Source organism: Vibrio sp. R10-SG3-ISO3, from assembly GCF_059834225.1.
On sequence record NZ_JCBDHE010000017.1, the window covers coordinates 114375 to 172045 of the forward strand.

Annotated in this window: 57 protein-coding genes and 1 riboswitch (2 of these 58 cut by a window edge); of the genes, 33 read left to right on the forward strand and 24 right to left on the reverse strand. The window is 49.0% G+C overall.

Annotated features, from left to right (window positions below; genetic code table 11):
- The 9 genes from AC6R1A_RS04635 to AC6R1A_RS04675 all read left to right on the forward strand — a co-directional run.
- Positions 1-495, forward strand: the 3' end of a protein-coding gene (locus tag AC6R1A_RS04635; RefSeq protein ID WP_500634168.1) for a sensor histidine kinase. Its footprint begins 951 nt before the window's first position; 495 of the gene's 1446 nt are visible here — the last part of the coding sequence; the start codon falls outside the window, past its left edge; its stop codon occupies positions 493-495.
- Positions 492-1541: an ABC transporter substrate-binding protein gene (locus tag AC6R1A_RS04640; protein ID WP_500634167.1), complete on the forward strand. Its 1050-nt coding sequence runs from the start codon at positions 492-494 to the stop codon at positions 1539-1541. Before AC6R1A_RS04635 ends, AC6R1A_RS04640 begins: the two co-directional genes overlap by 4 nt.
- Before the next feature lie 101 nt (positions 1542-1642).
- Positions 1643-2713, forward strand: a complete 1071-nt coding sequence (locus AC6R1A_RS04645; protein WP_500631890.1) for a 4-oxalomesaconate tautomerase — start codon at positions 1643-1645, stop codon at positions 2711-2713.
- A 182-nt stretch (positions 2714-2895) separates the two neighbouring features.
- Complete coding sequence (locus AC6R1A_RS04650) at positions 2896-4014, forward strand: Bug family tripartite tricarboxylate transporter substrate binding protein (RefSeq protein WP_500631891.1); 1119 nt, start codon at positions 2896-2898, stop codon at positions 4012-4014.
- 103 nt (positions 4015-4117) lie between these two features.
- Positions 4118-6100: a tripartite tricarboxylate transporter permease gene (locus AC6R1A_RS04655; protein ID WP_500625791.1), complete on the forward strand. Its 1983-nt coding sequence runs from the start codon at positions 4118-4120 to the stop codon at positions 6098-6100.
- 5 nt (positions 6101-6105) lie between these two features.
- Positions 6106-6957, forward strand: coding sequence for a universal stress protein (locus tag AC6R1A_RS04660; protein WP_500631892.1), 852 nt, complete (start codon positions 6106-6108; stop codon positions 6955-6957).
- Between the two features lie 291 nt (positions 6958-7248).
- A complete protein-coding gene (gene fadI / locus AC6R1A_RS04665) occupies positions 7249-8556 on the forward strand; it encodes an acetyl-CoA C-acyltransferase FadI (RefSeq protein ID WP_334551079.1) in 1308 nt (435 codons plus the stop codon).
- Positions 8556-10682, forward strand: a complete 2127-nt coding sequence (gene fadJ, locus AC6R1A_RS04670; RefSeq protein WP_500634166.1) for a fatty acid oxidation complex subunit alpha FadJ — start codon at positions 8556-8558, stop codon at positions 10680-10682. The genes fadI and fadJ overlap by 1 nt, the downstream gene beginning before the upstream one ends.
- 131 nt (positions 10683-10813) lie before the next feature.
- Positions 10814-11362, forward strand: coding sequence for an NAD(P)H nitroreductase (locus AC6R1A_RS04675; RefSeq protein ID WP_487903248.1), 549 nt, complete (start codon positions 10814-10816; stop codon positions 11360-11362).
- Positions 11363-11416: 54 nt separating this feature from the next.
- Here AC6R1A_RS04675 and AC6R1A_RS04680 read toward each other — a convergent pair whose 3' ends face one another.
- Positions 11417-12292, reverse strand: coding sequence for a LysR family transcriptional regulator (locus AC6R1A_RS04680; RefSeq protein ID WP_500625794.1), 876 nt, complete (start codon positions 12290-12292; stop codon positions 11417-11419).
- A gap of 241 nt (positions 12293-12533) precedes the next feature.
- Between AC6R1A_RS04680 and AC6R1A_RS04685 the strand changes: the two genes are divergently transcribed.
- The 7 genes from AC6R1A_RS04685 (at position 12534) to recR (ending at position 18383) form a co-directional block, all read left to right on the forward strand.
- Complete coding sequence (locus AC6R1A_RS04685; protein WP_500634165.1) at positions 12534-13634, forward strand: response regulator; 1101 nt, start codon at positions 12534-12536, stop codon at positions 13632-13634.
- 241 nt (positions 13635-13875) lie between these two features.
- Positions 13876-14007, forward strand: coding sequence for a hypothetical protein (locus AC6R1A_RS04690; protein ID WP_334551071.1), 132 nt, complete (start codon positions 13876-13878; stop codon positions 14005-14007).
- A 7-nt stretch (positions 14008-14014) separates the two neighbouring features.
- Entirely contained in the window at positions 14015-14419 is a 405-nt protein-coding gene (locus AC6R1A_RS04695; protein WP_500634173.1) for a YbaN family protein, read from the forward strand.
- A gap of 169 nt (positions 14420-14588) precedes the next feature.
- Positions 14589-15134, forward strand: coding sequence for an adenine phosphoribosyltransferase (gene apt / locus AC6R1A_RS04700; RefSeq protein WP_334551070.1), 546 nt, complete (start codon positions 14589-14591; stop codon positions 15132-15134).
- 12 nt (positions 15135-15146) lie between these two features.
- A complete protein-coding gene (dnaX, locus tag AC6R1A_RS04705; RefSeq protein WP_500634164.1) occupies positions 15147-17309 on the forward strand; it encodes a DNA polymerase III subunit gamma/tau in 2163 nt (720 codons plus the stop codon).
- A 71-nt stretch (positions 17310-17380) separates the two neighbouring features.
- The gene (locus tag AC6R1A_RS04710) at positions 17381-17710 is read left to right on the forward strand and encodes a YbaB/EbfC family nucleoid-associated protein (RefSeq protein WP_005380618.1); all 330 of its coding nucleotides are present in this window, start codon (positions 17381-17383) and stop codon (positions 17708-17710) included.
- Between the two features lie 73 nt (positions 17711-17783).
- Positions 17784-18383 (forward strand): recombination mediator RecR, encoded by a 600-nt coding sequence (recR, locus tag AC6R1A_RS04715; RefSeq protein WP_334551065.1) that lies wholly within the window; start codon positions 17784-17786, stop codon positions 18381-18383.
- A 140-nt stretch (positions 18384-18523) separates the two neighbouring features.
- Here recR and AC6R1A_RS04720 read toward each other — a convergent pair whose 3' ends face one another.
- Positions 18524-18772 carry a YkgJ family cysteine cluster protein gene (locus tag AC6R1A_RS04720; protein WP_500625797.1) on the reverse strand — a complete coding sequence of 83 codons (249 nt, stop codon included), beginning with the start codon at positions 18770-18772 and terminating at the stop codon, positions 18524-18526.
- 130 nt (positions 18773-18902) lie between these two features.
- Here AC6R1A_RS04720 and AC6R1A_RS04725 point away from each other — a divergent pair, with 130 nt between their 5' ends.
- A complete protein-coding gene (locus AC6R1A_RS04725) occupies positions 18903-19343 on the forward strand; it encodes a YcgN family cysteine cluster protein (protein WP_334551061.1) in 441 nt (146 codons plus the stop codon).
- Positions 19344-19713: 370 nt separating this feature from the next.
- Here the strand turns inward: AC6R1A_RS04725 and groL are convergent, their stop codons facing one another.
- The 7 genes from groL to gap all read right to left on the reverse strand — a co-directional run bounded on the left by groL (position 19714) and on the right by gap (position 26554).
- Entirely contained in the window at positions 19714-21306 is a 1593-nt protein-coding gene (gene groL / locus AC6R1A_RS04730) for a chaperonin GroEL (protein WP_500634163.1), read from the reverse strand.
- 32 nt (positions 21307-21338) lie between these two features.
- Complete coding sequence (locus AC6R1A_RS04735) at positions 21339-21629, reverse strand: co-chaperone GroES (RefSeq protein WP_334551057.1); 291 nt, start codon at positions 21627-21629, stop codon at positions 21339-21341.
- Between the two features lie 346 nt (positions 21630-21975).
- Entirely contained in the window at positions 21976-22329 is a 354-nt protein-coding gene (locus AC6R1A_RS04740) for a hypothetical protein (protein ID WP_500629099.1), read from the reverse strand.
- A gap of 146 nt (positions 22330-22475) precedes the next feature.
- The gene (locus AC6R1A_RS04745) at positions 22476-23468 is read right to left on the reverse strand and encodes a ChaN family lipoprotein (RefSeq protein WP_500634162.1); all 993 of its coding nucleotides are present in this window, start codon (positions 23466-23468) and stop codon (positions 22476-22478) included.
- 125 nt (positions 23469-23593) lie between these two features.
- Positions 23594-24430, reverse strand: coding sequence for a 23S rRNA (guanine(745)-N(1))-methyltransferase (gene rlmA / locus AC6R1A_RS04750; protein WP_500634161.1), 837 nt, complete (start codon positions 24428-24430; stop codon positions 23594-23596).
- A 107-nt stretch (positions 24431-24537) separates the two neighbouring features.
- Positions 24538-25428, reverse strand: a complete 891-nt coding sequence (locus tag AC6R1A_RS04755; RefSeq protein WP_500634172.1) for a D-hexose-6-phosphate mutarotase — start codon at positions 25426-25428, stop codon at positions 24538-24540.
- 130 nt (positions 25429-25558) lie between these two features.
- Positions 25559-26554, reverse strand: coding sequence for a type I glyceraldehyde-3-phosphate dehydrogenase (gene gap / locus AC6R1A_RS04760; protein WP_334551052.1), 996 nt, complete (start codon positions 26552-26554; stop codon positions 25559-25561).
- 334 nt (positions 26555-26888) lie between these two features.
- Between gap and msrB the strand changes: the two genes are divergently transcribed.
- On the forward strand, positions 26889-27290 hold the full coding sequence (gene msrB / locus AC6R1A_RS04765) for a peptide-methionine (R)-S-oxide reductase MsrB (RefSeq protein WP_334551050.1): 402 nt from the start codon (positions 26889-26891) through the stop codon (positions 27288-27290).
- Between the two features lie 92 nt (positions 27291-27382).
- Here msrB and AC6R1A_RS04770 read toward each other — a convergent pair whose 3' ends face one another.
- Positions 27383-28201 (reverse strand): DUF2989 domain-containing protein, encoded by an 819-nt coding sequence (locus AC6R1A_RS04770; RefSeq protein WP_500634160.1) that lies wholly within the window; start codon positions 28199-28201, stop codon positions 27383-27385.
- A 114-nt stretch (positions 28202-28315) separates the two neighbouring features.
- On the opposite strand from AC6R1A_RS04770, the gene AC6R1A_RS04775 reads away from it, so the two are divergent.
- A complete protein-coding gene (locus AC6R1A_RS04775; RefSeq protein ID WP_334551047.1) occupies positions 28316-28600 on the forward strand; it encodes a YeaC family protein in 285 nt (94 codons plus the stop codon).
- A 16-nt stretch (positions 28601-28616) separates the two neighbouring features.
- On the opposite strand, the gene AC6R1A_RS04780 is transcribed toward AC6R1A_RS04775, so the two are convergent.
- The 4 genes from AC6R1A_RS04780 to AC6R1A_RS04795 all read right to left on the reverse strand — a co-directional run bounded on the left by AC6R1A_RS04780 (position 28617) and on the right by AC6R1A_RS04795 (position 31779).
- Positions 28617-29093 carry a YchJ family metal-binding protein gene (locus AC6R1A_RS04780; protein ID WP_500634159.1) on the reverse strand — a complete coding sequence of 159 codons (477 nt, stop codon included), beginning with the start codon at positions 29091-29093 and terminating at the stop codon, positions 28617-28619.
- Between the two features lie 39 nt (positions 29094-29132).
- On the reverse strand, positions 29133-30341 hold the full coding sequence (locus AC6R1A_RS04785) for an EAL and HDOD domain-containing protein (RefSeq protein WP_500631905.1): 1209 nt from the start codon (positions 30339-30341) through the stop codon (positions 29133-29135).
- Positions 30342-30423: 82 nt separating this feature from the next.
- Entirely contained in the window at positions 30424-31158 is a 735-nt protein-coding gene (lpxH, locus tag AC6R1A_RS04790; protein ID WP_487903239.1) for a UDP-2,3-diacylglucosamine diphosphatase, read from the reverse strand.
- A 126-nt stretch (positions 31159-31284) separates the two neighbouring features.
- On the reverse strand, positions 31285-31779 hold the full coding sequence (locus tag AC6R1A_RS04795) for a peptidylprolyl isomerase (protein WP_334551042.1): 495 nt from the start codon (positions 31777-31779) through the stop codon (positions 31285-31287).
- 212 nt (positions 31780-31991) lie between these two features.
- Here AC6R1A_RS04795 and cysS point away from each other — a divergent pair, with 212 nt between their 5' ends.
- Positions 31992-33374, forward strand: coding sequence for a cysteine--tRNA ligase (gene cysS / locus AC6R1A_RS04800; RefSeq protein WP_500634158.1), 1383 nt, complete (start codon positions 31992-31994; stop codon positions 33372-33374).
- A 96-nt stretch (positions 33375-33470) separates the two neighbouring features.
- Positions 33471-34049 (forward strand): thymidine kinase, encoded by a 579-nt coding sequence (locus AC6R1A_RS04805; RefSeq protein WP_500625810.1) that lies wholly within the window; start codon positions 33471-33473, stop codon positions 34047-34049.
- A gap of 73 nt (positions 34050-34122) precedes the next feature.
- On the opposite strand, the gene infA is transcribed toward AC6R1A_RS04805, so the two are convergent.
- The 3 genes from infA to aat form a co-directional block, all read right to left on the reverse strand.
- On the reverse strand, positions 34123-34341 hold the full coding sequence (gene infA, locus AC6R1A_RS04810) for a translation initiation factor IF-1 (protein ID WP_001040192.1): 219 nt from the start codon (positions 34339-34341) through the stop codon (positions 34123-34125).
- A gap of 82 nt (positions 34342-34423) precedes the next feature.
- A complete protein-coding gene (locus tag AC6R1A_RS04815) occupies positions 34424-35122 on the reverse strand; it encodes an arginyltransferase (protein ID WP_500634157.1) in 699 nt (232 codons plus the stop codon).
- 9 nt (positions 35123-35131) lie between these two features.
- Positions 35132-35839 (reverse strand): leucyl/phenylalanyl-tRNA--protein transferase, encoded by a 708-nt coding sequence (gene aat, locus AC6R1A_RS04820; RefSeq protein WP_500629091.1) that lies wholly within the window; start codon positions 35837-35839, stop codon positions 35132-35134.
- Positions 35840-35857: 18 nt separating this feature from the next.
- Here aat and AC6R1A_RS04825 point away from each other — a divergent pair, with 18 nt between their 5' ends.
- A complete protein-coding gene (locus AC6R1A_RS04825) occupies positions 35858-36313 on the forward strand; it encodes an outer membrane lipoprotein (RefSeq protein WP_487903235.1) in 456 nt (151 codons plus the stop codon).
- A gap of 139 nt (positions 36314-36452) precedes the next feature.
- Positions 36453-37733, forward strand: coding sequence for a 3-phosphoshikimate 1-carboxyvinyltransferase (aroA, locus tag AC6R1A_RS04830; RefSeq protein WP_500634156.1), 1281 nt, complete (start codon positions 36453-36455; stop codon positions 37731-37733).
- Positions 37734-37806: 73 nt separating this feature from the next.
- Here the strand turns inward: aroA and AC6R1A_RS04835 are convergent, their stop codons facing one another.
- Entirely contained in the window at positions 37807-38055 is a 249-nt protein-coding gene (locus AC6R1A_RS04835; RefSeq protein WP_334551034.1) for a YciN family protein, read from the reverse strand.
- Between the two features lie 339 nt (positions 38056-38394).
- On the opposite strand from AC6R1A_RS04835, the gene topA reads away from it, so the two are divergent.
- The 5 genes from topA to AC6R1A_RS04860 all read left to right on the forward strand — a co-directional run bounded on the left by topA (position 38395) and on the right by AC6R1A_RS04860 (position 46987).
- A complete protein-coding gene (gene topA, locus AC6R1A_RS04840) occupies positions 38395-41022 on the forward strand; it encodes a type I DNA topoisomerase (protein WP_500631907.1) in 2628 nt (875 codons plus the stop codon).
- A 218-nt stretch (positions 41023-41240) separates the two neighbouring features.
- Positions 41241-42935: a GGDEF domain-containing protein gene (locus AC6R1A_RS04845; protein WP_500634155.1), complete on the forward strand. Its 1695-nt coding sequence runs from the start codon at positions 41241-41243 to the stop codon at positions 42933-42935.
- Between the two features lie 342 nt (positions 42936-43277).
- Entirely contained in the window at positions 43278-44495 is a 1218-nt protein-coding gene (glgC, locus tag AC6R1A_RS04850) for a glucose-1-phosphate adenylyltransferase (RefSeq protein ID WP_500631909.1), read from the forward strand.
- Positions 44485-45945, forward strand: a complete 1461-nt coding sequence (glgA, locus tag AC6R1A_RS04855) for a glycogen synthase GlgA (RefSeq protein ID WP_500629086.1) — start codon at positions 44485-44487, stop codon at positions 45943-45945. Before glgC ends, glgA begins: the two co-directional genes overlap by 11 nt.
- 241 nt (positions 45946-46186) lie before the next feature.
- A complete protein-coding gene (locus AC6R1A_RS04860) occupies positions 46187-46987 on the forward strand; it encodes an alpha/beta fold hydrolase (RefSeq protein WP_334551028.1) in 801 nt (266 codons plus the stop codon).
- 22 nt (positions 46988-47009) lie between these two features.
- Here AC6R1A_RS04860 and AC6R1A_RS04865 read toward each other — a convergent pair whose 3' ends face one another.
- The 5 genes from AC6R1A_RS04865 to torD all read right to left on the reverse strand — a co-directional run bounded on the left by AC6R1A_RS04865 (position 47010) and on the right by torD (position 51249).
- Positions 47010-47321 (reverse strand): putative signal transducing protein, encoded by a 312-nt coding sequence (locus AC6R1A_RS04865; protein WP_500634154.1) that lies wholly within the window; start codon positions 47319-47321, stop codon positions 47010-47012.
- Positions 47318-48010 (reverse strand): TVP38/TMEM64 family protein, encoded by a 693-nt coding sequence (locus tag AC6R1A_RS04870; protein WP_500625821.1) that lies wholly within the window; start codon positions 48008-48010, stop codon positions 47318-47320. Before AC6R1A_RS04870 ends, AC6R1A_RS04865 begins: the two co-directional genes overlap by 4 nt.
- 206 nt (positions 48011-48216) lie before the next feature.
- Positions 48217-48810 carry a TfoX/Sxy family DNA transformation protein gene (locus tag AC6R1A_RS04875; RefSeq protein ID WP_500634153.1) on the reverse strand — a complete coding sequence of 198 codons (594 nt, stop codon included), beginning with the start codon at positions 48808-48810 and terminating at the stop codon, positions 48217-48219.
- A 204-nt stretch (positions 48811-49014) separates the two neighbouring features.
- Positions 49015-49123, reverse strand: a riboswitch (cyclic di-GMP riboswitch).
- Between the two features lie 175 nt (positions 49124-49298).
- Entirely contained in the window at positions 49299-50303 is a 1005-nt protein-coding gene (gene purR, locus AC6R1A_RS04880; protein WP_500629083.1) for an HTH-type transcriptional repressor PurR, read from the reverse strand.
- 238 nt (positions 50304-50541) lie between these two features.
- Positions 50542-51249, reverse strand: coding sequence for a molecular chaperone TorD (torD, locus tag AC6R1A_RS04885; RefSeq protein ID WP_500634152.1), 708 nt, complete (start codon positions 51247-51249; stop codon positions 50542-50544).
- A gap of 238 nt (positions 51250-51487) precedes the next feature.
- Here torD and torR point away from each other — a divergent pair, with 238 nt between their 5' ends.
- Complete coding sequence (gene torR, locus AC6R1A_RS04890) at positions 51488-52195, forward strand: two-component system response regulator TorR (protein ID WP_500631914.1); 708 nt, start codon at positions 51488-51490, stop codon at positions 52193-52195.
- 114 nt (positions 52196-52309) lie between these two features.
- On the opposite strand, the gene elyC is transcribed toward torR, so the two are convergent.
- Complete coding sequence (gene elyC / locus AC6R1A_RS04895) at positions 52310-53119, reverse strand: envelope biogenesis factor ElyC (RefSeq protein WP_334551018.1); 810 nt, start codon at positions 53117-53119, stop codon at positions 52310-52312.
- Between the two features lie 96 nt (positions 53120-53215).
- Here elyC and cmoM point away from each other — a divergent pair, with 96 nt between their 5' ends.
- The 4 genes in view from cmoM to mukB are tightly spaced (at most 13 nt apart) and all read left to right on the forward strand, a layout consistent with a single transcriptional unit that may run on beyond the window.
- On the forward strand, positions 53216-54013 hold the full coding sequence (cmoM, locus tag AC6R1A_RS04900; RefSeq protein ID WP_500631950.1) for a tRNA uridine 5-oxyacetic acid(34) methyltransferase CmoM: 798 nt from the start codon (positions 53216-53218) through the stop codon (positions 54011-54013).
- Between the two features lie 13 nt (positions 54014-54026).
- Entirely contained in the window at positions 54027-55364 is a 1338-nt protein-coding gene (mukF, locus tag AC6R1A_RS04905) for a chromosome partition protein MukF (RefSeq protein WP_487902687.1), read from the forward strand.
- Positions 55345-56073, forward strand: coding sequence for a chromosome partition protein MukE (gene mukE / locus AC6R1A_RS04910; RefSeq protein ID WP_334551013.1), 729 nt, complete (start codon positions 55345-55347; stop codon positions 56071-56073). Before mukF ends, mukE begins: the two co-directional genes overlap by 20 nt.
- Positions 56070-57671: the 5' end (the start) of a chromosome partition protein MukB gene (gene mukB / locus AC6R1A_RS04915; protein ID WP_500634151.1), read on the forward strand. The gene runs 2856 nt beyond the window's last position; the window shows 1602 of its 4458 coding nt (coding positions 1-1602); it begins with the start codon at positions 56070-56072; its stop codon lies off the right edge, out of view. Before mukE ends, mukB begins: the two co-directional genes overlap by 4 nt.

Genomic DNA, 57671 nt, shown 5'->3' on the forward strand with positions numbered 1-57671 from the left:
ATTAAGCACCGATATCGAAGTGTTGAGCCCCAGTGGGTGAACATGAATCAGTTAACGGCAGCTGTGTGTCGTTCGTTGGCGATGAATGCGTTGGCAAAGGAGATAGAGCTAAGTTATGAAGCGGACACGGCCTTTTCTGTACGCGGGGATGCCTTTGCACTTGAGCAAATGCTGACGAACCTCGTTGAAAATGCCATTAAATACTCGCCAGCATCCAGTCGAGTGGAAGTGGAAGTCAGCCATATGGGTAGCAAAGCCGTCGTGGTGATACGTGATTTCGGCCCCGGTATTAGCGATGCTGATAAGCCTTTGGTGTTTGATCGTTTTTATCGTATCGCGGGGACCGACGAAGCCGGTACCGGTCTGGGGATGAGTATTGCGGCTGACGTAGCGAAGAAGATGCAAGCCGTATTGTTGCTAAAAGACAGTGTCCCAACGGGGCTGACGGTAGAAATACAGTTTCCTTATACAGCGTGGCAAGAGGTAAGCGAATGAAGCGTATCGGGTGGTTAGCGGTTGCGCTCCTATGGTTTGGTTTCAGTGCGGCTGATGAGGCTTCGTTGCCACTGCGGATCTATGGCGCGGCATATCAGTCAGAAATGAAGCCGATGCTGGATGATTTTAAAATGCGTCACCCAGAGGTTAAGATCGATTACCGCTGGATGAGCAGTAATGATCTAGACCGGTATGTTCGCGATAACATTCAGCCACAGCCCGATATCACCATCAGTTCCGTGATGGATTTGCAACTGCGGCTAGTGAATGATGGCTACGCATTGCCTCATCAGGTCGCGATGTCGAGCTACGGTACTTCGCAGAGTGTATTGCCGGAGTGGAGTCAATGGCGTGATGAGTTGTTTGGTTTTAGCTTTGAGCCTGCAGTTTTAGTGTTTAATAAAGCCTTCATTGACGGTAAGGTGCCCCCAATGAACCGCGTTGAATTATTGAGCTTTATCCGTCAATACAGCAGTGAGTTAGTCGGGAAAATCGGCCTGTTTGATATCCGCCGAGTGGGGATCGGTTATTTACTTTGGTCTTTTGAAAGGCAGCAGGCAAGAAATTACGGTCAGTTTCTTGAGCTGTTTAATTCCGCCCAGGCACGCACTTTTGGTAGCACCCGTTCGATGCTTAAAGCGGCCAGTGAGGGTGAGCTTCTTATGGCTTACAACGTGCTCGGATCATACGCTAGAAGCTGGCAAGAGTTGGATGACAACATCGTGATCGTGTCGCTGACAGACTACACACCCGTAATCATTCGCAGCGCCTTTATCAATAAAACCACTCAACAGCCCGATACCGCAAAAGCCTTCATTGATTACATCTTGTCTTTGTCTGGCCAATGGGTCATGGCTGAACAAACCAATATGCCGCCGATTCGCACAGATATTACTAGTGAAAAATCCGCCGCATATTTACGTCAACACTATGCAGATCAACTGAACCCAATTCCTCTGGACGTGCGACTCATGGTGTTCTCAGATCAGAGTAAACGGGAGGTGGTGACGACAGAGTGGGAGAGCGCTCTCAAAAATTACGATTGAGTTGTCCACGCATGCGTGTGTCAGTTCGGTGACAGGTTCGTTTCGTAGCCTTACGCAGCCATTTCAAGCAGGAAGTGGTGTGATTGCTAAGGAGCGAAGGAATGACACACTCTCATCTAATTCCCTGCATGCTTATTCGGGGTGGCACCTCGAAGGGCGCGTATTTTCTTTCACAAGATCTCCCCAGTGACCCAGATGAACGTGATGCGTTGCTGATACGCATCATGGGATCAGGTGATGTCCAGCAAATCAATGGTATTGGTGGGGGCACCACGTTGACCAGTAAGGTGGCGATCGTCTCGTTGTCTGACTCGCTAGGAGTCGATCTTGACTATCTGTTTGCTCAAGTTGGCGTGGAGGAGAAGATCGTGGATACCAAACCCTCCTGCGGCAACATCTTGTCTGGAATCATTGCGTTTGCAACCGAAAAGAATCTTATCTCACTTCAAGACGGTACGACGACGGTCCGAGTCAAGAACGTCAATACCAACACCATCATAGAAGTCACAGCCGAAACGCCGAATCGACGCTTAAAGTTCGACGGGGATGTCACGGTTGATGGCGTCCCTGGCACGGGCTCACCAGTCTTGTTGAACTTCCTTGACGTGGGCGGAGCAAAAACAGGGGCGCTGTTCCCAACGGGTCAACGTCAACAACGCATTCTTGATGTCGATGTAACCTGCATTGATGCCGCTGTTCCTATGGTGCATATACCCGCATCAGCGCTGGGCATTATGGGTACAGAGAGCAAAGCCGAAATTGATGCGAATCATGATCTACTGGCACGCATCGAAGCGATTCGCATTGAGGCGGGTGAGCTGATGGGGCTAGGTGATGTTCGCTCGAGCGTGATCCCTAAAGTGTCCATTGTGTCCGCACCTCAATCCGGTGGAACCATTACCTCTCGCTATTTAGTCCCCCACAATTGCCATGCCAGTCATGCGGTGACCGGCGCTATTTGTGTTGCGTCTGCCTGTTTGATTCCCGGTACGGTCACTCACTCGCTGGCAGCGCCGAGCAAAGATGAGCGTGTAGTGGTTGAGCACCCAAGCGGAAAAATTGATGTGCAAATGAGTATTTTAGAAGGTGAAGGAGAGCCGATCATCGCTCAAGCGGCGTTAGTCAGAACGTCTCGGCCTTTGTTCAAGGGCGAGGTGTTTGTTAGCCACTAATGTGTCTGCTAGCAAACGGCTTCGCACTCTCGTCGTAAAGTCGATCTATGTAACATTTTTGTTAATGAGGTTGTCCTTGTCAGTTTGATGACAGGTTGAGTGATTAGTGTTAACGCATCGCAATATTGGGCGATAGATAACAAGATTAACGAGAAGCAATCAAAGGATTTGAGGAGGCATTCATGCCAATGAGCAAACCCACTTACCCCCAGTTTATTCGCCGTACTACGGCACTGTTTTCCGCAATGGTTGCCCTAGGGGTCGCCTCTCTGAGCCCGTCGGTACTGGCAGAGGATGTCTCCTTTGATGGCGAGCGTGCTCAAATTACCGTCCCATATAAAGAGGGAGGTGGTACGGATACTTGGGCACGATTTTTTGCTCCTTACTTTAGCCAAACGCTGCCTGGTGAGCCTGTTGTCGTGGTCAAAAATGTGCCTGGTGGCGGTTCAACTAAAGGGGCTAACCAATTTGCCCGCAGAGCCAAAGACAACGGTTTGGATGTCCTCGCGAGCTCCGCATCGACTCAGTTTACTTATCTACTCGGTGACCGCCGTGTCAAATACGATTACAACGATTGGGATGTCGTGATGGCGTCGCCTACCGGCGGTGTGATTTACGTATCTCCGAGTACTGGTATCAACAATGCGGATGATTTTGTTGCCAACCTAGGCTCAGTAGAGTTTCAGTATGCCAGTCAAGGTGCGACAACGATTGATTTGGTGCCTTTGTTAGCGCTTGATCTATTGGGTGCTGATGTCAAAGCTGTCTTTGGTATGAAAGGTCGTGGTGCTGGTCGCCTCGCTTTTGAACGTGGCGAAGTCAATTTAGATTCTCAGACCAGTTCTGCCTATTTGAAGAAGGTAACCCCGCTGGTAGAGGAAGGCAAAGCGATCCCAATCTTTAGTTTGGGTGTGTTGGATGACAACGGTCAACTTCAGCGCGATCCTAACTTCCCCGATATTCCACACTTCGCTGAGGTCTATCAGAAAGCCAATGGGGACATGAATGCCCAAGGTTTCAAAGTTTGGCGTTCTTTCTTTGTCGCAGGTTTCGTGGCTCAGAAAATGTTTTTCCTTCCTGATTCAACGCCAGAAGCGGTCAAACAAGCCTGGCGTGATGCAGCAAAAACCTTCGTTGCAGACGAAGAGTTCCAAGCTCGAGCTAAAGACGTACTGGGTAACTATCAACAGCTAACGGGCGAGGAGGCAGACAAAGCGGTAGAAGCGATTCTGTCACTCGATGAGAGCAGCAGAGAGTGGGTCGCTCAATGGCTTGCTGATAAGTACAACACCAAACTGTAACTCTCAATGAGCAGCGCTCTGAGCGCTGCTCTTCTCTCTCATTCCTCAATTTAGTTGTCCCTCTATTCTCCGTCTGACGACGTTGGCGTTCAAAGGTTCTACGATGTTTAGTGAATTGTTTTTGGCCCTAGAGACCATACTTACCGTCCAGCACATTACCTACATGTTAGGGGGCGTGATGCTGGGCTTAGCGATCGGTATATTCCCAGGTTTAGGGGGGATTGCGGGTCTTTCATTGTTGCTGCCGTTTCTGTATGGCATGGATCCGGTTTCAGCACTCGCGATGTTGATTGGTTTGGTTGCCGTTATCCCTACCTCTGATACCTTCACCTCTGTATTGATGGGAATTCCCGGTTCGAGTGGCTCACAAGCGACCGTACTGGATGGTTTTCCTATGGCAAAGAAAGGGCAAGCTGCGCGAGCGTTATCTGCGGCGTTCACCTCATCTTTGTTTGGTGGTTTGTTCGGTGCTGTGGTTCTGACTGGCTTTGTGCTGGTGGCTCGTCCGGTGATTTTAGCATTTGGCTCTGGTGAGCTATTTATGCTGACGTTACTTGGTCTGACCATGGTGGGCTCTCTAGCAGGAAGAAGTTTAGTCAAAGGCTTATCGGCCTGTGGGTTGGGTGTGATGCTGGGTAGTGTCGGCAGTGCGCCAGCCACCGGCGAATATAGAATGGTGTTCGATAATTTCTATTTGATGGACGGCATTCCACTTGTTGTCGTGGGCTTGGGAATTTTCGCTTTGCCAGAGATCATCGATCTCCTTCGCCAAAACAAGCCAATAGCCAGTGCCAGCAAACTTGGTTCCGGATGGCTATCGGGGGTAAAAGATTTCTTCGAAAACAAGTGGCTTGCTCTACGATGCAGTGTCATTGGCTGCATCATCGGTGCTTTGCCAGGTTTGGGGGGAAGTGTGGTCGATTGGATAGCCTACGGACACGCAGTGCAAACCACGAAGGACAAGCCTGATTTTGGCCAGGGGGATGTGCGTGGCATCATTGCACCTGAGTCATCAAACAACGCGAAAGAGGGCGGTGGTTTAGTGCCCACTCTGCTGTTTGGTATTCCTGGATCTGGTGGCATGGCGGTGTTTTTAGGTGGCATGGTATTGGTCGGTTTGGAGCCTGGACCAGCGATGGTCAGCACTGATTTAGACATTACTTACACGATTGTTTGGTCATTAGCACTTGCCAACGTGTTTGGTGCAGGTGCTTGTATGCTGATTTCGCCATGGGTTGCTAAGTTGACCACCATTCGCTATGCCTTACTCGCTCCTTTTATGGTTATGGTGATCTGTTTTGCAGCGTTTCAAGCTACCCGCGATTTAGGGGACTTGGTGACACTGTTAGCAGTCGGTGTATTGGGCGTGCTTATGAAACGATTTGATTGGCCTCGCCCTGCGTTTCTTATCGGCTTTGTTCTTTCTGCCGGAATGGAAACCTATTTATATCAAGCGGTTCAATTTGATGGTGCAGCGTTCTTACTTCGTCCCGGCGTAATGATCATTGGTGCGCTCACATTACTTTCACTCGTTTTTATGATCCGACAAAATATGAAAAAGCGCGAGCAATCGACCAACGAAGCGTCCTCCACTCCTGCTCCACGTACCCCTCAATTAGCATTTGCGGTCGTGGTGAACTTGGCTTTCGCTTACGGTATCTATGATGGATATCAGCAGAGTTTCCTAGGGGGCATTTTCCCGATTGTCGTGGCGAGTGGTATGTGGTTGCTTTCCGCTGTGGTGATTGTGCAGTTACTGACGCACACCTCATCATCACCGATTTACTTTGATAACGAATATGAGCAAGGCTACGCGTTTGATGACAACACGTCATCGATGATGCACTACCTCTACTGGTTGGCGGGTTTGGTGCTCGGGTGCTTTTTAGTCGGCTATGTCATCTCAATTAGTGTGTTCTTCTGTTTATTCTTGATGAATAAAGCCGGTCTGAGCTTATGGCGATCTTTCGCAACGACGACATTGGCATGCGGTTTTCTACTTGGTTTGACCCATCTTATGTTGTTGGATTTGCCCATTGGCCTATTGCAGGACGCCGTGGATCTACCTTGGCCATTCGGAGGATAACCTAGATGTCTATTAAATCGATCATCATGCCTTTTGCCTCGCAAGAGGATGGAGATACCCGCCTCGAGGGAGGCTTACATGTGGCCAAGTTTTTTCTGGCACACTTGGATGTATTGCACGCACAAGTGGGGTCTGAGCAACTGATGCCCCACGAGCAGCGGCTCGTGTCACGCAAATTCTATGACCAGATAGGTAAAATTGTTCGCGACTACGTCAGTAATGATATGTCGCAAGCTAAGTTGCGATTTTCTGAGCTATGTCAATCACTTAACGTGGTGGAGGGCGAGTCGAGTCTCAACCAAACCAGTGCCACTTGGCATGATATTTTTGGCTATCGTGGTGAGGTGGTGGCGGAGCGCGGTAAAGTATCGGACATCATCATTATTCCTAAATCACTAACAGGGCGCACAAGCGTCAGCTTTGAAGCGGCGATAGAGCATGGCGGCAAACCGGTTCTAGTGATGCCGAGGACGCAGACGCATTTTGCACCTAAGACGGTAATGATTGCGTGGAATGGCGATGAAGCAGCAGCAAACGCAGTAAGTTCTGCATTACCGCTGCTCAAACTTGTCGATAATGTCGTGGTTGCGACCAGTGAGCGCTCATTAGCGAAAAAGCCGACGCAAATCGATCTCGCTACCTACCTTGCACGACACGGAGTGGATGCGGAATGTTTGACGTTTACCCGAGCGAGAAGAAACACAGCCTCGCAGTTGCTTGAGGTGGCCAGTGAAATCAAAGCGGATGTCGTCGTTGCCGGCGCGTTTGCACACCAGAAGCTTCATCAGAAGGTGTTTGGGGGCGTAACTAACCAATTGCTCTCAAGTGCCACGATCCCTTTGTGGATGATGAGTTAACTACGCGATTCACCGCATTGTTCAATGACAGCTGCGTGACAGCTTGAACGTGTACTCTAACTAAAAGACTGGTTAACACCTAATCCATCCGCCCAAGAAAAATGCAGGGTTTACTCCTCCTTGTGTTGTGTTAACCAGTCTTTTCCTTTTCCTGACTTTACTCCCATTTACCGCCTCCAAACCCTCTGCTACTTTTCCATCATAAATCACGTTTATTTAAACGGCCGTTTGATTGCTTTAACAATCTCGTTACAATGGCGTGGTCAGACCTCTCATGATTAAGGAGAAACAATGGGCAAGCAGGAATTAAAGACCCGCTCGGGCGAACGCATCGCCATCGTTGCCGGTTTACGCACGCCGTTTGCACGTCAAAGTACGGAATTTAGCCAGGTCCCTGCGGTGGATCTGGGCAAAATGGTGGTCAGCGATATGTTGGCCAAAACGGACATCGATCCTGCGTTGATCGATCAGGTGGTGTTTGGCCAAGTGGTTCAAATGCCAGAGGCCCCCAACATTGCCCGAGAAATTGTACTGGGCACCGGGATGAACATTCATACCGACGCCTACAGTGTGACTCGCGCCTGTGCGACCAGTTTCCAATCCGCCGTGAATGTGGCGGAAAGCATTATGTCCGGCACGATTGATATCGGTATTGCCGGTGGCGCGGATTCATCGTCTGTGCTGCCTATTGGTGTCTCGAAAAAGCTCGCCGCGAACTTGCTGGCGCTAAGCAAAACGAAGACGCTAGGTCAAAAGCTTAACATTCTTAAAACTTTGTCATTGAAAGATCTCATGCCGGTGCCACCTGCGGTCGCTGAATATTCCACCGGTCTTTCTATGGGGCAAACGGCGGAGCAAATGGCGAAATCACACGGCATTTCTCGCCAAGAGCAAGACGCGTTAGCGCACCGTTCGCATACGCTAGCGGCAAAAGCGTGGGAAGAAGGGAAAATTCGCGACGAAGTGATGACCGCTTTCCCAGAGCCCTACAAAAAATGGATCGCCGAAGACAACAATATTCGCCGCGATTCGACCTTAGAAGGCTACGCCAAGCTTCGTCCTGCATTCGATCGTAAGTTTGGTAGCGTGACAGCGGCAAACAGTACGCCACTGACGGACGGCGCCGCCGCCATTATGTTGATGCGAGAAGGGCGCGCTAAGGAGCTTGGGCTTGAGATCATGGGTTACATCCGTTCTTACGCCTTCTCGGCGATTGGCGTTGAAACCGACATGTTGATGGGGCCATCGTACGCCACACCGGTTGCACTCGACCGAGCGGGTATTACGCTGTCTGATTTGACCTTGATCGATATGCACGAAGCGTTCGCCGCTCAGGCGCTATCGAACGTGAAGATGTTTGCGAGCGATAAGTTTGCCCAAGAGAAATTGGGTCGCTCAAAAGCCATCGGTGAGATTGATATGGATAAGTTTAACGTTCTAGGTGGTTCGATTGCCTACGGACACCCATTCGCGGCGACGGGCGCTCGCATGATTACGCAAACGCTGCGTGAGTTGCAACGCCGTGGCGGTGGATTGGCATTGAATACCGCCTGTGCAGCAGGTGGATTGGGCGCAGCAATGGTTCTGGAGGTCGAATAATGAGTGAGCAAAAAGCATTTAACTTAACCATTGATGAGCAAAACATCGCTTGGCTGGCGATTGATGTGCCCGGCGAGAAAATGAACACGCTGCAAGCGGCGTTTGCCGATGAAATGGCCGCTATCTTTGATGAGCTCGGTGACAAGCAGTCTACCCTCAAAGGCATGGTGGTCCACTCACTCAAGCCGGACAACTTTATTGCTGGCGCCGATGTACGTATGTTAGACGCCTGTCAAAGTGCTGCAGAAGCACAAGCGTTAGCGCAACAAGGTCAGAAGATGTTCGCGACATTATCGGATCTGCCTTTTCCTGTTGTCGCGGCGATTCATGGTCCGTGTTTGGGCGGCGGCTTAGAGCTTGCTTTGGCGTGTGATTATCGTGTTTGTAGTGATGATGATGCGACGAGACTGGGTCTACCTGAAGTTCAACTTGGACTTTTGCCAGGCTCGGGCGGCACGCAAAGACTGCCTCGTTTGATTGGTTTGCTGCCATCACTGGATTTGATTTTGACCGGTAAACAGTTGCGAGCGAAAAAAGCGGGCAAATTGGGCGTGGTGGATGCGGTGGTGCCGCAGACTATCTTGCTCGATGTGGCGAAAGGCTTGATTGAAAAATCATCGCCGAAGCGAAAAAGTGGCAAAAAAGCATCGACTAAAGAAAAGCTGATGGCGCACACCGGGTTGGGCCGCAAGGTGATCTTTGAACAAGCTGCCAAGAAAACCCACGCCAAAACGCGCGGCAATTATCCAGCGGCAGAGGCGATTTTAGACGTCATTCGCTACGGACTTGAGCACGGTTTCGATAAAGGGTTACAGAAAGAAGCACAGCGCTTTGGCGAGTTGGTGATGACCTCAGAATCGAAGGCACTGCGCTCGATTTTCTTTGCGACCACTGAAATGAAAAAAGACAACGGCAGTGATGCTACGCCGCGAAAGATTCAGCGCGCCGCCGTGCTAGGTGGTGGCTTGATGGGGGCGGGCATTAGTCACGTTAGTGTGGCGAAAGCGAAAGTTCCTGTCCGGATAAAAGATGTGTCAAACGATGGCGTTCTTAACGCTTTGCAATACAACTACAAGTTGTTCGACAAGCAGCGTCAACGTCGCATTCTTTCCAAAGCGCAACTGCAATCGAAAATGGTGCAGCTGTCGGGTGGCACCGATTTTACCGGCTTTAAAAACACAGACATCGTGATTGAAGCGGTATTTGAAGATTTGACGCTCAAGCAGCAAATGGTGGCGGATGTGGAAGCCAATGGCCATGCAGAAACTATTTTTGCGACCAATACGTCATCATTGCCGATCCACCAAATTGCCGCCGAGGCTAAGTACCCTGAGAAAGTCGTCGGGTTGCACTACTTCAGCCCGGTGGAAAAAATGCCGCTGGTTGAGGTGATCCCACACGAAGGCACGTCGGATGAAACGGTTGCCACCGCGGTCGCTTTTGCTCGCAAACAAGGCAAAACGCCGATTGTGGTCAAAGATTGTGCAGGCTTTTACGTTAACCGTATTTTGGCGCCTTACATGAATGAAGCGGCGCAAGTACTGATGGCGGGAGAACCGATTGAACAGTTAGATAAAGCGCTGCTTAACTTCGGCTTCCCAGTCGGCCCTATTACGTTGTTGGATGAAGTTGGCGTCGATATCGGCGCGAAAATTATGCCTATCTTGGTCAAAGAACTCGGCGCGCGTTTTCAAGGCCCAGATGTGTTTGACATCTTACTCAATGATGGCCGTAAAGGGCGCAAGAGTGGCAAAGGCTTCTACACCTACAAAGGGAAGAAGAAAGAGGTCGATAAGTCCGTGTACAAACTGCTGAAATTGACCCCGGAATCTAACCTTGCTGAGAAAGACATCGCCATGCGTTGTGTACTGCCGATGCTCAACGAAGCGGTCCGCTGTCTGGACGAGGGCATTATTCGCAGTCCTAGAGATGGTGACATCGGGGCGATTTTTGGTATTGGTTTCCCTCCATTCTTAGGTGGCCCTTTCCGCTACATGGACCAAATTGGCGTGAAGAAGCTGGTGGATATCATGAACGACCACGCACAAAAATACGGGGATCGATTCGCGCCATGCGATGGGCTGTTAACACGTGCGGGGTTAGATAAGCCCTTCTACAGCAACTAGTTTTTTCTCAAAATAAAAAGCGAGCCTCGGTAATAGGCTCGCTTTTTTTGTTTGACGCGTTACTATTTATATCGATAAGCAGCCAACCATAGGCTGGCGAGTGTCTCGAATATAATCATTAAGGATATCAAATGGATGCGCTTGATTTACTGCTCAACCGTCGCTCAGTCGGCAAACTGTCTGCCCCGGCTCCTGAGGGAGTCGCATTAGAAAACATCATTCGCGCTGGCCTGCGTGCGCCGGATCATGCGGGGTTGACGCCGTGGCGTTTCGTGATTGCTCAAGGGGAAGGGCTCAATAAGCTGTCTGCGATTTTGCACCGTGCTGCGGTGGCAGACAATAGTGATGACGCTGTGCTTGAAAAAGTGAAAAATGCGCCTTTTCGCGCGCCTATGGTGATCACGGTGATCGCCAAAGTGACGGAGCACGACAAAGTGCCAGCACTTGAGCAGCACCTATCTGCAGGTTGTGCCGTGCAAGCGATGCAGATGGCGGCGGTTGCACAGGGCTTCCAAGGGTTCTGGCGCTCTGGCCCTTGGATGTTCCACCCGAATGTGCATCAAGCTTTTGGCTTGCAGGGAGAAGATCAAATCGTCGGATTCCTCTATCTTGGTACGCCCGATAGTGAGCCAATGAAAGTGCCCCATCGCGAGTTGAGTAAATTCGTCGAGTATTTGTAATCCTTGACGGACAAAGAAAGAAAAGCGCCTGATTGAAAACAATCAGGCGCTTTTTTAATGCAGGTTGAACGCGATCACAAAGTCGATGAATAAACGGACTTTCTCGGGTAAGTGGTCTTTGTGGTTATACAGCATATAAATATCACGAGGGTTAGCGATCCAGTCATCGAGCACTTGGACAAGGCTGCCATCCTCAATGTACTCGCGAATCATCACATCCGGCATGAGCGTAATGCCAAGCCCTTCAGAACACGCGCTGCGAACGACATTGAGCGTATTGGCTTGGAAGCGGCCTTTATCATTATTGACCACCACTTCGCCATTGTGATTTTTGAGTTGCCATTTGAGCAGCGGCGAACCTTTGAGCAGTGCATGCTGGCTCAACTCTTCGGCGTGTTTCGGTGCAGGATGTAGGCGCAAATAAGTTGGGCTGGCAACCAAAATGTCTTTGACCGAGCTAATTTTACGTGCAATCAGGCTTGAATCTCTCTGCGGCCCCACTCGGAAAATGACATCCCACTCGGTGGGGTCAAGGTGGTCGGATTGCGTGCTGGTATCAAGCTCAATATGGATATCAGGGTATTGAAGCATAAACGCATTGAACATCGGCATCATCATGCGTTTGGTTAGATTGGAAGGAGAGGTAATACGAATTTTACCCGCAGCGCCACGACATTCATCAGAGATCTCCTCTGCTGTCATCGTCAGACGGTTGAGCAGGGGAGAGCACTCATTGAAAAAGCGCTCACCCGCCTCAGTCAGTGACAGCTTTCTTGCATGTCGATTGAGCAAGCGAAGGTTAAGTGAGTCTTCCAGCGCTTGAATTCGTCGAGTGATCGTGGCGACCGGAATCATGGTTTTACGGGAAGTTGCGGTATAGCTTCCATTTTCTACCACCAGTCTAAATAGGTTGAGATCATCTAATTTCATTCTGTCGAACACACTTTGGTTACGAATTTAGGTAATTTATCTTTATATATCATGTCAAAGCTTGAGGCACATCAACAACTTCACCGATCTTACCGGATTCATACATATAGTAGCTATCCCTCATTTACGGTGGAATATTTGTATAAATGGGCCGTGGCGACTACTTTTTAAGAAGTGTTTCAAACACGCAGTTAATAATAACAATAATGTTGATAATCCAAATTTGGGTGAGGCAAGGTTTATGCACAAATCAGTTCAGGTGGCCTCGGTGGTGAATCCGCGACTGGCTGCAAGTCAAAAGCTCATTATGGTCGTTGATGACGATCCTATCTTTCGTCGCATTACGACGGGATTTCTAACCGCACAAGGTTATGAAGTCATCGAGGCTTCAGATGGCTTAGAAGGTTTAAAACAGTTGAGGGAACATTCCCCCGACCTCATTTTATGTGATCTGTCGATGCCGGTGCTTGATGGTATCGAGTTTGTCGAGGAGGTGAGCTTAGAGTACCCGTCTATGCCGCTTATTGTTGTATCGGCGACCGATGAGATGTCTGATGTGGCGAAGGCGCTGCGTTACGGCATCAAAGATTTCCTTCCTAAACCGATTTCCAATTATGAACACCTCGCCAACGCCATTGAAGTGACGTTGGAGGATTCTGACAACCACCTCAGTGATCTCAGGGATTTTTCCAGTCAGTGGTTTCGTGTCGATAGTGGGGATATGCCTGAGGAGCAAGAGCTTCATTGGCACTTGGAGTTTCTAGAGGATAACCCAAGTGCGGCCAAAGATTTACTCCATGCGCTGCTGCCAGACAAAGACACCGCACAAGGGGATTGGAAGTGCAGTTACCGCTTACTGCAATCGACGGATGTGATGCCTTTGGTGTTTGATTATGCCTGGCTTATGAACGGTCAATTTGCTTTCTATTTGGTGGATTCGGCCAGTAGCCATCATCATGGCCCAGCGGCGACGCTGCTGGTTCGCGCTTTGTTCCATGATTATCTGCGTAACCTCAAATCCTTCAATGCGGATTTGAAAGATCTGGCGGATATTCTAGAGAAAGGCATGCAGTGCTCCGACTGCGGCGTACCGGTGAAAGCCTTGTTTGGGGTGGCAGATCTTTGCTCAGGAAAGCTGTCTCTGCTGCCTGCCGGGCTGGATGCACAGTGGTCGAATGGGTACCAATCTCAACATATCCCTTCTGGCGTCAAGTTGGGAGAAAACTGCGCCAAAAACTTCATCACCACCGATCTCTTGATACAGTCGGCGTGTCAGTTATCCCTAAGCCGCCTAGGTTCTAGCAGCTTTACTTTAGACATCTTCCGTGGTGGCAGCGCTTAAACGCATCCATGTATTCCCCAAATAGTGATCAACCCCAAAGGCCTTATTCGCCTTTGGGGTTGATGGGTCATCCCCTCTCATTTTATCAATAACCTTACACCTGTTCGGTGTTTATGCTTTAACCATTAAGGTATAGTCTCGCCAAACAAAAATAACCCTAAAACGCAGGGCAGCACTTGCGTTAATGGGACTTTCATTATTGAAAGAAACGTATCGCCACCTACCAAAAGAGAAGCAGCCCATGGCAGACAAAGATTTTAAAGAACCGTATAATATTTTTTACTTTTTAGGCTTTATTGCAGCCCTGTTGATCCCAACGCTTCCCGCGACCTTGACTTGGATTCGCGTGTTCAACGGATACGCAGGCTTCTAACGCAGTTCTGGAGCATACCATTCCTCTACGCAGATTCTTTTTCTATGTTGTTGGTGTGCTCAGTTTATGCCTAGGCATACTGGGCATCTTCCTTCCCGTTCTCCCTACCACACCGTTTATTTTGCTCTCCAGCGCTTGTTTCATGCGCAGCAGTCCACGTTTTCACCGCTGGCTTCATCAACACCCGACGTTCGGGCCTATCATTATCAATTGGCATCAGAACCGGGCGGTAACGCGCGGCGTAAAACAGCGCGGCGCTCTCGCGATGGTACTCAGTTTTAGCTTCTCAATTTGGGTCGTCCCTCACCTATGGCTGAAAGTGATGTTGGTGGTGATGCTGGTGATTTTACTCAGTTGGTTCTTGCGTCTTCCTGTGATGGAGCTGCTTGCCGATAGAGAAGAAAATCACTAAGATTACCCAGAAGTGTGCCCACTCTATTGGTGGGCGTTTGTTTTTTATACGAACCGTATTTTAGTCAGTGATTTGGTCAGATACCGGATCCGAGTGGCACAAAACCCATTATTAAGTGGCCGATGATAACAATGATAGGCGCCCACTTAGCCAAAGTAAGTAATGAACTATGACAACTGAAACGATCGCATTCATCAAATCTAGCATCAAAAGCATTCCAGACTATCCAAAGCCAGGCATTCTATTCCGTGATGTCACGAGCTTGATGGAGAACGCCAAAGCCTACCAAGCCACGATCCAACTTTTAGTGGATAAATATAAAGATCAAGGCTTTACCAAAGTCGTTGGTACAGAAGCACGTGGCTTCTTGTTTGGTGCACCGTTGGCGTTGGAGCTTGGTGTGGGTTTTGTCCCTGTGCGTAAACCGGGCAAACTACCACGTAACACCATCGCTCAATCTTATGAGTTGGAGTATGGCGTTGATACGCTAGAGATTCATACCGATGCCATCTCAGAAGGTGACAAGGTGCTGGTGGTGGACGATTTGCTCGCAACCGGCGGTACCATCGAAGCGACCACCAAACTGATCAGACAGTTAGGTGGCGTGGTCGAACATGCGGCGTTTGTTATCAATCTACCTGAAATCGGTGGTGATAAACGTCTGCAAGGTCTCGGCCTTACGGTTTACAGCATCTGTGAATTTGACGGTCATTAATCGGAATTATTCATGAGTTATCTTGCTTTAGCGCGAAAGTGGCGTCCAACCAAATTCAGTGAAGTGGTGGGTCAAGCGCACGTTTTGACGGCGCTTGAAAATGCACTCGCTCAAAATCGTCTCCACCATGCGTACTTGTTCAGTGGTACGCGAGGTGTCGGTAAAACCTCGATTGGGCGACTGTTTGCCAAAGGTCTAAATTGTGAAACGGGTATTACTGCCAACCCTTGTGGTCAGTGTGATACGTGTCAAGAGATAGACCAAGGGCGCTTTGTGGATCTATTAGAGATCGACGCGGCGTCGCGCACCAAAGTGGAAGATACTCGAGAGTTATTGGACAACGTCCAGTACAAGCCAGCGCGTGGACGCTTTAAAGTGTACCTGATTGACGAGGTGCACATGCTCTCTCGTCATAGCTTTAACGCGCTGCTGAAAACATTGGAAGAGCCGCCAGAGTACGTGAAGTTTATTCTGGCGACCACCGATCCGCAAAAACTGCCTGTGACGATTTTGTCGCGCTGTCTGCAGTTTCATCTTAAGCCGATTACGGTCGATGCCATTCATCAACAGCTGGATCATATCCTTGCACAGGAACAAGTGAGTGCAGAGGCACGCGCATTGGGTATGATTGCCCATGCGGCGGATGGCAGTATGCGTGATGCACTCAGTTTGACTGACCAAGCGATTGCTCTTGGCAATGGCAGTATCAGCCAAGAAAGCGTGGCGCACATGTTGGGTACACTCGACACCGATCAAGCCTTGCATCTGCTGCAAGCGATCAGCTCGAAATCGGTGGATGTGGTGATGTCGAGTGTGGAGCAAATGGCGCAAAACGGTGTGGATTGGGATGGATTGTTGCAACAACTCGCCAGTCAATTGCATCGATTAGCCATGGTGCAGGCTTTGCCATCCTCGCTTGATAAAGGCCAGCCTGACGCTGACAAGGTCGTGCAGCTGAGCAAAGCGTTAACGCCGCAAGATATTCAACTGTTCTACCAAATTGCGTTGAAAGGGCGTGAAGACATCGCGTTGGCGCCGTCAGAGCGCATTGGTTTAGAGATGGTGCTGTTGCGCATGGTGGCATTTAGGCCACAAGAGGTGTCGCAAGCCAATATAATCTCAACGTCCAGCGCACCTGTCGCAGAGGCGCCGGTGCCATCTGCAGCGCCACCAGTCAGCCATGCTGCGCCTCAAGCGCCGATGTCCTCTCCAGCGGTATCACCTCAGCCTGAAGCGACACCACCTCAGCCTAAAGCGCTATCGCAGCCAATGCCAAGCGCACCGTCGTATGAGCCACCGATGGCCGATTACGACATGCCATCGCATGACGATATGCATGACGCGTCTGGATATGACAGAGATGAGTATGCACAGATGACGCCCGCTTCGGCCCCACAAGCCCCAGCAGCGCCAACACCGCCTCCAACGCAGAAGCCTGCGTCAAGCGGGGTGAGCGGCGGCATTAGTGGTTTGCGTCATCAATTGCGTTCACAGCGTCAAGGGCGCAGCTCGCCAGGCGCGTCAACAAAAAAGGCTAAAGCGGCATCTGCCAAACCTGAATCGGTGCTCGAACGTGTTGCGCAAAAACACGCCGGAGCGCCGCAGATGTCGCCTGCTGCACACATGGCTAGAAACGAGTCGGCAAACAACGCATCGCTTGAGAAGCCTGAGCCCTATCAATGGACGCCAAGCCAACCAGTCGTGGATGAGCAAAAGCCGGAACTGAAACCCACGCAGCTGAAAAAAGCGCTCGAGCACGAGAAGACGCCAGAGATGGTCGATAAACTCGTCAATGAAAGCTTAGAGCGAAGCGAGTGGGCGCAGCTCATCAGTCAGCTCAATACAGCTAAGTTGACTGAGCAACTCGCGCTCAATTCGGATTTCGTCAAAGATGGTCGCTCTATCCAACTGACGTTGCGTCCACAGCAGGCTCACCTCAACACGGATAAAGCGCAAAGTGAACTGCTCTCAGAGCTCAATCGAGTGTTGGGCGAAGAGTGCCAGTTAAGTGTCGAGATTGGTGACAAAGGAGAAACACCGCTAGAGTTAAGAGATAAGCTGTATCAAGGCAAGCTTGAGCAAGCTTTTAGCAGTCTAGCGGCTGATCAGTACGTGCAGTTTATCGAGCAGCGTTTTGGTGCTGAACTCGATAGCGATAGTGTACGACCGATATAATTTCCGGTGGTTGAATTCATTTGATTCAGCCCCCATTTAATTCGATATAGTGATAAACTAGAGAGATAAACATGTTTGGTAAAGGCGGTATGGGCAACCTAATGAAGCAGGCCCAGCAAATGCAAGATCGCATGCAAAAGCTTCAAGAAGAAATTGCGAATATGGAAGTGACTGGTGAATCGGGCGCTGGACTTGTGAAAGTGACCATTACTGGTAGCCACAGTGTTCGCCGCGTTGATATCGACGAGAGCTTGATGGAAGACGATAAAGAGATGCTAGAAGATCTCATTGCTGCTGCGTTCAATGATGCCGCTCGTCGTGTTGAAGAGACGCAAAAAGAGAAAATGGCGTCAGTGACAGGCGGTATGCAATTACCACCTGGTATGAAAATGCCGTTCTAATCTCGCTCTCTGCGCGTAACAGGTTTACGTGCAATCGACGAGAATGACGACAATTCATAGAGAAAGAGAGTCAATGCGTACCAGTCACATGCTGGAACAATTAATGGAGGCCTTGCGCTGTCTACCTGGGGTTGGCCCCAAGTCGGCACAGCGGATGGCCTTTCATTTATTGCAGCGAGATAGAAAAGGCGGCGTGCAACTCGCCGACGCGTTAAGTCAGGCAATGACGGAAATCGGCCATTGCTCCGAATGCCGGACCTTTACCGAAGAAGAGGTTTGCCATATCTGCACCAATCCAAAACGCCAAGAGAATGGACAAATTTGCGTAGTCGAAAGCCCTGCGGATATCGCAGCGGTGGAAGCGACCGGCCAATACTCTGGGCGTTACTTTGTGTTGATGGGGCACTTGTCGCCCCTTGATGGCATTGGGCCGAGTGATATCGGTTTGGATGTGCTGGACTTTCGCCTGCGCCGCGGTGATATTAGCGAGGTGATTCTTGCGACCAACCCAACGGTGGAAGGGGAGGCGACCGCGCATTACATTGCCGAGTTGTGTCATGAGCACCAAGTCACGGCTAGTCGCATTGCCCATGGTGTGCCGGTCGGTGGTGAATTAGAGCTGGTGGATGGCACAACGCTGTCTCATTCACTGCTCGGGCGACATAAGATTTAATGCCCTGCATTTTAAACCCAGAAATAATATCAACATGGCCGCATCTGCGGCCATGTTTTTATCTGTCACCCATGACAGAGCGTGGTGCTTGGTTTGCTTTTGTTACCTCAGACGCCAAGGGTTACGTTAGACGCCAAGTGTTATGTCAGACGCTCAAGCTCGGTGATATTGGTCATCGCTTGCTGGTTGGTCGCCCCGCACACCACAGGACACGGCTTAAAATCTGCGCACACTTTGGGACGCTCTGGTAAGCCAAACAGCTTGCAGAGATTGTCTTCATTGAGTTGAATGCAACGAACACCGGCAGGTTTGCCATTTGGCATCCCCGGAATCGGTGATGAGATACTGGGCGCAATACAGCAAGCCCCGCAACCGAGTCGACAATCCATCCTGATACCCCTGAGTAAAATTGAGGCGCGATAGTAGCAAAAATCATCAAGACGATCAGTACAAGATCTTGAAGTTTTTGCCGCTAGACGGTATAAATCGCCCCTTCTTTAACTAATCCAAGATGAGTCTATGAGCGCACCCTTTTGGCAAACAAAAACGTTAGAGCAGATGACGGAGCAAGAGTGGGAATCTCTGTGCGATGGCTGCGGCAAGTGCTGCCTGCACAAACTCATGGATGAAGATACGGATGAAATCTACTACACCAATGTGGCGTGTAGCTTACTCAACACAAAAACCTGTTCGTGCAGCGATTATGAACATCGTTTTGAGTCTCATGAAGAGTGCACCAAGCTGACTCGTGATGACATCGATGATTTCACCTGGTTACCGCACACCTGTGCCTACCGTTTAATGGCAGAAGGCCAGCCACTGCCCGAATGGCACCCGCTGCGCACTGGCTCTAAGTCGGCTATGCACGCCGCCGGCGAAAGCGTCAGAAATAAAGTGGTCTACGAAATCGATGTGATCAATTGGGAAGACCACATACTCAATCATCCTACGCGTGATTAAGCCAATGATTTGTCGTTGAATTGACAACAAGTCCTCGTCTTTAACCTCTTATCCGCCCTCTTTTGTCTCAATGGACCACGGGTTGCTCGGTGCGTGTTGGCGGAGCTAAATCAAAGCGGATGATGAGCCACTGCACGGGTTTTGGCAGTTGATTCATAATAGAGAAAAGTGGACCGGCCGTTTGACTGGGAAAGGTCGTGGTGACGGGCCAAGCCGAAGCGGGGGCTGGGCGGGTGCTACACTCCGCAACGGAGAAATGTATTGATGGCAATGATTTCATCTCTCTTACCTCACAATCCAAAGTGGAAGACAAGCGGGCAACGTCGCCCGCTTGTGTGCACTGACGCTCTAGAGCACCAGTGAGAGAAGGTTAGGCTTCCTCACTCTCAACGTGGTCTGTGATCATGGCTTCGGTGGTGATCATCAAACCTGCAACTGACGCGGCAAATTGCAAGGCGGAACGGGTCACCTTAGCAGGATCCAAGATACCCATCTCAATCATATTGCCATATTCACCGGTTGCGGCGTTGTAGCCGTAGTCCGCATCGCCCGATTTCACCGCATTGGCGACAACGGACGCCTCATCTCCGGCGTTAATGGCGATTTGACGAAGTGGCTCTTCCATCGCACGTAGAGCGACACGAATACCGACGTTTTGATCGTCGTTATCACCTTTGAGATCGGCGAGCTCTTTGGCAATCTTGGTCAGCGCGACGCCACCACCTGCCACAATACCTTCCTCAACGGCCGCTCGTGTTGCATGCAGCGCATCATCCACACGATCTTTCTTCTCTTTCATCTCCACTTCAGTGGCAGCGCCAATCTTGATCACTGCCACACCGCCAGAGAGCTTCGCAATGCGTTGCTGGAGTTTCTCTTTATCGTATTGAGACGTTGCCGAAGCCATTTGCGCTTCAATACTTGCCACGCGGTCTTGAATTGCATGGTGCTGTTCATCGCTGCCTACAATGGTCGTCGCGTCTTTGGTGATGGTCACTTTCTTAGCCTGACCAAGCTGCTCCAAGGTGGTCTTTTCAAGCTCTAAGCCAATCTCTTCAGAGATAACCGTACCAGAGGTAAGCACCGCAATGTCTTCCATCATCGCTTTGCGGTTGTCGCCAAAGCCTGGCGCCTTGACAGCGGTTGCGCGAACGATACCACGCATGTTGTTGACGACGAGTGTCGCCAATGCTTCACCTTCGATGTCTTCGGCGATAATCAGCAATGAACGAGAGGCCTTAGCGACTGACTCTAGAATCGGCAGCAGTTCACGAATACTGCTCACTTTCTTATCGACCAGCAAGATGTACGGATTGTCGAGCTCGACGGTACCTGTGTCTTGATTGGTGATGAAGTACGGCGAGAGATACCCACGGTCAAATTGCATGCCTTCGACAACTGAGAGTTCGTTGATCAGGCCCTGACCTTCTTCAACGGTGATGACGCCGTTGCGGCCGACTTTTTCCATCGCCTGGGCAATGATCTCACCGATAGCGCGATCGCTATTGGCCGAGATACTACCAACTTGCGTAATCGATTCTTGATCGCTGCAAGGTTTCGCCATATCGCGTAATTTAGCCACAGCGGCTTCCGTCGCTTTGTCGATACCGCGTTTAAGATCCATAGGGTTCATGCCCGAGGCCACCGCTTTTAGCCCTTCATTGATGAACGATTGCGCCAGTACCGTTGCGGTAGTGGTTCCGTCGCCCGCTTCATCGTTCGCTTTGGATGCTACCTGTTTGACCATTTGAGCACCCATGTTTTCGAATTTATCTTTTAGCTCAATGGCTTTGGCGACAGACACCCCATCTTTGGTGATGGTAGGGGCACCGTAAGACTGATCTAAAACAACATTGCGTCCTTTAGGGCCAAGCGTCACTCTGACCGCATTGGCTAAGACATTGACACCAGTGAGCATTTTTTGACGTGATTCGTTTGCAAATAGTACGTCTTTTGCAGCCATGATTTTCTCCTCAAAAAGATGACAGAACGAGATTATTCGACGATAGCCAACACATCTGACTCACTGAGAATCAGATACTCTTTGCCATCAATCTTTTCTGTTTTCACGCCGTATCCATCATTGAAAATGACGTGATCACCGACTTTGACGTCCATTGACGCGCGGTCACCATTATCAAGACGTTTGCCTAAACCCACTGCGATGACTTTCCCGCGCGTGGATTTTTTCACCGATTGAGAAGTTAGTACGATTCCCCCTTCAGATTTGTTTTCCACTTCTTGTCTTTCAACAATCAGCTTGTCATTTAAAGGACGAATATTCATTGGATTTGCCTCCTACTTAGGACAAAAAATAAAAGACACAATATGAGCGATTCCTTCGCGCTCGATGAAAAAATAGGGTCTCTCATGGCAACTTCAAGGGGGAAGTTCGATAAAAGATTTTTATGAAAGTAGCGAGGACAATAAAAAAGCTCACCGAAGTGAGCTTTAAAACTAGGAAGGAGTGGCGCAATGGCTAAGAAACCGGGATGCCCAATCGGGGATGCCTAATCTCTGCAATGCGAAATGATTATGAAGCCACAGCAAGGTCGACAACAAATTGAGATTTTTGTCGTCTCGAATCAAAGGCTTGATCCCTTACCAATTGAGAACCGTTGAGCGCTCAATGTTAGATTAGGGCCAGCAAAATGCCGCCAACGGTTGCCGCCGCGGAAAGATATTGCCCCGCAGAGTAAGAGCCGTCTTCCTCTTCTTTGATCTTATCTGGATGATCCATGCCTAGCGCACCGTGGGCGAAAGACTCTACTTTGTCACCGACGGTTTTTTCCGCTTTGTTGGCTTGGCTCTCTTTCTCAATTTCTTGCAATGCGGCAAGCAGTGCTTTCCCTTCCTCTGAAAGGGTTACCGTGTTTTGCTCAACTTTTAAAGGTGCAGCGCCTTTATCTGCAACCGAGGTGTTGGCTTGAGGCTTAACCTGCTGGGTTGGTGCCAGCTTCGCTGACTCCATTCCTACTGGGGTCATAGTGTTCTCCTTACTTCATCCTCAAATAACGTATCGGCAGTGTGGTGTAAAACTTGTGCAAAATATGCGTTATTTGTATGAAAAGCCATCAAGCACAAATCATGCCTATTTATCGGTCGCGAGTGCAGGCGTTCAGCTAAGGTCGATTAGGGGGCTTCAGTCGGCTGACACTTGTTGCTCCCATGACGGGTCGACATTTTATGAAACGCCGCCATTTGATTTTCCATTTTGACGAAGCGCACAGGTGGGGCTAAGACGTGCAATGGGTAATCCGTGTTGAGAGGCTGAGGCTCGCTGGCGGCATCGATGATAGATGCGATATCAGACATAGGTGTAATAACCACGACAGAGAGGTTGGGGTTGCGCGCCAAAATAGACGCTTTGGTTCCTAGCCCTTGTTCGGTATGAAACTTCCCTGCGACATGAATGACTTGGTGGCCTGGGTGGTCATTGAGGTATTGGACGATGCTTTCCGCCATGGTTTCATCCCACGTCATTTGAGCAGCGTACTGTTTTTCGGTTTGGGCGGGCTCGCCATGATGCATTGAGGCCATAAATTTGCGTTTGTATGCGGAGTCCTCGGTGTTGATCTTAGCGGCCACGAGGCGGCGCTCATCGTCGGATAGGCGATCAAGGTAGCGTAAACCGACACGACCCACACAACGTACCGTTGATTTAGGTGCGTTGGCGGCAATGACAGGCCAGTTAAACGTTTTTGCTAGCTCGACTAATGGTCGATAGTCACTTTCATAGTTAGGCCAAGCGTTACCCGATGTGATCAGTGTTTGCTCTCCAATCTCACCGTTAAGGTAGGCGTTGAGATGGGGTTGGGCGTCTCTTGAAAACTGCTCCATCGACAAGGCGGTGTCTCGGCCTTGGCTCGCTATTGCCTTAATAAAATCGGCTTGAAAGCGATGGATAGCGGAATGAGTATGCCATTCACCAATCAAAATAACTTCTGCCTGAGTGAAGGTTTCAGGTAGTGCATTGAGTGACAGGGCTTTTCCCGATGGGTCGTATAGTTGATAGTCATAAAAACTAACGATAGGGGTAGCAGCGCTTGGATCAGAGGTCACTGAGTTTGAACGAGTGGATGGAGAGAGTGACGCTGCGCTGTATGAACAGGCGGTCAGAGTCATACAAGCACTAAAACAAACAAAACGGGTCAATATAAAACGGATCAGCATAAACCGTGGCCTCCTAATGGTCTGCTCGCATACTAAAGGAGGCTCGGGACATTTACAATGCAAATGAGAATTGTTATCTAGTTTGTGCCGGGTAACGCCTGCTTACGATAGATGCGAATCATAAAATCTGCCTCACATTCAAACATAGTGGAGTTTTTCAGTTCGTCACGCAAAGAATCGCTGGCTTTCCAAGCAAATGGGGTCATTTGCAATAGGTCGAACGCATCACCATCGGCGAGGGGGAGGAGGTAGCTGAGCTTTTCTTCCCGCTCAAGGTCGAAGCCTTCAATCGATTCGGCTTCTTCGCTGTGCAGTCGTACATCGTCATAAATTCGCTCTCGCAACTGGTAAAGATGACGTCCTGCTGGCGTGACTGTGATGACCACGCCATTGTCTCGCACGCAGCGTTGCAACTCTTGCGCTTTGCACGGCGCGTAGATGCGTAACACGCCATCGAGTGAGTGGTCGGCAAAGGGTAGGCGGTGGATTGAAGCAACACTGAAAAGGCAGTTTTGGTAACGTTTCGCGGCATAGCGGATGGCGATTTTGGAAATGTCCAAACCGTATGTGTTTGCTGCTGCGTGTTGTTCGATTAACCGATGTGCTACTTGGGTCGTGTAGTAGCCTTCGCCGCAGCCGATATCAAGCAACTGGTGATCACTACCGACTAAGGCTTCGGCGCATAAGTCGGCAATGCGTTGTCGCAGGGGTTGGTAGTAGGTTTTTTCCAAAAATCGGCGCCGAGCTTGCATCATCTCTTTATTGTCGCCAGGATCTTTTGAACGTTTGTGATGCACAGGCATCAGGTTGACGTAGCCCTCTTTTGCTACGTCGAATGAGTGACGGTTTTCACACGAGTAGCGCTGTTTTTCTTGCGATAAAGGCAGATGACATAAAGGACAGGAGTAAGACATATCGAGCTCTGGGCGATTTCGGGGGCTGTATCTTATCAGCTTAGACGAGCGAATCCCAGAAATAGGGTAGAGCGCCGCTCTACCCTCAACGATGTCACGTAAAGGCGCTATTTATTCGCGCTGGAGAGTACGGTGACCAGTTGGTGAGTCTCACCTGGCTCAAGACGTTTACCGGTGTCTAGAGAGGTCGCATGCAGGGTCGACTCGACACACAAAAAGTGCTGATAGCCGCTGTCTTGCATGTCGGCCATCGCCGCCGCGCCTTGCTGCCAAGGGTTCCAAAGGACAGCGGAATTGTGGCCTTGGTTCTCAACGGTAAGTGTGCGATGAAAGACTGGGTCTTCCACATTGATTTGGGGCTCAGGCTTGGTATAGACGCGATCGATGGTGTCGGTCAACTGTAACACGTCACCGCCTTGGCATACTTTCCCGTCTTGAAGGCTATCGATGTACGCTGCGCCCATACCTGTTGTCTGGACTTGGGTAATATCACCTACGTTGAGGTAGGTATGCAGCGCACCGGAGAAGGTCCATGCTTGATCATCAATATTGATAACCTTGAGGGTGACGCTCAGTGTTTCGCCAATCTCAATCAAAAGTCGGGCCTCAAACATATATGGCCAGATGTCGTGGGTCTCTTCACTTGAGAAAAGGGCCAGCTCAACGATGACACCGTTTTCATTTTCTCGATGCTCGACCAATTCCCATTCGCTCGTACGAGCAAAGCCGTGTGCTGGGGCCGCAATGCGTCCAAACCATGGCCAGCAGACCGGGATGCCACCGCGCAGAGCGGCCTTACCATCAAAGACCGCTTGCTCACTCATCCAAATGAGATCTTCTTGGCCTTGAGGTTTGAATGAAATGACATGACCACCATGCAGGGCAATACCGGCGCTGGCTTTGTCATGGATGATACGAATCACCTTTACTTGGTCGACTTCGACAATCGTGACACTGTCAGACAAGACAGTCAGGGCAGGGAGCGTTAATAAGTCCATGTAAGTTTCCTGTGCCATAGAGAGCAGGCGTGTCGCCATTAATGAGCTCTCAAATTTCAGATACAAAAAAGGCGACTCAAGAGCCGCCTTTTATAAAATTCTGCGCTAAACGCTTATCTCAAAGTGATGATTACTTAGAGATGTGAGCGATTAGGTCTAGAACTTTGTTTGAGTAACCGATTTCGTTGTCGTACCAAGATACAACTTTAACGAATTTGTCAGTTAGCGCGATACCTGCTTTAGCATCGAATACTGAAGTGCAAACTTCGCCGATGAAGTCTTGAGAAACTACTTGGTCTTCAGTGTAGCCTAGAACGCCTTTTAGTTCGCCTTCAGACGCTTCTTTCATCGCTTTACAGATGTCTTCGTAAGAAGCACCGTTTACTAGGTTAACAGTTAGGTCAACAACAGAAACGTTAGCTGTTGGTACGCGGAAAGCCATACCAGTTAGTTTGCCGTTTACTTCTGGAAGTACAACGCCTACAGCTTTAGCAGCACCAGTTGATGATGGGATGATGTTTTGAGAAGCACCACGGCCACCGCGCCAGTCTTTAGCAGAAGGACCGTCAACAGTTTTTTGAGTTGCAGTTGTTGCGTGAACTGTAGTCATAAGACCAGATTCGATACCGAACTTGTCGTTAAGAACTTTAGCGATAGGTGCTAGACAGTTAGTCGTACAAGAAGCGTTAGAAACGATGTCTTGACCAGCGTAAGTGTCGAAGTTTACGCCGTTAACGAACATTGGAGTTGCGTCTTTAGAAGGACCAGTTAGTACAACTTTCTTCGCGCCAGCAGTGATGTGCTTACGTGCAGTCTCGTCAGTTAGGAAAAGACCTGTTGCTTCAGCAACAACGTCAACACCGATTTCGTCCCATTTTAGGTCTTCTGGGTTGCGCTCTGCAGTTACACGTACAGTTTTGCCGTTAACGATTAGGTTACCGCCTTCAACTTCAACAGTACCGTTGAAACGGCCGTGAGTTGAGTCGTACTTCAGCATGTATGCCATGTAATCTACATCGATAAGGTCGTTAATACCTACAACTTCGATGTCGTTGCGCTCTTGCGCTGCACGGAATACGAAACGACCGATACGGCCAAAACCGTTAATACCTACTTTGATAGTCATTATAGTTGCTCCACAACTTAATTTCTGATTAAAGATAACTGGTAGTAAAATTACAAAACCCAGTCAAAATCTGCAACCGATAATCGGACTTAACTTGTTTAATGTCAAAAAAAAGTGTCGCTTTTTTTCACAATTAAACGCGAGTGGTTGTTTTTTGAACGGATAGTGGAGTTTATACCTAACCAGTTGATGTAAAATGCGTTGAAGACTTGAACTGCTGCTTAAAGTTTAGCCATTCTGTTATGGTTTCAAAGTATGTGCTACAAAGGTTAAACTGCGCAAGTTTTTCAACAAAAAAGTCACAAATAAAAATGAGAATGTGGAGAATAAGTCAGTGAAACAACATAGCGAAAAAGTCACCAAGCCTGATGAATACTGGCGTGAGAAGCTATCGGATGAAGAGTATCGAGTATGCAGACAGCAGGGCACTGAGGCACCATTCTCCGGTAAATTGCTGCACAATAAAGAGACGGGAATCTACGCGTGTACCTGTTGTGACGCTCCGCTGTTTCGTTCAGATAACAAATACGATTCCGGTTGTGGCTGGCCAAGTTTCGATGCGCCGATCAATGACGATGCGATTCGTTACTTAGAGGATCTGAGCCACGGAATGGTGCGGACAGAGATTCGCTGTGCACGTTGTGATAGCCATTTAGGTCATGTATTTGAAGATGGACCACAAACCACCGGTGAGCGTTTCTGTGTTAACTCGGTGTCGTTAGTTTTCAACAATTGATGGCAAGGCAGCGTTAAACGCTGTGTGTGTTGTTACTCACTTTCAAATTGAACCCATTCAATTCAAAGTGAGTAACCACTAAAAACCTAAGGCTAATCAAGCCCTTCGAGTTGTTGGCGCTGAAATTTCCCGGCCCGAATCGCATCTTCAATATCGTCTGCAAACGCATCCAACTGACGATATTTGTCCTTATCAAAACCGTACAGCAATTGCAGCTCCTTCTCGGAAGCGATCGGCACATCAAAGGCTTTCGCTACCATCGCCCAAACGTACGCTTGTTCGCGTTGATGGGTTTGATAGTGAATACTGGCAAGTGATTTCAATATTTCAACGTTGACAGGCGAGCGCTTGGTCAGCTCCAACGCGTGCTTAAGCAATGCGATGGTTTTTTCTTGGTCACGACCCGTATAAAACGTGGCTAATGCATATTGCATTTCTGCGCTTTCAAGCTGAGGTGACCCTTCCATTTGAAGAAAGGCGCGGCGGGCAGAATCACTCCCAGTGCGACTCCAGAGAAAGTAGAGGGCTTGTGGGCTGGTGGATTCAGAGAGCTTTTTCACTAGCGCTTCGAGATCCTTACCTGAGTTGACCAGTGCTTCAAAACGCCGCTGTTTCAGGTTGGATTGATCAATGGGTTGGATCTGAGAGGCTAGCTCTAGACACTTTTTATACTCTGACAGCAAATTGTATTCTTTGATGAGATTTTGGTCTGTTGGGTCCTTAAAGACTTCAAAGCGGTGCCAAATGAGATCGGTACGAGGAACGCGACATTGGCCATCATCCATATTCAGGCGTTCGCAACGAAGTTCCGGTGTGTCTTTACACAGTTGGTCGGTATTTTTTCGAACTTCAAAGCAGCCCGTGAGTGTGGCCGCTAGCCCTATCAATACCAGTGTGATAAGTCGATTCATACGAAGTTTGCTTGTGATCCGTTACACTTATTCTTAGCCGTTATCTTGACGCCTTCATTGAGGCGGTTAATGTCAGGGCCTTAACAAAAAACAACAGAAACCAAAGGATACGTCATGGACGCAGAGCAGTTGATTAATTCAATTACACCAGAAGCTTACGAGCGTCTCCTCTATGCAGTTGAGACGGGTAAGTGGCCTGAGGGTACACCACTTTCGCAGCAGCAGCGAGATTCTTGCATGCAAGCTGTGATGTTGTATCAGTCTAAGCATAATGTAGAAGCGCAACATATGACAGTTGCGCAGGGTGGTGAGATCAGTTTTAAGTCAAAATCTGAGCTAAAAAAACAGTTTCAAGCAGAACAAGACGACATTTTGCGAGTGAACCCGAATAAATCTTAGTCTCTGATTTTATTCGTTATCCGCAGCATTTTTTAAATTTCTTCCCGCTTTGACATGGGCAAGGATCGTTGCGACCAACCTTGGCCTGATTCGCTTGTGGGAATTCTCCATCGATGTAGTACCACAAGCTATTTTCACGGACAAATCGAGATCGCTCTTCAAGGCATAAGGTCTGTGTTGAGCGACCTTGCTCGGCAGAGAAATACGCCTTGAAGGTGACGAAACCCTCATCATGATGCTCGCCAGGCGCGGTGGATACCACTTCAAGGCCGCACCAGTCGCTCGCGATTGAATCTGCGATGGCATCGCGTTCTTTCTCCGCTTCGCACGAAGGGTGATAGGTGGCGACAACAAAATCAACCAGACCTTTGACATGGGCGCTGTAGCGAGCGCGCATGAGTTGCTCTGGTGTATGGGCATTCTGATGATGTTGATGAATCGGCAGGCAGCAAGACTCATAAGTCTGCTGACTTTCACAAGGACATAAAGACATCCAATCTCCGCTTTTTACTTATATCAGGGACAATCAGGGTTAATTAGACAGTAAATCTGCCGTCCATTGTACCGATTCATCGTAGCATTCACTAACGACTTCTTTCTCAAGGCCGAGCTGTTGACAGAGTTCAGCGGCTTCGTCCCATTGTGCGTGTTCATAGGCGATGACAAGCTTGAGCAACACCCCAAGCGTCCCTTCACCATCAGTGAGTGCATGCTTGACGGCTTCATCAATGGGGATTTCCGCCACGATTTGTTCTAACGGTCTGTCGAGTAAACTGTCGAGCAGCGAAAACATACCCGTAAGAAACGCTTGGCCAGAGGCGAGCTTCTCCTCGAGCTTCGCCGCGACTAATTCGCAGTAGCGTGCGCGCTGAATGGACAACCCGTAAAGGTACTCGGGTTTGGAGTCTTGGGAGGAGGCGAGCGCCACCAAGGAGACAAATTTACGCAATCTATCTTCACCCAGGTAAATCAGCGCTTGTTTAAATGACTGAATCTTGGTGCTGACAATCGAAGACGAGTTGACGTGCGTGAGCAATTTATACGAGAGCGAGACGTCTTTACTCACCAAGGTTTCAATCCGCTGATAATCGATGTCGGATTTTGCAATCTCACTGAGCAGTTGCACTATGGTCATGAAGGAAGGTTCGATCGATTTGCGCTGCAAGATCTCGGGTTTACTAAAAAAGTAACCTTGGAAATAGTCAAAACCGGCTTCAAGCGCGTGACTAAACTCCTCATACGTCTCGACTTTCTCGGCTAAAAACTGGATTTTGCTGCCTTGTAACTTGCGAATGAACAGTCGCGCTTTTTCAATCGGGACGACACGGATATCAAATTTGATGATCGAGACATACGGCAAAAAGGCTTTCCATTCAGGGGAAGGCACAAAATCATCCAGCGCAATTTTATAGCCGAGTTTATATATCTCTTTGACCGCCTCGAGTAGCTCGGGCGTCGGCAGGCAGTCTTCCAAAATTTCAACCACTAGGCTCGCCGACGGAAATAGAGTCGGCACGCGATTGATCAAGCTTTGATAAGGGAAATTCACAAAGCCAACTTTGTCACCCAATGTCGAGTAGTGGGTGGACATAAAATGATCAGACAGCAAACGACTCGTTGCCAGCTCAGGGTCGATTTCTGGAAACGTGTTTTTAGGGCCATCACGAAACAGCAGCTCATAGCCAATAGTATGTTTGTGCCGATCTAAGATAGGTTGGCGTGCAATGTATGAGGTTTTCAAAGTAGCAGTCTAATTTCAACGTGTTACCGAACATTGAAATTAAGTATAGGCACAATTTATTGAAAAATCTGGTACTTATTTGTCAATTTGTTGATAGGAATGCACGATTTTGTAGGTCGTATCCTGTTTTATCAACCACTAAGACCGATCCTTGTGTGTACCAATCCCCTAATACGACGCGATGCAGGGTTTTTCCGTTACTGATAAAACGGTGAATATTCGGGCGATGAGTGTGGCCATGAATCATGAGCTCAACATGGTGTTTATTCATCACGCTCTCCACTTCTTGCTGATTGACATCCATGATCTCAAGGGATTTGGTCTGCTTATCTGCACTGATGTCTGTTTGTACCTTGGCGACGATCTTCTGCTTGATGAACATCGGGATACGATTGAACACCCATTGTAGCCAAGGCTGATGAACTTTTTTTCGGTACTCAAGATAGCTGACATCGTCAGTGCACAGCGTATCACCGTGCAGAATCACGGTGGGCTGACCATACAAATCAATGACGGTCTCATCCCCGAGTAAGGTGACTCCGGTTTGCTTTGCAAAGCGCTTACCGACCAAAAAATCACGATTCCCCTGAGTAAAATAGCAAGGCACACCAGAGCGTGTTAAGCGGCGAAACTCGTCACGAATAGTTTGCGCGAATTCAGACTTATCGTCATCTCCCACCCAAAATTCGAACAAATCACCCAAGACATATAAAGCTTCGGCTTGGCTGGCTTCTTCGCGCATAAAGCGAATAAAACACGCGGTGATCTCGTGCGTTGAAGGGGAGAGATGCAGATCGGAAATAAACAGAGTGGTCATAAAGCAATCAGAGTTCAGGCGAGCCCAGTGGGCTGAAAGGGTAGGGCAAAACAATTACAGGTTTAGGGTAAAGGCGCCCAATATAGGAAAAAAAGAGCTGCAATAGGCAGCTCCTCTCTGGATAGATTACTCTTCGATCGTTGTGCCAGTGATCACAACATCTTCAAGCGGTACATCTTGGTGCATGCCGTAAGAGCCCGTGCTGACACCTTTGATCTGGTTAACAACGTCCATGCCTTCAACGACTTCAGCGAAGACACAGTAACCCCAACCGTCCAGACTTTCACTGCGGAAGTCTAGGAAGGTGTTGTTGTTTACGTTGATGAAGAACTGAGAGCTTGCAGAGTGCGGCTCCATGGTACGTGCCATTGCTAGTGTACCCACTTTGTTGCTTAGGCCGTTGTTTGCTTCATTTTTGATAGGTGCACGAGTAGCCTTTTCGCGAAGACCAGACTCCATGCCACCGCCTTGAATCATGAAACCGTCGATAACGCGGTGAAATAGCGTGTTATCGTAGAAACCGTCGCGGCAGTATTGAAGGAAGTTTGCGCTGGTTTCCGGTGCTTTCTCTTCGTTTAGCTGAATTTTGATGTCACCAAAATTAGTGTGAAGGGTGATCATGATTATGTCCTTTCGGTCGATTTTCTATGTGAAGGCAAGATTCTAACGTAAGTTTTACGACTTTCCTACGTCCAAAGTCAGTCGTGTTGTTCACGTACTGGCCCTTTGTCACAAGGATAGTCGGTTTTTCGCCGAGTTAGGGATGACTTCGCCAAGCAGGACTTGATATACTGCTCCACTATTTTGTTTCACTCATTTATTAGATAGAGATCATGTTAAAGATATATAACACACTCACAAGACAGAAAGAGGAATTCAAACCCATCACCGCTGGCAAAGTCGGCATGTATGTCTGTGGCGTCACCATCTACGATCTCTGTCATATTGGTCATGGCCGTACGTTTGTGTCTTTTGATGTGGTCTCACGTTACCTACGCTACCTAGGCTACGATCTCACGTTCGTGCGCAACATTACTGACATTGATGACAAAATCATCAAACGTGCAAATGAAAACGGTGAGAGCTGTGATGCGCTGACAGAACGTCTTATCGGTGAGATGTACGCTGACTTTGATGCTTTGAATATGAAGCGCCCAGATGTTGAACCTCGCGCGACTCAATTTATCCCTGAAATCATCGCCTTGGTTGAAAAACTGATCGAGCGTGGTTTTGCCTATGTGGCCGATAATGGCGACGTGATGTTTGAAGTGGGCAAATTTGACGAATACGGTAAGTTGTCAAAACAGGATTTGGATCAGCTGCAAGCTGGTGCGCGCGTTGATGTGGAAAGCGCAAAACGCAGCCCGCTTGATTTCGTGTTGTGGAAAATGTCGAAGCCGGGTGAGCCAACGTGGGAGTCACCATGGGGCCCGGGCCGTCCTGGCTGGCACATTGAGTGTTCGGCAATGAACTCGTCGATCTTGGGCAATCACTTTGACATTCACGGTGGTGGTTCCGATCTGCAGTTCCCACACCATGAAAATGAAATCGCACAATCTTGCTGCGCACACGGGACACAATACGTGAACACCTGGATGCACAGTGGCATGGTCATGGTCGACAAAGAAAAAATGTCCAAGTCGCTGGGTAACTTCTTTACTATCCGTGATGTGTTGGGTCATTACGATGCAGAAACCGTGCGTTACTTCTTAATGTCGGGTCACTACCGCAGTCAGTTGAACTATAGCGAAGAGAACCTTAACCAAGCGCGTGCGTCGCTTGAGCGTTTGTACACAGCGCTACGTGGCTTGGATCTGTCGGCCTCCGCATCGGGCGGGCAGCAGTACATCACTCGCTTTACCGAAGCGATGAACGACGATTTCAATACGCCGGAAGCCTATTCAGTGCTCTTTGATATGGCGCGTGACATCAATCGCTTGAAGAACGAAGACATCAATGCCGCGAACGGTTTAGGTGTCCTGATGCGCGAATTGGCAGACATCATCGGCATTCTTGGTCAAGATCCCGAAGCTTTCCTAAAAGGCGACGCGGGCAATGACGACGAAGTGGCCGAGATTGAAGCGCTTATCAAACTGCGTAACGACAGTCGCGCCGCTAAAGATTGGGCAAACGCGGACATGGCGCGAGACAAACTGACCGATATGGGTATCGTTTTGGAAGATGGCCCAGAAGGGACCACCTGGCGTCGTAAATAATTTTAACTTAAGGGCTGACTTTTCAGCCCTTTTTGTCATTTTAATCGGCCGCATTGAGTATGCTCATGTTGCCACTTTTGCTACAGGTAACCTTTCGTGGCTCAGATGTACTTCTACTACTCTGCGATGAATGCAGGGAAATCCACCACACTACTTCAATCGTCTTTTAACTATCAAGAGCGTGGTATGACGCCGGTGATTTTTACCGCAGCGTTAGATGACCGTTACGGCATCGGTAAAGTTAGCTCTCGTATCGGCTTGCAATCTGACGCGCAGCTGTTTCGCGCTGAGACGGATCTCTTTGCAGAGATCAAAGCGCTGAACGAACAACAAAAGCGTCACTGTATCTTGGTCGATGAATGTCAGTTTCTCACTAAAGAGCAAGTTTACCAGTTGACCGAAGTGGTGGATAAACTGCATATTCCTGTGCTCTGTTATGGTCTAAGAACCGATTTTCTTGGTGAGCTATTTGAAGGAAGTAAGTATTTACTCTCTTGGGCAGATAAGCTGATTGAACTGAAAACGATTTGTCACTGTGGAAGAAAAGCCAACATGGTGATTCGCACCGATGAAGAGGGCAACGCCATCGCTCACGGTGATCAGGTGGCCATCGGGGGCAACGACAAATACGTGTCGGTGTGTCGTGAGCACTACAAAGAAGCGCTGGGTAAATAAAGTTTTTCAGTGATTCACGAACAAAAAAGCGGAGCCTAGCTCCGCTTTTTTGTTGCTGTCTGATAATCAAAGATTAACGAGCACGGAAGACGATGCGACCTTTTGATAGATCGTATGGAGTCATCTCTACAGTTACTTTGTCACCAGTAAGAATACGGATGTAGTTCTTACGCATTTTACCAGAGATGTGAGCAGTCACGACGTGGCCGTTTTCTAGTTCAACACGGAACATTGTGTTTGGTAGAGTATCAAGGACCGTGCCTTGCATCTCAATTACGTCTTCTTTAGCCATTTAATCCTCTTTTAAAAAAATGGGCGATTTTCAGCGGCGAGAAAGGCCGATAAAAATGAATTAAGTAAAGTTGGGGCGTATTCTACCCTTGCCAACGCTGATTTACTAGCCTTTGATGACGCGCAAATCGGACTTTATAGTTCATAGCCGGGCATTCATCGATTTGATAGCCAAGATAGAGCCACTGTTTTCCAGCGTTCTGACAATAGGTGATTTGCAGCAAGACCGCTAAGGTGCCTAAGGATAAATCGATGTCTGGGTCGAAGAAGGTATAAAACGCACTGGCACTATTGGAGAGAATATCGGTGACCGCGACCGCAATTAAACGCTCGCCATCATAGAGGTGTAAATATTGGGTGTTGAGCCAGTTGCAACGTGAAAATTGAGCAAACTCGTTTTTCTTCGGCGGATACATACTGCCTTGGTGGTGACGAGCGATGATGTAGCGTGAGTAGAGATCAAACCAATCCTCATCTAAGGACTCTTTGAGTTGCCAAGTCAGATGGCGTGATTTGGCCAAGAGACGCTTTTGACTCTTGCTTGGTACGAAGTCGGGCAGCGATACTCGCAGCGCCTGACAAGATTGGCAATGGTCACAGTGCGGTTTGTAGATGGTGTCGCCGCTACGGCGAAACCCATTGGCCAGCAGCACCTCGTAACTAGAAGCGCTGTGCATTTTAGGGTCGAGTGCAACGGCCACGCGCTCTTGCCTCTCCTTGAGGTAACTGCATGGGTGACTGTCGGTTAATCCAATTCGAATCTGCTGTAAATCAGAGCTCATTCACGTTCTCTATTCATCGGCTAAGGTTTGCTGAGCAAAACAGCCTAGTTTGACGCTTTGTGCTTTTAATAATAGCAGTTGTTGCATAAAGTCCTCTCTTTCTATCTCCTCTGCGCCCAATGAGTCAAGGTGCGGATTCATCACCTGGCAGTCAATGAGCTGACCATCATGACGGGCAAAGTGGCGACAAAAATACCAAAGCGCCACTTTGGAGGCGTTGGGTTTGAGGCTAAACATCGACTCACCACAAAACAGTTGGCCAACGCTGACGCCATAGAGACCGCCAATCAAGGTCTCGTCTTGCCACACTTCGACCGAATGGACGCGCCCTTTCTTGGCCAACCTCTTATACGTGTCACGCATCTCTTCGTTCAACCATGTCTCATCGGCAGGGCGAACACTGGCGCAATAGTCGATCACTTGTGCGGTCGCCTTGTTTATACTCACAGAGTAACGCTGTTTTTTTTGAAACTTCTTGAGACTTTTTGCCGGGGCAAAGGTCTTAGGATAAAAGACCGCCCTCGGTGCTGGGCTCCACCACAAGATGGGTTCACCTGGCCCAAACCAGGGGAAGATGCCGTGCTGATAAGCCAGTTCAACGCGCTCTGGTGAGAGATCGCCGCCAAAGGCGAGTAGGCCGTTGGGCTCTTCTAACGCCTCAAATGGAGATGGAAAGCTCAGCGTTTGTGGGTCTAACTCAGTCAAATATATCGTCATAATCGAAGAGGACGTGAGATGAAAAAGTGGACTTGGATCTTATTGATTTTTCCTCTGTTTGCCAATGCTGCTTATCAGAGAAATGTTGCCAGACCTGTGAACGAAGTGGTGTTTGGCGCAGTGGATACCGTGCGCTACATCAGTCAAGAAGAAACCGTTCAGTCGCACGCGAATGGCTGGGAAACCTTGTTAGGTGCCGTCATTGGTGGTGTGGTTGGCAATCAGTTTGGTGATGGTACCGGGAGAGAGGTGGCAACGGCGGTAGGCGCCGTCGCGGGAGCCAGTGTGGCAAGGCATCGTGCCAATCAAATCTATAAAGTGGAGTACAAATTGGTTGAGCTGTTGATTGAAACCGACAGCGGCCACTTGGTGGATGTGATTCAAGATGTGGACCCCAACATGCTATTTAGTCGCGGAGATAAAGTCAGGATTTTGTATTTTGACAACGGCGTTCGGGTGGATAAGACCTATTGATGGAGTCGCACAGGCACTCAATCGTATTTGTACGTGACTTAGCTCTGGTTTTAACCGGGGATTTTAGTTAGTCTGCCAGTACGAAGAATTTTTCATTGCCCTCAATAGGAATGAGGGTGATAAAGGAACAACTCACTGAATGGAAAGCCTTACGTTACAACCGATCAATAAAGTCAATGGTGAGGTCAACTTACCTGGTTCAAAAAGTGTCTCAAATCGTGCGCTGCTGCTTGCTGCGCTAGCAAAAGGGACAACACGCCTGACAAACTTACTCCATAGCGACGATATTCGCCATATGCTCAATGCACTGACGCAACTTGGCGTCAGCTACACCTTATCGGACGATAAAACCGTCTGTGAGGTGGAAGGTCTCGGTCACGCATTTCATAGCGAGGGCGCACTTGAGCTCTTTTTGGGCAATGCCGGCACGGCGATGCGCCCATTGGCTGCGGCGCTCTGTCTTGGCACTGGCGATTATGTGCTGACTGGCGAGCCGCGCATGAAAGAGCGCCCGATTGGTCACCTAGTGGATGCGCTACGTCAAGCTGGTGCGGAGATCACCTATCTGGAAAACCCTAACTATCCACCGCTGAAAATTCAAGGCACGGGGCTTTCTGGTGGTACCGTTGAAATTGACGGCTCCATCTCGAGTCAGTTTTTGACCGCATTCCTTATGGCAGCACCGCTGGCGAAAGGGGATGTGGCGATCAAAATCATTGGTGAGTTAGTCTCAAAGCCTTACATCGATATCACTCTGCACATCATGAAGCAGTTTGGTGTTGAAGTAGAGAACCGCGACTACCAAGAATTTGTGATCCAGAGTGGCCAATCTTATCTCGCCCCGGGTGATTTTCTGGTTGAAGGTGATGCCTCTTCCGCGTCTTACTTCTTGGCTGCCGCCGCGATTAAAGGCGGAGAGATCAAAGTCACCGGCATTGGCAAAAACAGTATCCAGGGCGATATTCAATTTGCTGATGCTCTTGAAAAAATGGGCGCTCAGATTGAGTGGGGGGATGACTACGTCATATCACGCGTGGGCGAGCTTAAAGCGGTAGATATGGATTTCAACCATATTCCCGATGCGGCGATGACCATCGCCACCACCGCGCTGTTTGCAAAAGGGACAACCGCGATACGCAATGTTTATAACTGGCGCGTGAAAGAGACAGATCGCCTATCGGCGATGGCAACGGAGCTGCGTAAAGTCGGTGCAGAGGTGGAAGAGGGTGAGGATTACCTTATCGTGACGCCGCCAGCAACGCTGACACACGCTGCGATCGATACCTACGATGATCACCGTATGGCCATGTGCTTTTCGTTGGTTGCACTGAGCGATACGCCAGTGACGATTAATGATCCCAAGTGCACCTCTAAAACCTTCCCAGACTACTTCGAAAAATTGGCGGCGCTGAGCTGCTAACGAGGGTGAATGGATTAAAGCCAAGGCAAAAGTCCTTGGCTTTTTTTGGGGCGAGAGAGGGGCTATCGCTCGGTTATTTTGCGAGTGTAAACTCTTTAGACAGGTGATGAGCGAGGTATTTAAACATGTTGAATACGGCGGTCGTCTCTTGGGTAGGTAGGCCATTGTCATCAAGAAAGTAGTCACCTTTGAATACCAATACGTCCTCTTTTTCTTCTACGCTAGTCGCTCGCATCCCTTCGATATAGTCATCATGTTCTTGGATGATGTGATTGGCGATCATCAATAATTCCGCTTCTGAGATGGTCTTTTTATCGCTCATGGGGTTACCTCTTTGATATTGATAGCCGAATTCTAAGCATCTTTTCCATAATTTCAATGCGTGTTTACGTTGGATAAAGAGGACAGTGCGGCTACGCTTTTGTGAGCAAATGCAAAAATCGTTTCGATTTCTAAAGCGCATCGCTGAGTCTATCTATAGTATGTGCGCCCTTCTTTATTACCCATAGTGGGAGAGTCGTCGAATTGTCGAGCAGTCAATTGACTTTTTTAAAAAAGGTATTGATCTTCTTGCAATCTCGCTCAATAGTAAAAAAAGAAGCAAAATTTTAAGTATATCGTGCGCTAAAAGCGCTGCCGAAATAGGACACTTGAGTTGATTATGGGTAAGTCACTGGTTATTGTGGAGTCGCCAGCCAAAGCGAAGACCATCAATAAGTATTTAGGTAAAGACTTCATTGTGAAGTCGAGTGTTGGTCACGTCCGTGACCTACCAACTGCGGGTCAAAGCACAGGCCAGAAGGCGGCGGCGATCTCGACAAAAGGTTTGAGCGCTGAAGAAAAAGCCAAAATCAAGAAAGAGAAAGACAGGAAAGCACTGATCAAAAAGATGGGCATCGACCCATACCACGGTTGGGAAGCAAACTACCAAATCCTACCCGGCAAAGAGAAAGTGGTTGCAGAGCTGCAAAAGCTTGCTAAAGACGCGGACGCCGTCTATCTCGCCACCGATTTGGACCGCGAAGGAGAAGCCATCGCTTGGCACCTTCGTGAGATCATCGGCGGCGATGAAGAGCGATACAAACGCGTTGTATTTAACGAAATTACCAAGAACGCGATTCAACAAGCATTCCAAAAACCGGGTGAGTTGAGCATGGACGGCGTCAATGCACAGCAAGCGCGCCGTTTTATGGATCGCGTTGTGGGCTTTATGGTGTCACCACTGCTGTGGAAAAAGGTGGCTCGAGGCTTATCTGCTGGTCGCGTGCAGTCGGTAGCGGTGAAACTGCTGGTTGAGCGTGAGCGTGAAATCAAAGCATTTGTTCCTGAAGAGTTCTGGGACATTCATGCCAACACCAAAACGGCGGACAAGACGGATTTTCGTCTTCAAGTCGCGCAAGAAAATGGCACGGCATTTAAGCCCGTCAATGAAGCGCAAACTCAAGTGGCGCTGGATGTGCTCAAAAACGCCACGTTTGAAGTGTGCAAGCGCGAAGATCGCCCGACATCCAGTAAGCCTTCCGCACCTTTCATTACTTCAACGTTGCAGCAAGCGGCGAGTACACGTCTTGGCTATGGCGTAAAGAAAACCATGATGCTGGCTCAAAGGTTGTATGAAGCCGGTTACATCACCTATATGCGTACCGACTCGACCAATTTGAGTGCAGAAGCGGTCGACAGTGTGCGTGGCTTTATTGGCAGTGAATACGGTGATGCCTATTTACCCGCCAAACCGAATGTTTACGGCAGCAAAGAAGGGGCGCAAGAGGCGCACGAAGCGATTCGTCCTTCTGATGTCGCGGTGAAAGCCGAGGATTTACAAGGCATGGAAGCGGATGCGCACAAACTCTATGCTTTGATTTGGAATCAGTTTGTCGCATGTCAGATGACCCCTGCTAAGTACGATTCCACCACCGTTAGCGTTAAAGCGGCACAATACACGCTGAAAGCGAAAGGTCGTATTCTTAAATTTGACGGTTGGACACGCGTTCAGCGCCCGATGGGTAAGAACGAAGACCAAATTCTACCGCCAGTGCAAGTGGGCGATCACGTTGACCTAGTGAGCTTAGATCCTAAGCAGCACTTCACCAAGCCGCCTGCTCGTTTCACCGAAGCGGCACTGGTTAAAGAGCTTGAAAAGCGCGGCATTGGCCGTCCGTCGACGTACGCATCTATCATCTCTACCATTCAAGACCGTGGCTATGTGAAAGTGGATCAGCGCCGTTTCTATGCCGAGAAGATGGGTGAGATCGTCACCGATCGTCTTGATGGTAGCTTTGATGAGCTGATGAACTACGAGTTCACGTCTAAGATGGAAGAGAAGCTCGACCAAATCGCTGAGGGTTCCGCCAACTGGAAATCGGTCCTCGATAGCTTCTTCAAAGATTTCACTCAAGATCTTGAACAAGCTGAGCAAGATGAAGAAGAAGGCGGTATGAAGCCTAATCATATCGTTTACACCGACATCGAATGCCCGACCTGTTCACGTCCAATGGGAATTCGCACCGCATCGACAGGGGTTTTCTTAGGGTGTTCGGGCTATGCGCTGCCACCGAAAGAGCGTTGTAAAACCACCATTAACCTCGGTGACGAAGAGGGCATCATCAATGTCCTTGAAGAAGACGTTGAAACCGCGGCATTGCGAGCGAAGAAACGTTGTCCTATCTGTGAAACCGCGATGGACGCGTATTTGATTGACGACAAGCGCAAACTGCACGTGTGTGGTAACAACCCGAACTGTGAAGGTTATGTGGTTGAAAAGGGCGAGTTTAAAGTCAAAGGGTACGATGGCCCTGTCGTTGAGTGTGACAAATGTGGCAGTGACATGGTGCTGAAAAACGGTCGATTTGGTAAATACATGGACTGCACCAGTGAGACCTGTAAGAACACGCGTAAGATTCTGAAAAATGGTGAGGTAGCGCCGCCTAAAGAAGATCCTGTACATCTTCCTGAGCTACCTTGTGAGAACTCAGAGGCTTACTTTGTGCTCAGAGACGGTGCGTCTGGTCTCTTCCTCGCAGCGAGTACGTTCCCGAAATCTCGTGAAACTCGCGCACCTCTAGTTGAAGAGTTGGTGAGGTTTAAAGACCGCTTGTCACCTAAGTTCCTCTACCTGACCGAAGCGCCGCAAAAGGATCCGGACGGATTGCCTATGGTGGTTCGTTTTAGCCGTAAGACTAAAGAGAACTACGTGCGTTCAGAAGTTGAAGGTAAGCCAACGGGTTACACCGCTTTGTATATCGACGGAAAATGGGAAGTGTCGGACAAGCGTAAAAAATCCGCCAAGTAACACGACGATGTCTTTACGATAAGCACGTCTTCAGCAGACCCCAAAGGCAGCCAATCTAGGCTGCCTTTTTAGTTTTAGAACTAACAATAATAAGTATGGTGAATGGGATGGCGATCCCCATTTGTCAAATAAATAATCAACTTTGTGATGATTCGCTGGTTCTGTTTTGACATTTTCAATCTGAACTTCTATTGATCTATCTCTGGTGAGATAAAAAGATGACTCTAAAGTTAAGACTATTTTTCGCAATCTTCGTACTCTGTATGGCGTTCGGGTTGGCAGCCTATGCGGTCTCTAAGCATATTATCGATGATATTATCGAGGAATTGATGTGGAAGTATGGTCAAATCATCGCGCAATATGATGTAGAGAAAACTCTTGCGCCGTTGACCACGGAAATCGCCTTGGCGCAGGAGCTGGCAAGACACCCCAACATCACCTCCTGGGCGCAGAATGCTCAAGATGGTGTTTATCGCTCCGTGGCCCAAGAAACGCTCGAACACTACCGATGGCGCTTTGATTCCAAAAACTTTTTTATTGCACTCGATCAAGACCTTTCCTATCACTTCAACGATGTCAACAGTATTAGAACGGGTGACTTTCAACGATACACCTTAGAGCCTAACGCGGATGACGACCAATGGTACTTTGAGCAAAAATCGAGCTTAACGCCTCTGGCGGTCAACATTGATAAAGACTCTCACTTGGGGGTAACCAAAGCGTGGATCAACCAAAGCGTTATTGTCGATGGCCAGTTTTTGGGCATTGTCGGTACGGGTTTGGATATTGATATGTTGGTCAGTCAGCTTAATCACCACAAGAACTCACCACTCTCGACCCTGTTTATTGATCGCCAATTGCGCGTGCAATTGATCCGAGATTCCGATCGCTTTGTGTTTCCATTGGGTGAGCAAGGTCAAAGCCGCCCGACACTGCAAGAGGTGATAGACAACGATAGTGATTACCAAATCATCCAGTCGGCGTTGTATCAACAACTGAATGGCCGTGAGTCACAGTTTCTGATGCTCAAGCAAGATGCAGGTAATGTGGTGGCCATGATGCATTACATCGACGCATTGGGCTGGTTTGAGTTGACGCTGCTGAATGTAGACGCGGTGCTGCCACTCTTTATGCTGGATTATTTGTTGTTTATTTACCTAGGCCTCGCGTTGGTACTGAGTGTACTCTTCTACCTGTATGCAGCCAAAGAGTGGTTGATGCCGCTAGAGAGGTGGTTCACGCGCCTACACACGATGGCTCGTGGTCGGCGTCACTCCCATTTGGATGCTGTGACCGTTGATGCGGACTTAGCGGTTGTTGAAAGAGAGCTCTTAGAGGCGCGTCAAAGCGTCGAGAAGTTGGTTGTCGCGCGGACCGCCGCGCTCGATAAACTGGCGACCTATGATGTGATGACGCACTTACTTAATCGACGTGGCATAGAAAGAGAAGTGACGAATGAGCTTGCTCGAGGTAAGCGCGAACAGAGCCAATTCGGCTTGATATGGGTGGATGCTGGGCTTTGTGACGCGCTGAGTGCGGAGCACATAGGGCAAGACAAAACGCCTTGTTTGAAGTCGATTGCCGTAGCCATTTCAGATACGATTCGTGAGTATGACCTTGCTGCGCGTTGGGGAGAAAGTGAGTTTTTGTTGTTGATCAAAACCGATCAGAGGGAAGTGCTAAGCACGTTAGCACAGCGATTGATTGACACGATTCAACAGCAAAGAGCCCAAGACCAATTGCCCGCCTTATGTTTGTCCGTTGGTGGCTCTCTGATTAGTTCTGAGATGACCTTGCATCAAGCTTTATCGGTGGCGGATCGCGCCCTCTATCAGGCCAAAATTAATCAAGAAAAAATATATATTCACCACTGCCCACATGACACCCTGAATCAACTAATGGAACTGTCATAAAACATAAATAAAACACAGGTTTATTACTGAGCAAGAACGTCACTCTCTTGTGGTGATCTTGTTAATCTTATGTGAGCAATCGCTTATGTAATGTGAGCTGAATCAGCCATCCGCAAAGTAACTCATCTTACCATCTAAGTACGGTATATTTTAAATTGTAATCTTGGGCAAATAAGATAACGTAGAGTAAATCGCCGTGTTAAACGTTTACGTAGCAAAATGCGCGTAAGATCTATGCAGTTTGCATGCGCCATTCGCTAACGCTGTCAGATTTTAGAGCGTCGATGAGCCCCCCAAATATTACACTTTCTCATCGACAATATTATAAAAATGGAGATTAAAATGGCTGGTGTTTTAGGTATGATCCTCGCAGGTGGCGAGGGTTCGCGTCTACGTCCTCTTACTGAATCAAGAAGTAAACCCTCGGTGCCTTTCGGCGGGAGTTACCGTCTGATTGACTTTGCTTTGAACAATTTCGTCAATGCGGATTTGATGCGCATTTACGTGCTGACGCAGTTCAAGTCTCAGTCTCTGTTTCATCATTTGAAAAAAGGGTGGAACATCAGCGGGATTACGGATCGCTTTATTGACCCGATCCCAGCGCAAATGCGCACGGGCAAACGTTGGTATGAAGGCACGGCAGATGCGATTTACCAAAACCTGCGTTTCATGCAGTTGTCGGAGCCAGAGCAAGTGTGTATTTTTGGCTCTGATCACATCTATAAAATGGATATCAAGCAAATGCTTGATTTCCATAAAGAAAAAGAGGCCTCTCTGACTGTTTCTGCGTTGCGTATGCCACTGTCAGAGGCGTCACAGTTTGGTGTGATAGAGGTGGATGAAGAAGGTCGCATGATCGGATTTGCTGAGAAGCCAGCCAATCCGAAAGCGATCCCAGGTGACCCTGAGCACGCTCTGGTCTCTATGGGTAACTATATCTTTGAAGCAGAGACGTTATTTGCTGAGTTGATTGAAGACGCCGACAATGAAGCGTCATCGCATGACTTTGGTAAAGACATCATTCCTAAGATGTTCCCAAGTGGCGACGTGTTCGTTTACGACTTCAGTACCAACCGTATCACTGGCGAGAAAGAAGAAGTGTATTGGCGCGATGTGGGTACGATTGATGCCTACTGGCAAGCGCACATGGACTTACTTGCCAAAGACGCGCCATTCTCGCTCTATAACCGTAAATGGCCACTTCACACCTACTACCCACCATTGCCGCCTGCAACGTTTAGTGATTCGGACAATGGTCGAGTGCAAATTATTGATAGTTTAGTGTGTAACGGTAGTTTTGTACGCGGTTCGCGTATTGAAAAATGTGTGCTTGGCTTTAGAAGTAATATTGCATCTGCGTGCGATATTAGCGAAAGTATCCTTTTAGGTGACGTGAAGATCGGCGAAGGCTGTGTCTTGCGTCGCGTCATCATCGACAAGGATGTGGATATTGCGCCAGGGACGCAAATCGGTGTGAACCTGACGGAAGATAAAAAGCATTTCCACGTGTCGGATGACGGTGTTGTCGTTATTCCAAAAGGAGCACGTGTTGGCTACTAAGAATCTCTCTATTCTCTTTGTAGCATCGGAAGTAGAAGGACTGATCAAAAGCGGTGGCTTGGCAGATGTTGCCAAGGCACTGCCTGAAGCCCTTTTTGAGCTCGAGCAAGATGTGAGACTCACACTTCCCGCTTATCGCAAGGTTGCAGGCATTGAGTCTGCGACTGTGGTTTTAGAGACGGCATTAGAGCACTGGCCTCATACGCCTTATTGCGTCAAGCAGCTAGCGCTATCGGGAATCACTGTGTATGCCATCGATTGTCCGCAGTATTTTGACCGTCCTGACATGTACGCCGAGTACAATCAAGCCTACTCAGACAATGGTGAACGCTTCGCCTTTTTTAGTGCGGCGAGTTTGGACATGCTGCCGAAACTGGGCTTTCAGCCGGACATTGTCCACGCCAATGACTGGCACACGGGTCTGGTTCCATACCTTCTCAAGCATCGTTACGCCAGTGACGATTTTTTTGCTCATACCAAAAGCATTCTTTCCGTGCACAACGCGGTCTTCAAAGGTGTCTTTAGCTATGATGAGCTCGGCGATCTGCCTGAGTTCCAGACGCATTACGCGCCGGATGCCGCAGTGAGTGCAACGCACATCACCATGCTTCGCGCTGGGGTGAAAACCGCTGATAAGGTGAACGCGGTTAGCCCGACGTACGCGCAAGAGCTCAAGACCGAACTGGGCAGTCATGGTATGGCGCAAGATTTTCAAAGCCGAAGCCATGATCTGGTGGGGATTCTTAATGGTTGCGACTACAGTACATGGAACCCAGAAACAGACACCCACTTACCGTTAAATTACCGAGCGACGAAGCAGAGTATGGTACGCGGTAAGAAAGCGTGTAAGGCGGCGCTGCAAGCAAAAGCGAAACTGAGCGAAAAAAACGTCGCGATGTTTGGCATGGTTTGCCGTTTGACGCAGCAAAAAGGGTTACATTACCTGATCCCTATTCTGTCTGAGTTTCTCAAACACGATGTTCAGTTGGTGATTGTTGGGACCGGCGACCCGATGTTGGCAAGCCATCTTAAAGCGCTCTCAGCCACACACAGCGACAAATTTGCGTTTATCGAGGCTTATGATGAAGAGCTTGCTCATTTGGTGGAAGCGGGCAGTGATTTCTTCTTGATGCCGTCAGAGTTTGAGCCTTGTGGTCTCAATCAGATCTACAGTATGGCTTACGGTACGCTGCCAATCGTTCGTGGTGTGGGTGGACTGAAAGATACGGTTCACCATTACGACGATGATCCGTCAATCGCTACTGGGTTTGTGTTTGATGAGCCAACGCCGACTGCGTTGTTGTTGACTATGCTTCGTGCTTTGCTGCTCTACGCGCAAAATCTCAATGAGATAAAACGGGTTCAATTGCACGCGATGACAGAAAACTTCTGTTGGGAAAAAGCGGCGGGTGAGTACATCGAACTCTACCACAGTGCTTTAAGCGCCTAACACTAGGTCATTGAATTGCGGACGCTATTTTTTAGTCTGTTCGCGTAAAGACGACAATAGGTCCGCATAAAGAAAGCGCCTGAGGGGTTTTGTGCTTGCACAGTCTCACGGCGCTTTCATTTTTTCTAACATTTCCGATTGCACTAAAGTGGCGGTTTTCGTTTATGCTAAACAAAAACACGGGCGCTTTTGTGTTACCCTGCGCCCTGAATTGTGTGACGATAACGGTTATTTTTCGACTATGACTCAAAGCTTGCTATTCCATAAGACTTTTAAACACCCCACTAGCGATGAGTGGGTGGTCTTTGTGCATGGCGCAGGCGGCAGCTCATCGATTTGGTTTAAACAGATCAAAGCCTACAAGCAGCATTTTAATTTGCTGCTGATTGATTTGCGCGGCCATGGAAAATCGAACCAGCTGATTAAGGAGATCATTGCCAATCGCTACACCTTTAAAGAGGTCACATTAGACATCTTAAAAGTGCTCGATCACCTAAAGATTCAGTCGGCACATTTTGTCGGCATGTCGCTTGGAACCATCATCGTCCGTAACTTAGCGGAGCTAGCGACTGGGCGCGTAAAAACCATGGTGTTAGGTGGCGCCGTCACACGACTCAACACACGCTCTCAAGTACTGGTGAAGTTGGGCAATCTGTGTAAACACATTGTGCCCTACATGTGGCTCTATCGACTGTTTGCCTACATTGTGATGCCGCAGCGAGCACAAAAAGAGTCGCGGCATATGTTTATCCGCGAAGCGAAGAAGTTGTGCCAAAAGGAGTTCAAGCGTTGGTTTATTTTGACCGCAGAGGTGAACCCTCTGATGCGCTACTTCAAAGACCGCGAGTTACCCATTCCTACGCTCTATCTGATGGGTGAAAAAGACTACATGTTCATCACCCCTGTGAAAGAGATGGTCTCAGCACATACGCTCAGTGAGCTGCATGAAATTCCTGACTGTGGCCATGTGTGTAATGTTGAGCGCCCAGATGAGTTTAACGATCACTCCATCGCCTTCATTCAGCAACACCTCACTGCTTAATCTCGGTTGACTCCAAGCACACTCAAGTTGGTTTGGTGTGCTCGCACTGCCAACATAACTGAAAATGGTCGTCATTTTCTTCTTGGCAAGTCGGGCAAACCCAAACCATGTTGTCGGGGGTGTCCTGTTGGAAATCATCAATCAGCGCGAGTGCCGCCTGCTTCTGTTCTGGGCGAGTTAACCAAACGTACGGGCTGGCCTCTTCGCCAAACGGAATCTCTCCTTGCAAGCCGAACAAACCTTCACCTCTCACCTCACAGGCTATTCCTTCGCTGCGTAACATTTCACACACGATGTGTGCTTGTGGTGGGGTTGTAGCAATAAAGATTTTCAAGACGCTTGTCCATTGGATTGCGGTGACGCTTTGAGTTTGGCCATCACCCATTTAGCAATGATTGGGAATACCCCGAGCAACGCAAAAGAGGCGAGTACTGTTGGGGAGACGATGCCTGACAAACTGTCGATTTGCGCTAGCTGGGTCCCGGCGTTGAGGTAGACGGCCGTACCCGGCAACATACCCAGTTGACTGACCAGATAGAAGCGCGCGATGGTGATGGGCGTAAGACCCATCAAGAGGTTGATCAAAAAGAATGGGAATACCGGGATAAGGCGCAGTGAGAAGAGATAAAACGCACCATCTTTTTCGACCCCTTGATTAATTGTCGCGAGCTTATCGCCAAACTTGCTTTGTACCCACTCTTTGAGTAGAAAGCGGCTGCTTAAAAACGCCAATGTGGCACCTATAGTACTGGCAAAAGAAACGAGCAATAAACTGGTCCAAAAGCCAAACAGCGCAGCGCCAAGCAAGGTGACAACGGCCGCTCCAGGGATCGAGAAGGCGGTGATAGCGACATAGGCGAAGAAGTAACTCAGCGCGGCGAGGGCAAAGTGGGCGTCAATGATTTCAGCCAGCGCTTGCTGCTGGGCTTTGGCGTTATCAAGTGTCAGGTATTGACCAAAGTTTGCGCCTAAAAACACAATCAGAGCGAGCAAACCAATACCTAAAAGCAGTTTCTTGTTCATATGGATCCCTTTGAAAACATCATCATTGATCATTGTTAGATATGAACCAAAAAGCCAGTAAAAAATTTCGCCCTAAAGGGAAAAATACGTTGGATTCTATGACGAAGGAATGGAAACGCTAGAAAAGCATCGGCTAAAAACGTCTCAAGCCAGCGGTGTTGGGCTGGCTTGAGACGGGGATTGGAATTACTGAACGCTATCGCTGACTAGCTTTGCAGCTGATTCAGGAGCTCGTCGCGTCTTGCTTGAGGGACCACAGACCAGTGCGTGCCTTTAATTGCCCCCTCAAGTGCCCACAGCAGGTCGATGCTGACGTCGGCAGAGTGTGTGGAACGAATCGCTTTATACGCTTCCACTGCGCCCGTCTGCTCCAAACGGGAGACACTGTCGATACCCGCTTTCTTGAGCATTCGCTCGGTCGCTAGACGCAAGTTCGGCAGATCTTTCAGGCGCGTTGGTCTGGCGTTGGTTTGACGCTGCTTGTCTTTGTTGGCCGCCTCTAGTGCAGTGTTTGCCATCGCAATAGTCTGAGCGACATCCTGATCCCAGTCATGGCCAAGGGCGTAGTATTTGGTGACCACAGGGAAACCACGCTTTTTATACACGTATGGCTCGAGTCCCTGAGCATTAAACTGTTGGGCCAACGAGTCGTCGGCGCGTATGTGAAGTTTGTCATTTACCACGAGGGCAAACATGGTGTCATCAGCGAAGATTCCGAATCCACCAAACATTGAGCGAGACTTGATCTTGCCCAATGGTTCAAACAATCCCATTGAGTCTTTTAAAATTGGTTTATCCATGCTGTTATTCTCGGTGTATTACAATACGCCACCAAATTCAGGTCCGAGAGATTAGCAAAAATATGCAGGTTTTGTGTCAGTAGGGTGTCATTCTGGCTCATAAAAGAATAATCCTACTCACGGTGTGAGCGCATAATGCGCGCGCAACGTTTAACTCATTGTATTCTTTGCTTTTGATAAAGAATTACGAAGTGCACATTTGCCATCGGCAACCCCGCTACCAAGCAGTCATCAACGTTGAAATAGTTGAGTGGCTGCAACAGGCCGGAAGCTTTGCGTCCCATCCTTTCGAAATGGTTTGCCCTGTTCGTGGCATTCGTCGAACATAATAAGCATAAATAATTTATGGGCTAAACATCACGTTTTGATGGGTTAAATGTGATCTTAGTTCATAAAATAGAGGGGTGTTACCGAGAGAATAAAGCCCAGCGGATGAGAAGTATTCTCGCTGGGCTAGTCGATGTGATGTGCTGAACTTGTTCGTTGGTCTATTTCACCGTCGCCACGGTATCGCGCTCGACGATTTCTGGGTGCATTTCAAAAATACGTTTTTCATGCTCTTTGTCTTTAATACGTTCGAGCAAAATCTCAAATGCGTTTTTACCCACACGGCGCTTCGGCTGGTGAACCGTCGTTAGCGGTGGTGAAAAGTACTCGGCTAGCTCAATGTTGTCATAACCAATGACCGACATGTCTTCTGGAATACGAATGCCTTTTTGCTGTAAACGGCTCATCAAACCGAGCGCCATCGTATCGTTGAAACAGAATACTGCGGTTGGCTTTTCGTCCATGGCGACGATTTTGTCCGCGGCAAGCACGGCGGTATCGCACTCAAAGTTACCTTCTAAGATCCAATCTTCGTTGACGCTCAAACCCGACTCGTTCATTGCGCGCTTAAAGCCTTGGATGCGTTCTTGGCAGGCCGCTTTTTCAAAATGCCCACTCAAGCAAGCAATGCGCTTGTGGCCGTGATCAATCAGGTATTTTGTTGCGAGGTAGCCGCCTTCTTCCGAGTTGTCGATGATTTTATCGGCTTGTGAGCTTTCCGGGCCCCAATCCATCACCACCTTAGGGATGTCTTTATGACGGTCAAGCATTTCGCTCAACTCTTCGGTCAAATCTGAACACATCACTAAGATGCCATCAACGCGCTTTTCCGCCAGCATGCGAATGTAGTCACGTTGTTTCTCGTAGATGCCGCCAGTGTTACACAAGATCAAGGTGTAGCCTTGACGGTAGCAGTAGCTCTCAACCCCGTCGATCACTTCCGAGAAGAAAAGGTTGGTCGATTGAGTAACCAGCATGCCTATTGTGCGTGTCGAGTTACATTTCAGGCTGCGTGCAACGGCACTTGGGGCATAGTTCAACTCTTGAACCGCTTCCATCACTTTTTCTTGCGTGGCTTCAGCGACAAAGCGTGTTTTGTTGATCACATGGGATACAGTGGTGGTCGAGACACCCGCTAAGCGAGCGACGTCTTTAATCGTGGCCATATGGTTTTGTCCTGTCGATGACTGCCTACTATTCTATGAAAAGTTAAGTCTATAAAAGTAAAGTCTATACAAAGTTTAGAGTATGTAGACAGAAAGTATCAGAAACACAAAAACCGCCCTCAAAAAGCGGTTTGTATTTATTAGTTTTATCGTTTGCGGACCGGATTGTAGTCCGCAACGTCGATTTGGGCAAATAAAAAACCCGCCTTTGGGATCTCGCCACACCTTTTGTATGGGCTTAATCGCTATCGCCTTGCAGGTAGGCTTTATCCAATTGAATGAACGCGCACAATAGCGACGACAGCGCCGCATAGAAGCCGAATGTGTCGAGGCGCTGGCAGCGCTCGGCAAACCTCTCAATCCAAGGGAGTAGATGCTGCTCAATAAAATCGGCTTGCTCTTGGTAGGCGAGATGCGTGTCGCCTGCCGTCTGCTCTGCTGCATGAGCGCCGCGCACAATCAGGTTACCTAAAAAATCCAACTCTATCGCGAGATGATCAGAAGGTTCATTGAGCCCTGAATGCACGGCCACGCCATGTTGTTGGAGCAGAGTGTCCATCTGTTTGGCGGGCTCCCCATTGAGCAGTCCGGATTCATCTAAGTAGACAGAGGCGTAAGGCAACGCGCTGTCTCGGTCGGATTTTAAAAACAGGTCGCAATAGTCGGCTGATAGTTCCAACTGAGCATCTGGCCTGTCTTGCAATCGGTTCAATGCATCGATGAGCCTGTCTGCGGCTACGTTAAGCTCAGGGGTTTGTGCAAGTCCCGTCAGAAAGGTACGTGTGTCCACCGAATGATATTGGGCCAGCTCTTGCTCTGAGAGCTCTTTGGCAAACACGCTCGAAAACCACCAGTAGAGCTCGGCGCGTTGCTCATCAAAGGCGCGCTGCTCTTTTTCGGCGGGAGATAAAGGGTCGGAAATCTGGGCGTTAGGTGTCTCTGGCATGATGGGCTCTCAACTGAATCAGATGCCGTTAAGTCTAACGGATAAAAATGAACAGCGGTCAACCTGATTATGAGAAGAAATGGTCAAATATGGCAATTTGTGAACAGGGCAGCAAAGCTTGCTTTGCATCAATGAATCGCCAACTTTTCACCTCCCAAAGAGGACAAAGATGGAGTTGTGACTAATTATGAATAGAATAAAGCCATTGAATCAGTGTGTGAATAAGTGAGTAGAGCCGATGAGCTACCACATTTTGGTTGTTGAAGATGATGAAGTGACTCGCCGTAAATTGGCGGGCTACTTTCAAACCGAAGGGTATCAGGTGAGCCAAGCTGAGAATGGCGCGCAGATGCGCGACGTACTCAGTAGCAGTCGGGTCGATTTGGTGATGCTGGATATCAATCTGCCCAGCGAAGATGGCTTGATGCTGACACGTGAGCTGCGCAGTCAATCGGACATCGGTATTATCTTGGTTACCGGGCGTACCGACAGCATTGATAAGATTGTTGGTTTAGAAATGGGCGCGGACGATTATGTCACCAAGCCATTTGAGCTTAGGGAACTGCTCGTCAGAGTCAAGAACCTCTTGTGGCGCATCGCACTGGCTGCGGGAGCGCAAAACGCGGGCAGCGATCAGCAAGACGGCGTGGTCCGCTTTGCTGAATGGACGTTCGATATTCAGCGCCGCGCTTTGAGCCGAGGGGATGAACCGGTCAAACTGACTAAAGCAGAGTATGAGCTTTTGGTGGCGCTCTCCTCTCACCCTAACCAAGTGCTCAGCCGAGAGCGTATTCTTAATATGATCAGTCATCGTGTGGACGCACCCAATGATCGCACTATCGATGTCCTGATTCGACGCATGAGAGCGAAGATGGAGGTGGATCCAAAAAATCCGCAGATATTCGTCACCGTGCATGGCGAAGGCTACATGTTCGCCGGAGATTAACGTAGTTCGGCAATTAACGAGCGAAAATTGACGCAAAAGAAACGAAAAATCCAGGCATGCAGCCTGGATTTTTGTTTTAGGTCGAAGACGTTATCCGTCTACGCTGGCGGCCGGTTAAACGTCGCTCTGCGCAGCCTCCACCTCTAAGGCTTGCTCTTCATAATCGGACGCCCAGTCGCGGAGGTGTTGCCAAATGGTGCCCAGCGTTTCATGCCAGTAGCGCTCAGTTTGTTCGAGATATTTGCCCTTCGGCGCGTACTTCTCCCACGCTTGATCGATGTTTCTCTGCGCTAGGTAGTTGGTCGGCGCGGCGTAAGGTTTCAATCCTGCGGAGTGGAATTCATTCAGGGCACGGTTCATGTGACTGGCCGATGTGACCACCACCAACTTCTTGTTCTTAACGAACGCTGCCGCTTGGCGCGCTTCTTCCCAAGTATCTTTGGCGGTTTCGAGCAGAATGATGTCAGATTTAGAAACGCCAAGCGCCAGCGCTACTTTAGCCATCATGCGCGCATTGCTCACTTCAGAACCGGCGGCATAGCCTGAGAGAATCAGTTTAGAGCCCGGATAAATTCGCATCACACGAATCCCTTCGGTCAAACGCATTAGGCCGGCGCGACTCAGTTCTGAGGTGGGCGGAATGTCGTCGTCCACAACATGGCCGCTGCCAAGCACCATCACATAATCAATCGATTCATCGACAGGAAAAAAGGCCGAGTATTGGCGCTCGATAGGCATGAGAAGACGTGATGAAACGGGCTGGAAGGCAACGAGAAAAATGCCAACAAACGAGAAGAGAACAACGAAACATCCTGTTTTTTGTTTTCGTGTGAACATGACGAGCATGAGTCCCACAAGGCCAATGATCAGCAGGGCTGGCAAAGGCATAAGTAAAGCCGAGACGACTTTTTTCAGCTCAAACATACTTAAATAGTCCGAAAAAACACCAGTTGATTATAATTTAAGAGAAAGCCTCTTTATTCCTGCCTTTCTTGTGACAGAATAGCAGCACGATTCAACATCATAACTCAAGCTGCTGTGACTGAAGACCGCAATTTCGACGATATTGCCCACAAATTTGCAAAAAATATATACGGCTCTGACAAAGGCGAGATTCGACAAGTCATTGTTTGGGAAGACCTTCAAACCATCCTCGCCTCGTTACCCGCCAGTGATTCACCACTCGACGTGCTCGATGCCGGGGGTGGGTTGGCACAAATGTCGCAAAAGCTGGCGAAACTAGGCCATCGCATTACGTTATGTGATCTATCTTCTGAAATGCTGCAATTAGCTGAGCAGGATATTGCAAAAAATGGCTTGCTTGAGCAGTATCGCTTGATTCATTCGCCCGTTCAATCCATCGCTCAACACCAGCAGCAACCGGCGGATTTGGTGATGTTTCATGCCGTCATGGAGTGGTTGGCTGAGCCAAAGCCAGCGCTGCAAACGCTGTTAGAGCAGGTCAAACCGGGCGGTATCGCGTCGGTCATGTTCTACAACCATCATGGCCTCGTGTACAAAAATGTCGTGTGTGGCAACCTTCCGCATGTGTTAGAGGGAATGCCGCACCGAAAGAGATTTAAGCTTCAGCCCCAAAAAGGGCTTAAGCCTGAAGATGTCTACCGTTGGATAGAGGAGTCGGGGTTTCACATTGAAGGGAAATCCGGCATTCGTTGTTTCAGTGACTACATTGGCGATCGCCAGTATATGGGCGACTACACCAGTGAGGATGTCTTGGCCCTAGAGAGGCAACTTTGCCGCCAAGAACCGTATGTGTCGCTCGGACGCTATATCCACGTTTGGGCAAGAAAGAATTAAAACAGGATAAACCATGAGTGAAATGACTCTGAATGCCGCTGAGCAACCGATTGATGAGTTGGTGGGTTGGGTCAAGCAGCATGATTTTTCATTGAACCTGACCAACGAACGCTTGGCCTTTTTGATCGCCATTGCCGTGTTGAGTAATGAAAGGTTTGATGAAGAGTTAGGTGAAGGGGAGTTGCATGATGCGTTCGCCATTGTCACTCGATTGTTTGCCGATTCGGGCGAAGCGTCGGCGTTTCGCGCCAACAACGCCATCAATGACATGGTCAAACAGCGCCTTATCAGCCGCTTTACCAGCGAAATTACCGACGGTGCGAGTATCTATCGTCTCTCGCCGTTGGCCATCGGCATTACGGACTACTATGTTCGTCATCGCGAATTTTCCAAACTGAAACTCTCTATCCAACTGTCTATGGTGGCGGACGAAATGGCGAAAGCCATTGAAGCGGCACAAAAAGGCGGAACGGCGGGTCATTGGAAGAAAAACGTTTACGGCGTGCTGAAATACTCAGTCGGTGAAATTTTCGATCAGATTGATTTAAACCAGCGCGTGATGGATGAGCAGCAGCAGTCGGTCAAAACACAGATAGCTGAGCTACTTAACAAAGATTGGCGCGATGCGATCAATAACTGTGAATCCTTGCTGTCAGAAACCTCCAGCACACTGAAAGAGCTACAAGACACCTTGCAAGCGGCGGGTGATGAGCTGCAAAGCCAAATCCTCGATATTCAAGAGTTGGTACATGGCGATGATGAGCTCGAGTTTATTGCCGAAACCCTGTTTGTGTTGCAGATGAAGCTCGACCGCATCACCAGTTGGGGTCAGCAAGCAATTGATCTCTGGATTGGTTACGATCGCCACGTGCACAAGTTCATACGAACTGCCATCGACATGGACAAAAACCGCGCGTTTAGCTCGCGCCTACGTCAGTCGGTCAAAGACTACTTTGAGAACCCTTGGTACCTCACTTACGCCGATGCGGAGCGTTTGAGCGATTTACGTGATGAAGCCTTGGTGTTGCGTGATGATGAAGTGACCGGCCAGGTGCCACTCGATGTGGTCTACGAAGAATTTCAGCAAGTGAATGATGCGCTGTCTGAGCGCATTGGGGAGATGCTCCAAGTGCACAAAGCGCAGGGTCAGCCTATTGATTTAGGCCAAGTGCTGCGCGACTACCTCGCCGAGCACCCCTATACCCATCATTTTGATTTAGCCCGAATTGTTGTCGATCAAGCGGTGCGACTGGGTTACTCCGAGTCCGATTACCAAGCGATTCAGCCCGATTGGCAAGCGATCAACAATTATGGTGCAAAGGTACAAGCCAATGTCATCGACAGATACTAATGAATACATGCCAGAGAATCTGGTCAAAGCGATCTCTAATCCGCTGTTTCCGGCGCTAGACAGCATGCTGCGTGCCGGGCGTCACATCTCCAGCGAAGACCTCGACAACCACGCCTTGTTGTCGGATTTTGAAGTGGAGCTATCGAGTTTTTATCAGCGTTACAACACCGAACTGGTGAAAGCGCCTGAAGGCTTCTTTTATTTGCGTCCGCGTTCGACGTCGCTGATTAACCGCAGTGTCCTGTCTGAGCTCGATATGCTGGTGGGCAAAGTGTTGTGCTTTTTGTATTTGAGCCCAGAGCGTCTTGCTCACGAAGGCATCTTTACCAACCAAGAGTTGTACGATGAGCTTCTGTCACTGGCCGATGAGTCCAAATTGATGAAGCTCGTGACCAACCGAGCCAGCGGCTCTGATCTCGACAAAGAGAAACTGTTCGAGAAAGTGCGCACCTCGTTGCGCCGCCTGCGCCGTTTGGGCATGGTGATCAACATCGGTGAAACCGGAAAATTCAGCATCAGTGAAGCGGTGTTCCGTTTTGGTGCGGATGTTCGTGTCGGTGACGATATGCGTGAAGCGCAGCTACGCCTCATCCGTGATGGTGAAGCAGTGGTTCACACCAAAGAGCCGAGCCAAGGCGATCTTTTGCACAGCGATAACCTAGATGCGCCAGAAGGCGAAGAAGAACTGACACAAGCAGGTGAAGCATGATTGAACGCGGTAAATATCAATCACTGACAATGGTCAACTGGAATGGCTTTTTTGCCCGCACTTTTGACATTGATGATCTGGTGACCACCTTATCGGGAGGGAACGGAGCGGGCAAATCGACCACCATGGCGGCGTTTATCACCGCGTTGATCCCTGACCAAACCTTGCTTCACTTTAGAAACACCACCGAAGCTGGCAGTAGCCAATCTTCTCGCGACAAAGGTCTCTACGGTAAACTTCAGCCGGGTGCCTGTTACGCGGCGCTCGATGTGGTCAACTCGCGTAAGCAACGCCTACTGTTTGCCGTTAAGCTGCAACAGGTGGCGGGGCGTGACAAAAAGGTCGATATCAAACCCTTCGTCATTCAAGGCTTGCCAAGCCATGTCAAACCTACCGATGTACTGATTGAAACCGTCTCGGCGACCCAAGCGCGCGTACGTCAAGTCAACGAAGTCAAAGAGGCAGTGGTCCAATTTGAAGGGGTGCAATTTAAAACCTTCCCATCGATTGTTGATTATCACGCGCAGATGTTTGAATTTGGTGTGATCCCGAAAAAGCTACGTAACTCGGGCGATCGTTCTAAATTCTACCGCTTAATTGAAGCCTCACTGTATGGCGGTATTTCCAGCGCCATCACCCGTTCGCTACGTGACTACCTACTGCCACAAAACGGCGGAGTGAAGAAAGCCTTCCAAGATATGGAATCGGCGCTGCGTGAAAACCGCATGACGCTTGAAGCGATCAAAACTACTCAAGCGGACCGAGATCTATTCAAACACCTGATCACAGAGTCGACGAACTATGTCGCGGCGGATTATATGCGTCATGCCAACGACAGACGCAATAAACTCGATCAGACCTTGGCGCTGCGCAGCGAGTTGTTCAGCTCACGTGAAATGTTGATCGAACAAAACGCGTTGCTGACACGCGTGCAAGAAGAGCTTGAGCTGTTGGTGGAGTCTGAATCTGGGCTAGAGCAAGATTACCAAGCCGCATCCGACCACTTGCAACTGGTGCAAACTGCGCTGCGTCAACAAGAGAAAATTGCCCGCTACCAAGATGATCTGGAAGAGCTCAGTGAGCGTCTTGAAGAGCAGATGATGGTGGTGGAAGAAGCGAATGAACGAGTTCACATCGCGCAAGACCAAGCGCTGGTTTTTGAAGAAGAAGTCGATAGCTTAAAGAGTCAGTTGGCCGATTACCAACAAGCGTTGGATGTTCAGCAGACGCGCGCGTTGCAATATCAGCAAGCGGTGCAAGCGCTGGAAAAAGCCAAAACGTTACTGGGTGACAATAATCTGACCGCCGAGTCGGCGCAAAGCTTGGTGAGCAGCTTGAAAGCTGAGCAGGGCGAGCGCACCGACGCCTTACTCGCGATGAAGCACAAACTTGATATGTCGAGTGCGGCGGCCGAGCAGTTTGATAAAGCCTTTGCGCTGGTTGAGTCTGTCGTGGGCAAGGTAGCTCGCCAAGAGGCGTCAGAACGCGCTAAAGCGTTGATCAATCAAGCGCGCGATGCGCAGCAAACGCTGCAAAACGAAGCTCAACTGCGCGCCCAACATCGTGATGTTGAACGCAGCTTAACTCAGCAGCGTAGC

Excerpts from the sequence above, each read along its gene's own strand:
- AC6R1A_RS04645 (WP_500631890.1), top strand. The coding sequence starts at position 1,643 with ATGACACACTCTCATCTAATTCCCTGCATGCTTATTCGGGGTGGCACC.
- AC6R1A_RS04740 (WP_500629099.1), bottom strand. The coding sequence starts at position 22,329 with ATGACCCCAGTAGGAATGGAGTCAGCGAAGCTGGCACCAACCCAGCAG.
- mukF (WP_487902687.1), top strand. The coding sequence starts at position 54,027 with ATGAGTGAAATGACTCTGAATGCCGCTGAGCAACCGATTGATGAGTTG.
- AC6R1A_RS04775 (WP_334551047.1), top strand. The coding sequence starts at position 28,316 with ATGGACGCAGAGCAGTTGATTAATTCAATTACACCAGAAGCTTACGAG.
- AC6R1A_RS04755 (WP_500634172.1), bottom strand. The coding sequence starts at position 25,428 with ATGGACTTATTAACGCTCCCTGCCCTGACTGTCTTGTCTGACAGTGTC.
- AC6R1A_RS04680 (WP_500625794.1), bottom strand. The coding sequence starts at position 12,292 with ATGAAATTAGATGATCTCAACCTATTTAGACTGGTGGTAGAAAATGGA.
- rlmA (WP_500634161.1), bottom strand. The coding sequence starts at position 24,430 with ATGTCTTACTCCTGTCCTTTATGTCATCTGCCTTTATCGCAAGAAAAA.
- AC6R1A_RS04835 (WP_334551034.1), bottom strand. The coding sequence starts at position 38,055 with ATGAGCGATAAAAAGACCATCTCAGAAGCGGAATTATTGATGATCGCC.
- glgC (WP_500631909.1), top strand. The coding sequence starts at position 43,278 with ATGGCTGGTGTTTTAGGTATGATCCTCGCAGGTGGCGAGGGTTCGCGT.
- gap (WP_334551052.1), bottom strand. The coding sequence starts at position 26,554 with ATGACTATCAAAGTAGGTATTAACGGTTTTGGCCGTATCGGTCGTTTC.
- AC6R1A_RS04655 (WP_500625791.1), top strand. The coding sequence starts at position 4,118 with ATGTTTAGTGAATTGTTTTTGGCCCTAGAGACCATACTTACCGTCCAG.
- AC6R1A_RS04875 (WP_500634153.1), bottom strand. The coding sequence starts at position 48,810 with ATGGATAAACCAATTTTAAAAGACTCAATGGGATTGTTTGAACCATTG.
- AC6R1A_RS04710 (WP_005380618.1), top strand. The coding sequence starts at position 17,381 with ATGTTTGGTAAAGGCGGTATGGGCAACCTAATGAAGCAGGCCCAGCAA.
- lpxH (WP_487903239.1), bottom strand. The coding sequence starts at position 31,158 with ATGACCACTCTGTTTATTTCCGATCTGCATCTCTCCCCTTCAACGCAC.
- aroA (WP_500634156.1), top strand. The coding sequence starts at position 36,453 with ATGGAAAGCCTTACGTTACAACCGATCAATAAAGTCAATGGTGAGGTC.
- AC6R1A_RS04675 (WP_487903248.1), top strand. The coding sequence starts at position 10,814 with ATGGATGCGCTTGATTTACTGCTCAACCGTCGCTCAGTCGGCAAACTG.
- AC6R1A_RS04870 (WP_500625821.1), bottom strand. The coding sequence starts at position 48,010 with ATGAACAAGAAACTGCTTTTAGGTATTGGTTTGCTCGCTCTGATTGTG.
- AC6R1A_RS04780 (WP_500634159.1), bottom strand. The coding sequence starts at position 29,093 with ATGTCTTTATGTCCTTGTGAAAGTCAGCAGACTTATGAGTCTTGCTGC.
- elyC (WP_334551018.1), bottom strand. The coding sequence starts at position 53,119 with ATGTTTGAGCTGAAAAAAGTCGTCTCGGCTTTACTTATGCCTTTGCCA.
- AC6R1A_RS04720 (WP_500625797.1), bottom strand. The coding sequence starts at position 18,772 with ATGGATTGTCGACTCGGTTGCGGGGCTTGCTGTATTGCGCCCAGTATC.
- AC6R1A_RS04660 (WP_500631892.1), top strand. The coding sequence starts at position 6,106 with ATGTCTATTAAATCGATCATCATGCCTTTTGCCTCGCAAGAGGATGGA.
- groL (WP_500634163.1), bottom strand. The coding sequence starts at position 21,306 with ATGGCTGCAAAAGACGTACTATTTGCAAACGAATCACGTCAAAAAATG.
- AC6R1A_RS04845 (WP_500634155.1), top strand. The coding sequence starts at position 41,241 with ATGACTCTAAAGTTAAGACTATTTTTCGCAATCTTCGTACTCTGTATG.
- fadI (WP_334551079.1), top strand. The coding sequence starts at position 7,249 with ATGGGCAAGCAGGAATTAAAGACCCGCTCGGGCGAACGCATCGCCATC.
- cysS (WP_500634158.1), top strand. The coding sequence starts at position 31,992 with ATGTTAAAGATATATAACACACTCACAAGACAGAAAGAGGAATTCAAA.
- torD (WP_500634152.1), bottom strand. The coding sequence starts at position 51,249 with ATGCCAGAGACACCTAACGCCCAGATTTCCGACCCTTTATCTCCCGCC.
- purR (WP_500629083.1), bottom strand. The coding sequence starts at position 50,303 with ATGGCCACGATTAAAGACGTCGCTCGCTTAGCGGGTGTCTCGACCACC.
- AC6R1A_RS04795 (WP_334551042.1), bottom strand. The coding sequence starts at position 31,779 with ATGATCACCCTTCACACTAATTTTGGTGACATCAAAATTCAGCTAAAC.
- AC6R1A_RS04640 (WP_500634167.1), top strand. The coding sequence starts at position 492 with ATGAAGCGTATCGGGTGGTTAGCGGTTGCGCTCCTATGGTTTGGTTTC.
- AC6R1A_RS04735 (WP_334551057.1), bottom strand. The coding sequence starts at position 21,629 with ATGAATATTCGTCCTTTAAATGACAAGCTGATTGTTGAAAGACAAGAA.
- AC6R1A_RS04815 (WP_500634157.1), bottom strand. The coding sequence starts at position 35,122 with ATGAGCTCTGATTTACAGCAGATTCGAATTGGATTAACCGACAGTCAC.
- infA (WP_001040192.1), bottom strand. The coding sequence starts at position 34,341 with ATGGCTAAAGAAGACGTAATTGAGATGCAAGGCACGGTCCTTGATACT.
- mukE (WP_334551013.1), top strand. The coding sequence starts at position 55,345 with ATGTCATCGACAGATACTAATGAATACATGCCAGAGAATCTGGTCAAA.
- AC6R1A_RS04725 (WP_334551061.1), top strand. The coding sequence starts at position 18,903 with ATGAGCGCACCCTTTTGGCAAACAAAAACGTTAGAGCAGATGACGGAG.
- topA (WP_500631907.1), top strand. The coding sequence starts at position 38,395 with ATGGGTAAGTCACTGGTTATTGTGGAGTCGCCAGCCAAAGCGAAGACC.
- AC6R1A_RS04770 (WP_500634160.1), bottom strand. The coding sequence starts at position 28,201 with ATGAATCGACTTATCACACTGGTATTGATAGGGCTAGCGGCCACACTC.
- AC6R1A_RS04860 (WP_334551028.1), top strand. The coding sequence starts at position 46,187 with ATGACTCAAAGCTTGCTATTCCATAAGACTTTTAAACACCCCACTAGC.
- AC6R1A_RS04650 (WP_500631891.1), top strand. The coding sequence starts at position 2,896 with ATGCCAATGAGCAAACCCACTTACCCCCAGTTTATTCGCCGTACTACG.
- fadJ (WP_500634166.1), top strand. The coding sequence starts at position 8,556 with ATGAGTGAGCAAAAAGCATTTAACTTAACCATTGATGAGCAAAACATC.
- torR (WP_500631914.1), top strand. The coding sequence starts at position 51,488 with ATGAGCTACCACATTTTGGTTGTTGAAGATGATGAAGTGACTCGCCGT.
- recR (WP_334551065.1), top strand. The coding sequence starts at position 17,784 with ATGCGTACCAGTCACATGCTGGAACAATTAATGGAGGCCTTGCGCTGT.
- AC6R1A_RS04745 (WP_500634162.1), bottom strand. The coding sequence starts at position 23,468 with ATGACTCTGACCGCCTGTTCATACAGCGCAGCGTCACTCTCTCCATCC.
- aat (WP_500629091.1), bottom strand. The coding sequence starts at position 35,839 with ATGACGATATATTTGACTGAGTTAGACCCACAAACGCTGAGCTTTCCA.
- AC6R1A_RS04690 (WP_334551071.1), top strand. The coding sequence starts at position 13,876 with ATGGCAGACAAAGATTTTAAAGAACCGTATAATATTTTTTACTTTTTA.
- dnaX (WP_500634164.1), top strand. The coding sequence starts at position 15,147 with ATGAGTTATCTTGCTTTAGCGCGAAAGTGGCGTCCAACCAAATTCAGT.
- AC6R1A_RS04685 (WP_500634165.1), top strand. The coding sequence starts at position 12,534 with ATGCACAAATCAGTTCAGGTGGCCTCGGTGGTGAATCCGCGACTGGCT.
- AC6R1A_RS04825 (WP_487903235.1), top strand. The coding sequence starts at position 35,858 with ATGAAAAAGTGGACTTGGATCTTATTGATTTTTCCTCTGTTTGCCAAT.
- apt (WP_334551070.1), top strand. The coding sequence starts at position 14,589 with ATGACAACTGAAACGATCGCATTCATCAAATCTAGCATCAAAAGCATT.